Below are 57,671 nucleotides of genomic sequence, written 5' to 3'. Positions count from 1 at the left end.
TGATGAGCGTATTCCGGTAAGCCGTCGTTACTTGAAACCGCTTAAAGAAGCATTGGGGTTAAATTAATCGTCAATTAGGGCATAATTTCCTCACCCTACAGGAAAAATAAACAAAGGAAATGACCTTGGCGGATTTTTATCTCAAAATTAATACCAACCGAATGATACTGAAAAACCTCAAAAATCAGCAACAGCTAGAGATTAAAGGGAATTTCAGTACCTCACGTTTACTGATCGGTGATTTTTATAACGCAGAATTTCAGTTACATGCTCTGCTCAATCAGCATGGCTTCCTGAAAGGGATTAAGTGGCTTTTTGAGGGAAAACACCGTGTGCTGATTCATCCATTGGATCAAAGCGAAGGAGGACTGTGCCCTGTGGAAGAGCGGATTTTGCAGGAAGTGGCACATGCTGGTTTCAGAGGCAGGTTAAGAAAGACGGTTATTCATCAAGGTGAGTGCTTACTTTCAGATATTGAGGCCAAGGCCGAATTGAATAAACGTATCACTAAGAAAACAGCCTGAATTTAATTCAACGTTTATATAACTCATGTCGTGTGACATGCTTTTTAACAGAATCAGTAAGATAAATAGCAAAAGCCCTTTCTCCATGACAGAGAAAGGGCTTTTTTAATTCATCGTTGCGATATGTTCAATACAACGATGAATCAAGCAAGTCTCAATGAGCGCTTATACGTTGCCATTGCTTTGACGACGACGTGGTGCACCACCATTGAAATCATCGTTGCTGCGACCGCGGAAACCACCACGCTCACCGCCGCCACGACGTTCGTTGTTAAAACGACGACCACCGTTATTGCTGAAACCGTCACGGTCACGACGTGGGCCATTGCCACCATTACCGCCGTTACCATTACCAGTGCGGCCACCACGACGCTCACGGCGTTCAAAAGGTTGCGCCTCACCCATCAACTGCATATTCATAGGCTTGTTCAGAATACGGGTACGGGTGAAGTGAGACAGTAATTCTCCCGGCATGCCTTTTGGCAGTTCAATTGTAGAGTGGGTCGCAAACAGTTTGATGTTACCGATATAACGGCTGCTGATATCACCTTCGTTTGCAATTGCACCCACAATGTGACGAACTTCAACGCCATCATCACGGCCAACTTCAATGCGATACAGTTCCATATCACCCACGTCACGACGTTCGCGACGAGGGCGATCACCGCGCTCACTTCGCTCACCTCTGTCGCGCTCACCAAAGCCGTTGCTATTGTTATTGCGACGACGGTCATCACGATCACGATCGTTGAACTCACGACGTGGACGACGTACTGGATCAGGTGGCAGGATCAGTGGGCGCTCACCCTGTGCCATTTTCAGCAGGGCGGCTGCCAGTGTATCCATATCCAGTTCATCGCTGGTACCCAACTTGGACAGCAATGCACGATATTGATCCAGATCGCTGCTTTCCAGTTGTTGCTGAACATTGGCCGCGAACTTCTCCAGACGACGCTGGCCCAGAAGCTCTGCATTTGGCAGTTCAACTTCTGGAATGGTCAGTTTCATGGTGCGTTCAACGTTACGCAGCAAACGACGCTCACGGTTTTCAACAAACAGCAGGGCACGACCCGCACGGCCTGCACGACCGGTACGACCAATGCGGTGTACATAAGATTCTGCATCCATTGGGATGTCGTAGTTAACGACCAAGCTGATGCGATCAACATCCAGGCCACGCGCGGCAACATCAGTCGCAATCAGAATGTCCAAACGGCCATCTTTCAGGCGCTCAAGTGTCTGCTCACGCAGCGCCTGATTCATGTCACCATTCAGGGCCGCAGAGTTGTAGCCGTTACGTTCCAGTGTTTCTGCAACTTCCAGCGTGGCATTCTTGGTGCGCACGAAAATAATCGCCGCATCGAAATCTTCTGCTTCGAGGAAACGCACCAGCGCTTCATTTTTGCGCATACCGTAGACAGACCAGTAGCTTTGGCTGATGTCAGGACGGTTAGTCACACTGCTCTGAATACGCACTTCCTGCGGATCATTCATGAAACGACGGGTAATGCGGCGAATCGCTTCTGGCATTGTCGCTGAGAACAGCGCAGTTTGGTGTTCAGCCGGGATCTGGCTCATGATGTTTTCAACATCTTCGATAAAGCCCATACGCAACATTTCGTCGGCTTCATCCAGTACCAAACCTTTCAGGTTAGACAGATCCAAGGTTCCACGTTTCAGGTGGTCGAGCAAACGTCCCGGCGTTCCCACCACAACTTGTGGCCCCTGACGCAAGGCACGTAATTGAACGTCATAACGTTGTCCGCCGTACAGCGCAACAACATTCACATTGCGCATATGCTTGGAAAAGTCTGAACACGCTTCAGCCACCTGCACCGCCAGTTCACGGGTTGGCGCTAACACAAGGATCTGTGGCGCTTTAAGTTCAGCATCAATGTTATGCAATAACGGCAAGCTGAAAGCAGCGGTTTTACCACTACCCGTCTGTGCCATACCCAGCACATCACGGCCGTTCAGCAGGTGGGGAATACATTGTTGTTGAATAGGAGAAGGCTTTTCATAGCCCATGTCTTCCAGTGCAGAAAGAATAGGTGCCGATAAACCTAAATCAGCAAAAGAGATTTCAGTCTCAGTGGTCATGTAATGGTGCCTCATTGATCGTGGCGGCCAGTCTACATAACACAGTGAAAAGAATTTCTGTCATTTTCATTTAAAATGTGAACTGGCTCAAATTATGTTATTAAACGAACAAACAAGCCCCCACCTCTAAAGATGTGGACTTTAAAATCTGTCGTGAAAATGTTCGTCAGCTATTGTTGGTTCGATTCCGATAAATCATCTTGTTTTTGGCCTAATAGCGCCAATTCCAACAATGCGTAGCGGTGCTCAACAAAGTTATGCACATTGTTAGCGACCGTCAGCTTGAATAACGCAACTGCGTTATCCTCATCCCCCAGACTTAGGTAATGTTTACCTAAATAGAAGTCAGTTTCACTGAGATGCTCAGCGAGCGAAGTGTTATCTGCTGAACCCTGTTTCAGGCGCTCCATCAGTGTGTTTTCACTGATTTTACCCAAATAGAATTCAACGATATTCCAGCCCCATCGCCCCCGGTTCGCTTTGTCAAAATGGTGTGACAAATGCGTCATTGCAACCTTAGGATCAATTTTTTCTTCCACAAGGTACAACCACAACGAACGGAAGGGATCATTTGGATCGTCTTGATAAAACGCCTGCAGATCATCCTGCGCTAATTGATAGCGGCCACCGTAGTACAGTGAAATGCCACGATTCATTCGCGCGTAATTGTAAGTTGGATCAAGTTCTAAAACAGAATCAAACGCTTCATAGGCAGAATCAAAATTGCCTGCCTGCGTAAAATAAATTCCCAGATAATTAAAAATTTCAGGAATATCAGGACGGATAGACAAAGCCACTGAAAAATCATTCTGCGCCAGTGCCCTCAGCCCGAGGCTATCATACAGTACACCGCGCTCATATAAAAGCTGTGCATACTCATCTTCCGTAAGTGACCGACTCGCAAGTATTTGTTCCATGCGGGCCAGGATAACCTCTTGTTGCAATGTCGGTTGTAATGGAATAGCAATAACTTCGTTTTTACGCCACCCCGTGCTGCTACATCCCACAAGGAAAAAAATAGCCGCAACATAACACCAGCGCAGAAAAGAATTCATTTCCCACTCCCGAAGTCAGACATCAATCAGAATGCCCTGTTACTCCACCCACATTGTATAATTTCAGGCTTCCTGCCCAAAATTGACTTTCTCTCTCATCTTCCAAGCTATTGCCAAGCGATAACAAACGCGACGACAAACACAACAACTCAAAATCTATTGAGATAAACGGCGCCCTTTTTACAGGACGCCGCGCTTTACGTCAAATTTATTCTACTGATGATTCTGGTAACTGTTGTGTTTCAGCCGTCGCAATCACCGCTTCTTTCATGCTCAGGCGGATACGACCCTGACGGTCAATTTCCAGCACTTTTACCGGCACTTCTTGGCCAAGTTGCAGATAATCAGTGACTTTCTCCACCCGTTTTTCCGCGATCTGAGAAATGTGTACCAGCCCTTCTTTACCGCCGCCGATAGCAACAAATGCGCCAAAATCAACGATACGGGTCACTTTGCCGGCATAAATACGGCCTACTTCAACTTCTGCCGTGATTTCTTCGATACGGCGGATAGCATGACGCGCTTTATCACCGTCCGTCGCTGCAATCTTCACGGTACCATCGTCTTCAATTTCAATGGTTGTACCGGTTTCTTCCGTCAATGCACGGATCACGGAACCCCCTTTACCGATCACATCTTTGATCTTGTCTGGATTGATCTTGATAGTGTGGATACGTGGGGCAAATTGAGAAATATCGTTGCGTGGGCTATGAATGGCTTGCTCCATCACATTCAGGATGTGCAGACGGGCACCTTTGGCCTGATTCAGGGCAACCTGCATGATTTCACGGGTAATACCTTCAATTTTGATGTCCATTTGCAATGCGCTGACACCATCACGGCTACCCGCAACTTTAAAGTCCATGTCGCCCAGATGATCTTCATCACCCAGAATGTCAGACAGAACCACAAAGTTATCCCCTTCTTTCACCAGCCCCATCGCAATACCGGCAACAGCAGCCTTAATGGGCACACCGGCATCCATCAGTGCCAGTGACGCACCACAGACAGAAGCCATTGAGGAAGAGCCGTTGGATTCCGTGATTTCAGACACGACGCGAACGGTATACGGGAATTCATTGGCACTTGGCATTACCGCCAATACACCTCGTTTCGCCAGACGACCATGACCAATTTCACGACGTTTTGGTGAACCGACCATGCCTGTTTCACCGACAGAGTATGGAGGGAAGTTATAGTGGAACAGGAAGCGATCAGTACGCTCACCCATCAGTTCATCGATAACCTGAGCATCGCGCTCGGTGCCCAGTGTTGCAGACACCAGTGCCTGAGTTTCACCACGGGTAAACAGGGAGGAACCATGAGTACGTGGCAGTACGCCAGTGCGAACATCCAAAGCACGCACCATGTCTTTTTCACGGCCATCAATACGCGGTTCACCACGCAGGACACGGCTACGAACCACGTCTTTTTCCAGACCGGAGAGAACATCAAGAATGTCTGATTCTGCCAGTTCAACGCCTTTTTCCGCAGATTCTGCCAGAATAGCCGCAGTCACTTCTTCTTTGATGATATCAACCTGAGCGTAACGTTCCTGCTTCTCAGTAATGCGATAAGCATCACCCAGACGGCTTTCCGCCAGTTCTGCAACACGGGCGTGCAGAGGCTGGTTAACCGGCTCTGGTGACCAATCCCATTTTTCTTTACCGGCTTCAGCCGCCAGTGCATTGATGTTATCAATCACAATCTGTTGTTGCTCGTGACCAAACACAACCGCACCCAACATTTGCTCTTCAGTCAGCAAATCGGCTTCGGATTCGACCATCAGTACCGCACCTTCTGTACCTGCAACCACCAGATCCAGACGGCTGTGTTTCAGCTCATCACTGGTTGGGTTCAGTACGTACTGGTCGTTGATGTAGCCAACACGTGCAGCACCAATTGGGCCATTGAATGGAATACCAGACAGTGCCAAGGCAGCAGAGGAGCCAATCATCGCAACGACATCAGGGTTGACCTGTGGGTTAACAGAAACGACTGTCGCAATGATTTGAACTTCGTTCAAGAAACCTTCTGGGAACAGAGGGCGCAGAGGGCGGTCGATAAGACGGGCAACTAAGGTTTCGCCTTCGCCCGGACGGCCTTCGCGGCGAAAGAAACTTCCCGGAATACGGCCAGCAGCGTAAGTACGCTCCTGATAGTTAACGGTCAGAGGGAAGAAATCCTGACCTGCTTTGACTTTCTTTTGACCGACAACGGTGACAAATACCGCTGTGTCATCCATATTTACCATAACGGCTGCTGTCGCCTGACGAGCCATCATGCCAGTTTCGATGGTCACCGTGTGTTGACCATACTGAAATTTACGAACAATCGGATTCAGCAAAATAATTTTCCTTTGTTGGTGTTGCCGCTTTAAGAAAGAGACAACAATAGCGTTTCTCTTCTTGCTACACCCTCACGACTAATGACAGTGCTTACTCCTTTAAGGACTCTCATTAGCCGCGCGAGTCACTGTAGCGGAAGAGGTTCAAATTTTAGAAACGGTAAAAACAGTGGTTAAATTTCTCAATACTGTTTGTATCAATTCCGTTTCTTAGAAGAAAAGGGGCCGATTAGGCCCCTTTCCACTGAAACTCATCAATTAGCGACGCAGTCCCAGACGCTCAATCAGAGCAGTATAGCGTGCTAAATCTTTACGCTTCAGGTAGTTCAGCAGCTTACGACGCTGTGCAACCTTTCTCAGCAGACCACGACGGCTGTGGTGATCTTTTTTGTGCTCTGCAAAGTGGCCTTGCAGCTGGTTGATGTCAGTAGTCAGCAGTGCGATCTGAACTTCGCTGGAACCACTGTCGTTAGTGCCGCGACCAAATTCAGCAATAATCTGCGCCTTTGCAGCAGTACTTAGAGACATAGTATAACTCCAATTATGTAATTTAAAATGACAAGTGCCGATCTCTAATTCAGCAACTCGTGTAGACGCGGTATTCTACGCTGCAAATAAGTGAAGCGCAAGACAGCACAATCGCCGCCATTTTGTGCCCCAACTCAAATTACCTGCTCCAAATTCCTTGTCTGTTGCTATCATTATCGATTTCAACAACTGTTTGTTTTTAACAGCCATTTGTTTTTTACAGCTATTTATTTCAACCGCTATTCAGTTTCAACAACAGTTTCAACAACCAGCCGGCGTGGTGCCACTAATCCATCTTCATCAATCACGGCAATGCCGATGAATTTATTTTCCTCTCCTGCGGTAACCCTCACCCATTCATTCGAAGCCAAATTATGGTTACTTCGAACAGGTTGGCCTTGTTTGAAGTACGAGGCGACCACAGAAGTTAAGTGGATAACAGGAAAATGGGTAACGGCGGTATCCATGGGCAGCAACAAGGGATCAAGCAATTCCCACGCCTCAATTTCCTGATCTTCAGCCTGTTGTTTTAATTCCTGCAACTGCTCCAATGTGACCATTCTTTGGTGAGGATAATTGGCAACCTGTAAACGACGCAGATAAATGACATGCGCGCCGCAGCCCAATAATTCCCCTAAATCATCAATGATGGTACGAATGTAAGTGCCCTTGGAGCAGTGTATTTCCAATTCCAGCTCATTCCCTTCCCAGCGAATGAATTGTAATTCATAAACCGTGATCGGACGCGCTTCCCGCTCAACGTTAACCCCCTGACGGGCATATTCGTATAGCGGTTTCCCCTGATGTTTCAATGCAGAATACATGGAAGGAACCTGCATAGTGTCACCACGGAATGTATCCAATGCCGCATGAAGCTGAGGTTCAGTGATGTTGACTTCACGTTCACTGATGAGGGTTCCATGTGAATCCGACGTATCCGTGCGCTGCCCCAAACGGGCAATCACACGATAGCGTTTGTCAGAATCCAGCAAAAATTGGGAAAATTTGGTCGCTTCACCAAGGCAAATCGGCAACATGCCGGTTGCTAATGGGTCCAGCGCACCCGTATGACCCGCCTTGCTGGCATTGAAAATCCGCCTGACTTTCTGTAACGCATCATTGGAGGAAATTTCCTGCGGCTTATCCAGCAACAGCACACCGTGTATCGCACGGCCTTTACGACGGCGCCCCATCACTTTTCCTCATCATGATCCGCGTGATCCGCAGATGCGCGACGCCTCTCATCGTTTTTAACCACATTACTGACTAAATTCGACATCCGCATCCCTTCCACCAACGAACTGTCATAAGAGAATGTCAGCTCAGGAATGACACGCAAGCGCATCGCTTTACCTAGCAGGGAACGAATAAAACCAGAGGCTTCGTTCAATGCCTTAATACCCACTTCAACTCTATCTGAATCATGCCCTTCAACCAGCACATTCAGAAAGGTAACAAATACTTTGGCATAAGCCAGATCGCGGGAAACTTCAACACCAGAGACTGTCGCCATGCCGATACGGGGATCTTTGACTTCACGCTGTAAGATGATGGCAATTTCTTTTTGCATTTCCTGTGCAACGCGCTGAGTACGACTAAATTCTCTTGCCATTGTTTTCTCTCCTGACATTTTGGGGGGCATAAGCCCCCCAAGAATGGAATGAATCTATTGGGTATCAATAAGGGTATTAATCGATGGAGCGTTTGATTTCAATCACTTCAAAGACTTCAATCATGTCGCCAACGCGAACATCATTGTAGTTCTTCACACCGATACCACATTCCATACCATTACGGACTTCGTTAACGTCATCTTTAAAGCGACGCAGGGATTCCAGTTCACCTTCGTAAATAACAACGTTATCACGCAGTACGCGGATCGGGTTATTACGCTTGATAGAACCTTCTGTCACCATACAACCCGCCACGGCACCAAACTTCGGTGACTTGAAGACGTCACGAACTTCGGCAAGACCCATGATCTGCTGTTTGTATTCTGGTGCCAGCATTCCGCTCATCGCCTGTTTGATCTCATCAATCAGGTTATAGATAACCGAGTAGTAACGCAGATCCAGACTTTCGTTTTCGATGATACGACGGGCAGATGCATCAGCACGAACGTTGAAGCCCAGAATAATGGCGTTAGATGCCGCTGCCAATGTTGCATCAGTTTCGGTGATACCACCGACACCAGAACCGATGATTTTCACTTTCACTTCATCAGTTGACAGTTTCAGCAACGCGTCACAAATAGCTTCACAGGTACCCTGAACATCGGTTTTCAGAACGATGTTCAGCTCAGAGACCTTACCTTCTTCCATGCTGGCGAAGATATTTTCCAGTTTAGCCTTATGCTGACGAGCTAATTTCACTTCACGGAATTTACCCTGACGATACAAGGCCACTTCACGCGCTTTTTTCTCGTCACGCACTACTGTCGCTTCATCACCCGCAGAAGGAACATTGGACAGACCCAAAATTTCCACTGGGATAGATGGGCCAGCGGAGGTCACTTCACGGCCAAGTTCGTTACGCATCGCACGGATACGGCCATATTCGAAGCCACACAGAACGATATCGCCTTTGTTCAGAGTACCGGATTGAACCAGAATGGTTGCCACTGGGCCACGGCCTTTATCCAAGAAGGATTCAATGACCACACCATTTGCCATGCCGGTACGTACCGCGTTCAGTTCAAGGACTTCAGCCTGAAGCAAGATAGCTTCCAGCAATTCATCAATCCCCGTACCTGCTTTGGCAGACACATTGATGAACTGGTTTTCACCGCCCCAATCCTCTGGCATGATGCCGTATTGCGACAATTCAGTCTTCACGCGATCCGGATCAGCTTCTGGCTTATCGATCTTGTTCACCGCAACAACAACCGGTACGTTGGCCGCTTTAGCATGCTGGATAGCTTCTATGGTCTGAGGCATCACGCCATCATCTGCCGCTACAACCAGAACAACGATATCTGTTGCTTTCGCACCACGGGCACGCATGGAGGTAAACGCAGCATGGCCTGGGGTATCCAGGAAGGTGATCATGCCTTTTTCAGTTTTCACATGGTATGCACCAATGTGCTGGGTAATGCCACCCGCCTCTCCAGAAGCCACTTTCGTGGAACGGATATAATCCAACAGGGAAGTTTTACCGTGGTCAACGTGACCCATGATGGTAACAACTGGCGCACGAGATTCTGCCAGTGTTTCACCGGTATCACGATCGCTCATCAGCGCTTCTTCCAGCTCGTTTTCACGACGCAGGATAACTTTGTGCCCCATTTCTTCAGCAACCATCTGTGCTGTTTCTTGGTCGATCACTTGGTTGATGGTGACCATGGCGCCCATGTTCATCATCGTCTTAATGACCTGGGCACCTTTGACGGCCATTTTGTTAGCCAATTCAGCAACCGTAATTGTCTCACCAATCACAACGTCACGGTTAACGGCAACAACCGGTTTCGTGAAGCTCTGCTGTAAGGTGCTAGGTTTACGTTGTTTACCTTTGGTACGACCCACTGCACGCGCTTCTTCGCGATCAGCTTTCGATTCAGAATGTTTGTTATTCTTCTTCTGGCGGGATTTGCCACCACGGGAGCGGGAACGACGATCGCCTTCTACTTTGGCGTCATTTTCATCTTCCGCATCACGAGCATAGCGGGAAGTGGTTATGTGGTAGTCACTATTGTCATTAGTATCAGAATTTTCAGACCATTTGTCTTTATTCTCTTCTGCCATTCGACGTGCTTCTTCTGCAACACGCTTTGCTTCCTCTTCCACCTTACGGCGAACTTCTTCTTCAGCTTTGCGTTTTAAATTTGCAGCTTCAGCTTCACGACGCGCTTTTTCGTTTTGCGCAGCAGGATGAGTCTGAACTGATTTTGGTTTGTTTTCGGTATGTTGCTTAGTCACTTTTTCTTTTTCCGCCGCCTCACGCTGAGGCAGTTTAGCCTCTTCACGCTTGGCTTTTTCTTCTGCTACACGTCGAGCGCTCTCTTCTGCTTCACGTTTTGCCTTTTCTTCGGCTTCACGTTTAGCTTGCTCTTCCGCGAGTTTTTTCGCTTCAGCTTCAAGCCGCGCCTTCTCTTCTGCCTCGCGCCGAGCTTGCTCTTCCGCTTCACGCCTCGCCTGCTCTTCCGCGTTAACCTGTTCGGCATCGCGGTTTACATATGTGCGTTTTTTGCGGACTTCAATCGCTACCGATTTACTTTTGCCACCGGTGCCAGGAACGTTCAGTGTACTGCGTGTTTTACGCTGTAGTGTTAATTTACCCGGCTGACCGCCAGAACCGCCTTGTTCGCGGTTCAGGTAGGCCAGCAAAGCTTCTTTTTCTTTCTGGGAAACAGAGTCAGTTGCGGTTTTCTGAATGCCAGCATCAGCAAATTGCTGGATTAGACGTTCTACCGATGTCTGGATCTCTTCTGCCAGTAATTTTACGGTTACCTCTGTCATTCTGTTCCTTCCTGCTACAGTTTATTTATGCATCATCGCCAAACCAACAGATATTACGGGCTGCCATAATGAGTTCTCCTGCTTGCTCATCATTCAGTCCTTCGATATCAGATAAGTCGTCGATACCCTGTTCTGCAAGATCTTCCAGAGTACAGATGCCACGGACAGCCAGGTCAAACGCCAAAGTACGCTCCATGCCAGGCAGATTCAATAAATCTTCGGCAGGTTGCTGATCACCAAGGCTCTCTTTCTGAGCCAGTTCCAGCGTCGTTAAGGCCGCTTTAGCGCGTTCACGAAGAACTTCAACAGTTTCTTCATCAAGGCCTTCTACTGCCAGAAGTTCATTGATTGGCACGTAAGCCAGCTCTTCCAGTGTAGAGAAACCTTCCTCAACTAATACAGTGGCGAAATCTTCATCAATGTCGAGATGCTTAGTAAATGTATCAATAGAAGCATGAGCTTCTGCCTGATGTTTTGCTTGTAGCTCCTCCGCAGTCATGACATTCAGTTCCCACGTGTCATCACCACGATGCTTTTTCAACAGTTGCGCCGCCAAACGAACGTTTTGGCCATTACGCCCAATCGCCTGAGCAAGATTACTGTTTTCTACGGCAACATCCATTGTGCAGTTGTCTTCGTCCACCACAATCGATGCAACATCCGCCGGAGCCATAGCATTAATGACAAACTGCGCAGGGTTATCGTCCCACAGCACGATGTCAATTCTTTCACCGCCCAACTCACTGGAAACGGCCTGAACCCTTGCACCACGCATACCGACACAAGCACCAACAGGATCAATACGCTTGTCGTTGGTTTTCACTGCGATCTTGGCACGGGAACCCGGATCACGGGCAGCCGCTTTGATCTCAATGATCTCTTCACCAATCTCAGGCACCTCAATACGGAACAGTTCAACCAGCATCTCTGGGCGAGAGCGAGTGATAAAAAGCTGTGCACCACGTGCTTCTGGGCGAACATCATACAGAACACCGCGCACGCGGTCACCTGGACGGAAGTTTTCCCGTGGCAACATGTCTTCACGTAAAATAACCGCTTCGGCATTATTACCTAAATCCAAGGTAATATTTTCACGGTTCACTTTTTTGACCTGACCGGTCACAATTTCGCCCTGTTGTTCACGGAATTGATCAACAACCATCGCACGTTCAGCTTCACGGACTTTTTGTACGATAACCTGTTTTGCCGTCTGGGTCGTAATACGGTCAAAAGTGACTGATTCAATTTGATCTTCGATATAACCACCCAGTTCAATTTCTGGGTCTTCAAATTTTGCAGCTTCCAGTGTGATTTCGCGCGTTGGTTGAGTCACTTCGTCTACCGCTATCCAGCGACGGAAGGTATCAAAATCACCTGATTTACGATCGATGCAGACGCGAACGTCGATCTCCTGCTCATACTTTTTCTTGGTGGCTGTCGCCAGCGCAATCTCTAATGCTTCGAAGATTTTTTCGCGAGGGAGTGATTTTTCATTAGAAACCGCTTCCACAACAGCCAGAATTTCTTTATTCATCCTAGTTGCCTCATCCGAACTTTAAAAGTGGGGTACCAGGTTCGCTTTCTGGATGTTGCTCAGTGCGAACACTTCGTCTTTGCCATCCACCGCAACCGTAATCATTTCACCATCAACAGCCTTGATGATACCTTTCCATTTGCGACGGTTCTGCATTGCCATGCGTAACATCAAATTGACTTCTTCACCGATAAAACGCTGGTAATGTTCAGCCTTAAACAGTGGACGCTCAAGCCCTGGTGAAGATATTTCCAGGTTATAAAGCCCTGGAACCGGATCTTCAACATCAAGCACTGCACTGACCTGGTGGCTAACATCAGCACAATTATCAACAGTGATACCCTCCTCACTATCGATATAGACCCGCAGCGTTGATACACGAGCGCGAATAAACTCCAGGCCAACTAATTCAAAACCCAAAGCTTCAACTGGTGCTGAAATTATCTCTGTTAATTTTTGCTCTAATGTGGACAAGCCCACCCCCAAGACATAAAAAAAGGGCTATATTAGCCCAGTAATTCTGCTGTCAAATAACAAAAAACCCCGATACTCGGGGCTTTATGCAACTGGACCCTGTTTACTGCCAGCGGTCTCAACCAGCTTCTTTGTATACCTTTCAAAGCAACCTGTCAAATCAGGATAGATATTTCAATGGCTGCTGAAGATGACTGCTGAAAAGGTACATGTTATTAAGAAGTGGTTGCGGGAGCCGGATTTGAACCGACGACCTTCGGGTTATGAGCCCGACGAGCTACCATGCTGCTCCATCCCGCGTTCGAAAACGTGGCAAATCTTACGCTGATAATCCTAAAAACGCAAGTTTCTAGATTAATGGTGCCGAGGACGGGACTTGAACCCGTACGCCCGTTGTTTAGGCACTACCACCTCAAGGTAGCGTGTATACCAATTTCACCACCTCGGCACTGATTTTATAGGACTGTTATTCTGTTAAAATCAACAACCCTATTTCAATTCTGTTACTGAATGTTACTGCGGGATATCGCTATTGGGTTTTGCTGGCGTTGCCGGAACTTCTGTCTGTTTTTCAACTTTTACCGGTTCGACAAGGCTATCCCATTTGCTGCCGGAACCCGTTTTATTGCTAGTCATGTTACCTAGAATCAGACTGATAACAATAAACAGCGTGGCAAAAACAGCCGTCATGCGGGTCATGAAGTTACCGGAACCTGATGAACCGAACAGCGTGTTAGATGCACCCGCACCGAAAGAAGCACCCATATCAGCACCTTTACCCTGCTGTAGCAGAACCAGAGCGATTAGCCCGATACCAACCAGCAAGAATATACCTAAAAGAGCTTCATACATATGTTGTACCCGTTTCCTCGTGGGGTTTACCACAATTTCGTAGCGACGTTATATTGCATCACCCGCTCACAAAATTAGAAAAATTAACTTATTGAGCGGGTGTGAATACTAACCAAAGCGTATCAGACACGCAAGATTAATTTTAAATACTGGCGCTGTTCGGGCAAAAAATCAACAAATCAACCTGCTTTTTTCACCGCATCAGCAATACGATGCGCCAATGCGGTGACTTGCTCTTCATCTTCGCCTTCCACCATGACGCGAATCAATGGTTCTGTCCCTGATTTACGCAGCAGAACACGACCACGGCCATTTAATTCCGCCTCAACGGAATTTACGGCTTCAAGCACTGATTCTGATTGCAGGGGATCGATATTCCCCGTAAAGCGAACGTTAACCAAAATTTGCGGCAAAAGTTTCATGCCGCTGCACAGGTCATGCAGGCTCATATTATTGCGCACCATGGCACTCAAGACTTGTAATCCGGCAACAATTCCGTCCCCGGTGGTGGTTTTGTCCAGCAAAATCACATGACCTGAGTTTTCGGCACCCAAACGCCAGCCTTTTTCTTGCAATTTCTCCAGCACATAGCGATCACCGACTTTCGCGCGTTCAAATGGGATGCCAAGCTGTTTCAGGGCCAACTCCAGCCCCATATTGCTCATCAGCGTCCCTACGGCGCCACCTCGTAGCTGGCCTTGCCTTAACGCTTCACGCGCAATGATATACAGGATCTGATCGCCATCAACTTTTTCGCCCAGGTGATCAACCATGATGATACGGTCACCGTCACCATCAAATGCCAGACCAACGTGTGCCTGTTCTTCCAGTACCCGTTTTTGCAACAGCCGCACATCGGTTGCACCACATTCTTCATTGATATTGATACCATTCGGTTCACAACCGATGGTGATCACCTCCGCGCCCAGTTCTCTGAGAACATTCGGGGCGATATGGTAGGTCGCACCATTGGCGCAATCCAACACCACTTTCAGTCCATTTAAACTTTGCTCACTGGGGAATGTCCCTTTGCAAAATTCAATATAACGACCCGCTGCATCAACTATTCGGTTTGCCCGCCCCAATTCAGCCGATTCCACACAGGTCAGGGATTTTTCCATTTCTGCTTCAATCGCTTCTTCGACATCATCAGGTAATTTAGTACCATCAATGGAGAAGAATTTAATGCCGTTATCGTAGTAAGGGTTGTGGGAAGCGGAAATAACAATGCCCGCTTCTGCACGGAAAGTACGTGTCAGATAGGCCACGGCAGGTGTTGGCATCGGGCCGGTAAAAGATGCCGATAATCCTGCTGCGGCTAATCCTGCTTCCAGCGCAGATTCCAGCATATAACCTGAGATTCGAGTATCTTTACCAATAATGATTTTGCGAGAACCATGACGTGCCAGCACTTTGCCCGCAGCCCAACCCAGTTTCAATACAAAGTCAGGGGTAATTGGGCTATTACCTACTCGGCCACGGATACCGTCAGTACCAAAATATTTACGGTTACTCATAAATTTCTTTTTCCTTTGCTGAACGTATTCTCTGCTCACAGCGTGTTTTTTGCTGACATCATGTTTTTTATCAACATAAATTCTTTTCAGATACCTTATTCGGTACAGGTCATGTTGGCAGACTGTGTTGCATAAACGATTTTCATTGCCTGAACGGTTTCTTTGACATCATGCACACGGATAATCTGGGCACCTTTCATGGCTGCAATCACGGCACAAGCAACACTTCCTGTCACCCGCTCCTGCGGTGGTACATCAAGTAATTGACCAATCATGGATTTGCGTGACATTCCCACCAGAATAGGCAATCCCAAATAGTGGAATTCTTGCAAGTGAGCTAGTAACTGATAATTATGCGATAGGTTCTTACCAAAACCGAAGCCAAGATCAAGGATCAGGCTGTTTTTTGCGATACCCGCCGCAACACAGCGCTCAATTCGCTGCATCAGAAATGTTTTGACTTCCGATACAACATCTTCATAGTGGGGTTCTGCCTGCATGGTGCGAGGTTGCCCCTGCATATGCATCAAACAGACCGGTAAACCACTTTGTGCTGCCGCATCAAGTGCTCCGGGTTCCTGCAACGCGCGAATGTCATTAATAATGTGTGCCCCAGCCTTGGCAGATTCCCGCATAACAGCCGCTTTTGAGGTATCCACAGAGATCCAAGCATCGAAACGCTGTGCCAGAGCCTCAATCACCGGAACGACACGATCCAGTTCTTCCTGTTCACTGACCTCATTGGCTCCGGGGCGAGTCGATTCTCCTCCTACATCAATAATGGTTGCCCCCTCTTTGATCATCCTAGCGGCATGTTCCAGTGCAGTATCAAAGGTATTATGGATACCACCATCAGAGAAAGAATCGGGAGTCACGTTCAAAATACCCATGACTTGTGGGCGGGAAAGATCGAGGATACTGCCTCTGGCAGTCAATTTCATCGCGAGGTGCCTTAATGTCAAAACCCCAGGGCAAGCCTGGGGTTTAATTTAAGAAATAAATACGTTACGTGGTTGGATTTCCATCCGCAGGCTTCGACGTTTGCTGCGGAGATGATGTGTTATGACGGTTATTGTTATTGCCGCCATTATTATCACCGTCCCAACCTGCGGGTGGACGTACTGTTGTACGATTCATCAGATCATCAATCTGAGGAGCATCAATCGTTTCATACTTCATCAACGCATCTTTCATTGAATGAAGAATATCAAGATTATCCATCAGAATCTGACGAGCACGTAAATAGTTACGATCGATGATAGCTTTCACTTCCTGATCGATTAAACGCGCAGTGTCTTCAGACATATGTTTTGCCTTAGCAACTGAACGGCCGAGGAAAACTTCGCCTTCTTCTTCCGCATACAGCAATGGCCCCAGTTTTTCTGAGAAGCCCCACTGGGTCACCATGTTGCGCGCAATGGATGTCGCCACTTTAATATCATTGGATGCACCAGTAGAAACATTATCTACACCATAGATAATTTCTTCTGCTAACCGCCCACCGTATAAGGTTGAAACTTGGCTTTCCAATTTCTGGCGGCTTGCACTGATCTGATCGCCCTCTGGCAAGAAGAACGTCACACCCAATGCACGGCCGCGCGGAATAATCGTCACCTTATGAACCGGATCGTGTTCCGGCACCAAACGACCAATAATGGCATGCCCTGCTTCATGGTATGCCGTGGCTTCTTTCTGTTCCTCCGTCATCACCATTGAACGACGCTCTGCGCCCATCATGATCTTATCTTTGGCTTTTTCGAACTCAACCATAGAAACAACGCGCTTGCTACCGCGAGCAGCAAACAAAGCGGCTTCGTTCACAAGGTTAGCCAAATCTGCGCCGGAGAAACCGGGTGTACCACGCGCAATGATTGATGCGTCAATATCCGTATCCAGCGGAATGCGGCGCATATGCACTTTCAGAATTTGCTCACGGCCACGAACATCCGGCAGGCCAACCACGACCTGACGGTCAAAACGGCCGGGGCGTAACAAGGCTGGGTCCAGAACATCAGGACGGTTAGTCGCTGCGATAACAATAATACCTTCGTTACCTTCAAAGCCATCCATTTCAACCAGCATCTGGTTCAGTGTCTGTTCACGTTCATCGTGTCCACCACCCAGACCTGCGCCACGCTGACGACCGACTGCATCAATTTCGTCAATAAAGATGATGCACGGTGCCGCTTTTTTCGCCTGTTCAAACATATCACGAACACGGGAAGCACCGACACCCACAAACATTTCAACGAAATCAGAACCCGAAATGGTAAAGAAAGGGACTTTCGCTTCACCCGCAATCGCTTTCGCCAGCAATGTCTTACCCGTACCTGGCGGCCCCACCATCAGGATGCCTTTCGGGATCTTGCCACCCAATTTTTGGAAACGGCCAGGTTCACGCAGATACTCCACCAATTCGCCCACTTCTTCTTTTGCTTCGTCACAACCAGCAACATCGGCAAACGTGGTTTTGATCTGATCTTCCGTCAACATCCGGGCTTTGCTTTTACCAAAAGACATCGCCCCTTTACCGCCACCACCTTGCATTTGGCGCATAAAGAAAATCCAGACGCCAATGAGCAGTAGCATTGGGAACCATGAAATAAAGAGGGTTGCCAACAGACCTTGTTGTTCTGGCGGTTCACCAACGACTTTTATCTGCTTATTGAGTAGGGTATCCAGCAGCTTTTCATCCTGAACCGGCATATAAGTGCTGTATTTTCCACCGTTGTCTTTCTTAGTGAAATCAATGTCACGACCCGAAATACGTACTTCGCTTATTTGATTCTGCGATATCTCAGTGATGAAACTAGAGTAATCTACCCGACGACCGCTAGAGTCGCTGGGACCAAAACTCTGGAACAATAACATCAAGACAACTGCGATGACTAACCAGAGAATCAGGTTTTTCGCCATGTCACTCAAGGGATTAACCTCATATTACAACTGTGTTAACAAATAGTAGTCAGGGTACTACACTTTCCGCCCTGTCGCTACAATGTATACTTCACGTGATCGTGCCCGCGAAGCTTCTGGTTTACGAATTTTTACCTTCGCAAAAAGGGAGCGTATTTCCCTCAGGTATTCATCAAAGCCCTCTCCCTGAAACACTTTGACAATAAAACTGCCCCCAGGGGCCAGCACATCACGACACATATCCAACGCTAACTCAACCAGATACATGGATCGGGGAATATCGACCGCGGGGGTTCCACTCATATTAGGAGCCATATCCGACATGACGACCTGGACTTTATTATCACCAACTCTCTCAAGTAATGTTTTCAATACAAGTTCATCGCGAAAGTCGCCTTGCAGGAAATCGACGCCAACTATCGGGTCCATTGGCAAAAGATCACAAGCGATAACTCGCCCATTATTGCCAATCTGACTCACTACGTATTGAGACCACCCACCCGGAGCAGCGCCTAAATCAACAACGGTCATGCCCGGTTTAAAGATTTTGTCGCTTTGCTGTATCTCATCAAGTTTAAACCAAGCGCGAGAGCGAAGCCCTTTTTTCTGCGCCTGAAGAACATATTTATCACTAAAATGTTCCTGTAACCAGCGACTTGAGCTTGCTGAACGTTTTTTATTGGCCATTGTTCTTTCCAACTCTACTAATAGAACGCCTTATTTTTTGCGCTCTCTTATCAAACCACACCACACTTTTATGGTGATAGATATGAGATGGCGGTAGAATATATCGTTTTCAATCCCAACTAAGCAAAAAAACGATGACTCTTAACAAGAAACAAGTCCAATACCTGAAAAGCCTCGCTCATTCATTAAAGCCTGTCGTGATGATCGGCAACAATGGGCTGACCGAAGGCGTATTGGCTGAAATCGAACAGACTCTTTCACATCACGAGCTTATCAAAGTCAAAGTTGCGGGCGAAGACCGCGAAATAAAAACTTTGATCGCTGAAGCGATTGTTCGTGAAACAGGTGCACATAATGTGCAAATCATTGGAAAAATGTTAGTTCTCTACCGTCCATCAGCAGAACGCAAAATTAGTCTACCTAAATAATCACGGCATATTTATACAAAAGTGCCATATTGATGTATTTGTTATGATAAAAAAGGCCAACAACTGGCCTTTTTCTTTTGATCATGGTGTTTTAGAGATAATCCACGTTCAAAACTTCGTATTCCACTTGACCGCCAGGCGTCGTAATCACAACCACATCATCCACTTCTTTGCCAATCAGGCCACGGGCAATCGGTGAATTCACTGAAAGAAGATTTTCTTTAATATTGGCTTCATCATCACCGACGATACGGTAGGTCTGCTCTTCGTCAGAATCCACGTTCAGTACTGTTACCGTTGCCCCAAAAATCACCCGGCCATTGTTGGTCACTTTCGTAACATCAATCACCTGTGCATTGGAAAGTTTAGCCTCAATTTCCTGAATACGGCCTTCACAGAAGCCCTGCTGCTCACGGGCGGCATGATATTCCGCGTTTTCTTTCAAATCACCGTGCTCACGCGCCTCAGCGATTGAAGCAATAATTTGCGGGCGACGTACATTTTTCAAATATTCTAATTCTTCGCGCAATTTATCCGCGCCACGTACCGTCATCGGAATTTGTTTCATTTATTAAACCTCTAAATCAATCCTAAGCCCAAACAACATCATTCCTGATTTTTGTAATAACAGCACAATGAGCACACCCTATCAGGCGGGCTTACAGATAATTAATAAAAGAAGTGTCACTCAGCACAATCTGAAGTCCACATGCCTATTTACCTGCCAATCTATCATTCTAACGTAGAGTTGCTGATGGATCATCGTTTACTTTGCCTTTCAATGACACCTTAGTATGATTAATACAAATATTCTTGGGATATACCCACTTTCATATGCGAGATCTATGGCTCTTTTAAAAATTACCAGCAGAATAGCTTGTATGCTCAGTTTGATTCTGAGTATTTTCAGTGCGAATGCCTCTTCCAATGTCTCTTCGATTGAGAAAAGTGCCCAATATTTGCCTGCGGGAACTGATTTTTCGTTTATTGCCCAAGTTGTTGGCTCAAAAAATCCCTTAGTTGATTATCACGGGCAACAAATGGCGTTACCGGCAAGTACGCAGAAAATCGTGGCAGCATTGGCAGCGCTATTGCAGCTTGGTAAGGATTACCGTTTTATAACAACCTTGGAAAGTGATGCCAATATTGTAGATGGCGTATTAGAAGGTAATCTAACGGCTCGCTTTGTCGGCGATCCCATGCTGACACGTTCACAACTGCGCAATATGGTCGAGACCTTAAAACAATCGGGTATCAAACAGATTGCCGGCGACCTTGTGATCGATGTTTCGATTTTCGCCAGCCATGATAAAGCCCCTGGCTGGGTATGGAACGATATGACCCAGTGTTTCAGTGCCCCTCCATCAGCCGCCATCGTGGATAAGAACTGCTTTTCTGTGTCACTTTACAGCTCAGAACAACCTGGAGAACTGGCTGTTGTTCGTGTGCCCTCTTTTTATCCTGTCGACGTATTGAGTGAAGTCAAAACATTGGCGAAGGGATCGCCCGAAGCGAAGTATTGTGAACTTGATGTGACATCGGCTGACCTGAATCGATATACCCTGACAGGTTGCCTGACACAACGCAATGAACCACTCCCCTTGGCGTTTGCCATCCAAAATGGGGCGAGTTATGTTGGCAAGATCCTAAAAAATGAACTGAATACTGCGGGCATCGAGCTAAAAGGCCATATACGGCGCCAATCTATTCCCCAACCACCAGAAAAGATCCGCGCCGTCAATCAATCTGTACCATTAATGAATATGCTCACAATCATGTTGAAAAAATCAGATAACATGATTGCCGATACTCTCTTTCGTACCCTCGGCCATCGTTATTTCAACGTTCCGGGTACATGGCGGGCAGGTTCCGATGCCGTTCGCCAGATTCTGAAACAGAAAGCCGGTATTGACTTAGGTAATACCGTCATGGTGGATGGTTCTGGCCTTTCACGCCACAATTTGATCGCCCCCGCAACCATGATGGAGATATTGCAATTTATCGCCCAGCATAATGATGAACTGGACTTCATCTCGATGTTACCCAAAGCGGGATATGATGGCACGTTGGCTTATCGTCCCGGTCTGCATGAAGCGGGGCTTGATGGTAAAGTTTTTGCCAAAACAGGATCATTACAAGGCGTTTATAACCTGGCAGGATTTATGACTGCCGCCAGTGGGCAACAAATTGCTTTTGTCCAGTTTGTCTCTGCCTACTCTGTTCCGCCGCAAGATCAGCGTAGCCGCCGGGTTCCGTTATCGCGTTTTGAACACGATTTGTATAAGTCGTTATATCAAAACCACTAACGGGTTCGGTTTTGTCTCGACAATAGCTATCGTCAATGATGATGTGACCTGATCTGCCTGGTTGTGATATGCTTATTGTATTAACTATTAATACAGGTATGCGATATGAGAAAAATTACTTCTGTCAGTATGAGCGAACAGCTTGACGGTTTTGTACAGCGCATGGTTGAGAGTGGCCGTTACGGTTCGATCAGTGAAGTTATGCGCTCTGCACTACGTCTGTTGGAGCAGCAGGAGAATCAAAACGATGCTATTCGCAAGGCAGTGATAGATGGCCTTGAAAGTGGGGAAAGTTCGTTAACCCTACGGGATATTGCTGAACAACGGAAGCGTAAGCACAATGTATAAGCTCACTGAAAGGGCGGCAGAAGATTTTGCCGGAATTTATGATTATACCCTTTTACAGCTTGGTACGGCTCAGGCCGACCACTACACGGGGATGCTGGAAGCGTTTCTGGAAACATTGGCCGGAATGCCTTATATCGGTCGGGAATATCCCGTTATCCCCGGAGTGATGCGAATTGAGTTCCAGCGCCACACCATTTTCTATACTATCCGTGATACCGATATTCTAATTGCTCGTATTCTTCACCAGCAAATGAATCACCCCCAGCATCTCCTTTAAACAGGCATCCAGACGCTGCATGTTCTTAAGAAGAACTTGGTCGAAAAGGAAAAGGGGCGCTGTACTTAGCGCCCTTTTGTGATATTCGAATGTCTATTGAAGATTAGTGCTTATAGATAAACTCTACGCCTTCGTCATCTTCTTCGTCCCAGTCATCATCCCAATCGTCATCAGATGCTTGCTGCAACTGTTCCTTATGGTAGTCATCCCACATGAATTCAACTTTTTCAGGTTGAGATTCTTCTGACGTTTCCATACTACGAGGCTGGGTCTTCATGAATTCCATAATGTCCCAGCACAGCTCTTTCACACCCTGACGGTTCACGGCTGAGATCATGTAATAATCGCCTTCCCAACCCAGCTCATCAGCAATGGCTTTTGCCCGCTGTTTCGCTTCTTCCGGATCCGTAAGATCGACTTTATTAAATACCAACCAGCGCGGTTTTTCTGCCAGTTTTTCACTGTATTTGTGTAGCTCTTTGATGATGATACGAGCGTTTTCAACCGGATCGGATTCATCAATTGGGCAGAGATCAATCAAATGCAGCAATACGCGGCAACGTTCCAAATGCTTCAAGAAACGAATACCCAATCCCGCACCTTCTGATGCACCTTCAATCAAACCTGGGATATCTGCAACGACAAAACTTTGCTCGTTATCCATGCGCACAACACCAAGGCTTGGCACCAGCGTTGTAAAAGGATAATCAGCCACTTTGGGTTTTGCTGCCGATACCGCGCGAATAAAGGTGGATTTGCCTGCATTTGGCATACCCAACATTCCCACATCAGCCAGTAGCATCAGTTCCAACATCAGCTCACGGCTTTCTCCAGGCGTTCCCATCGTCCTTTGACGAGGGGCGCGGTTCACCGAAGATTTAAAGCGGGTATTGCCAAGGCCGTGGAAACCGCCTTTAGCCACCATAAAACGTTGTTCATGGCGCAGCATGTCCCCAAGCACTTCTCCCGTGGCAACATCACGCACACGAGTTCCGACCGGAACCTTGATGGTAATGTCCTGACCACGTTTACCGGTACAATCGCGGCTTTGTCCATTTTGACCACGTTCAGCGCGGAAGGATTTTTCAAAACGGTAATCAATCAGCGTATTGAGGTTTTCATCTGCCAGCAGGTAGACATCACCACCATCACCACCATCGCCGCCGTCCGGCCCACCTTTGGGAATATATTTCTCACGGCGGAAGCTGACGCAACCATTGCCACCATCTCCCGCGACAACCAGAATCCTGGCTTCATCTACAAATTTCATCACTTTTCTCCGTAGGATAGCCACTGTAAAACTGGATGGCAGCTAGTACCCAGAGATGGCGTAATCCAGAATATAAAAAGCCCCGCAACACACATTGCAGGGCTTCTATTCGATTAAGAGTCAAAAAACTTATTCAGCTTCGATGCTGATAAATTTACGGTTTTTTGGACCTTTAACTTCGAACTTAACTTTCCCGTCAGCTAATGCGAACAGGGTGTGGTCACGGCCACAACCTACGTTGCTGCCTGCGTGGAACTTAGTACCACGTTGACGAACGATGATGCTGCCTGCCAAAACAGACTCACCACCAAAACGTTTTACACCCAGACGTTTGCTTTCAGAATCGCGACCGTTACGAGTCGAGCCGCCAGCCTTTTTGTGTGCCATTAATCTGCTCTCCTAAAATCTTAAGCGATGCCAGTGATTTTAACATCAGTGAACCACTGACGGTGGCCCTGCTGCTTACGGCTGTGTTTACGACGACGAAACTTAACGATTTTAACTTTCTCGCCACGACCGTGCGCAACAACTTCAGCTTTAACTTTAACGCCTTCAACTACTGGAGCGCCGATTTTGATGTCTTCGCCATTAGCGACCATCAGTACCTGGTCAAACTCAACAGTTTCACCTGTTGCGATGTCCAGCTTTTCCAAGCGAATTGTTTGGCCTTCGCTTACTCGGTGTTGTTTACCACCACTTTGGAAAACTGCGTACATATAAACTCCGCTTTCCGCGCACCCCCTAAAAATGCTTTCCAGAGCGCGCTATAAAATATTCACAATAGGGCGCGAATTCTACGCAAAAACCGCCTAGAAGACAAGTGCAGAATTAGAACAGATGAGAAAAAAACAGAGTTTTTCAATTGTCATTTATTTGAACGGTTTTTCAAGTACAATCGATATATCTTGATATCTATTGATATGCTAATTAATGAGCACAGCTCTGAATCAGAGTCCAAAGCCAAAACATGAATTTAGAATCGATAATTAAACTTACCGCTGATGATATGGCAGCGGTTAATGAAACCATTCTTAACCAATTAAATTCTGACGTTGCGCTGATCAACCAACTTGGTTACTACATTATCAGCGGTGGTGGCAAGCGCATTCGCCCAATGATTGCCGTACTGGCAGGTAAAGCCCTTCATTGTGCAAGCGAAAAACACATCAAAGTTGCTGCTTTGATTGAATTTATCCATACGGCAACCTTGCTGCATGATGATGTCGTTGATGAATCTGATATGCGCCGGGGAAAAGAGACAGCCAACGCCATTTATGGCAACGCTGCCAGTGTCCTTGTCGGCGATTTTATCTATACGCGTTCATTTCAAATGATGACCGATCTTGATTCCATGCGCGTATTAAAATTGATGTCTGACGCTACCAATGTCATTGCTGAAGGCGAAGTCATGCAGTTGATGAACTGTAATGATCCGGATATTTCAGAAGATGACTATATGCAGGTCATTTACAGCAAAACCGCCCGCCTGTTTGAAGTCGCTGCCCACTCAGCCGCCATTCTCGCCAACGCCACGCCTGAGCAAGAAGCCGCACTGCGTGATTATGGCCGTTATCTGGGGACCGCATTTCAATTAATTGACGATCTGTTGGATTATGACTCAGATAACAGCACACTCGGCAAGAATACGGGGGATGACCTGAATGAAGGCAAACCCACATTACCCCTTTTGCACGCCATGACCCGCGGAACGCCGGAACAATCCGCTCTGATCCGCAGTGCCATTGAGCAAGGTAATGGCCGCCATTTGCTGGATACTGTACTGGCAACAATGAAACAGTGTGGTTCACTTAACTACACCCGCCAACGGGCAGAAGAAGAAGCTGATAAGGCCATTTCAGCATTGCAAATACTGGAAGATTCTCCATACAAGGCGGCCCTTGAGGGATTGGCTCATGTCGCCGTACAGCGACTTTCCTGAACTGAATCAATCAGTGTCCCAGATCACTCAATCTGGGGCACTCTCTTTATTATCAATATCTTGAATACCGACATATTGAACAAGGCTGGCCAGCCCTTTTCTCAAAATGAACTTAACCATGCGCTCTCTTTCGGATTTGCTCAACTGGTAATAAGCCTCCACCCAGATCATAAAGGGGTCCTGCCGCTTATTCCGGTAGTACTCGACTGAACTTTCACTCACAGTCAGTAGATTCAGAACTTCTTCGGGTAAACTGTTGACATTATATTCGAGCGCTTTTCCTTGTACTCCACGCTTACGGCGTTGTTCCCAGCCCTCGCGTCTTGCCATCAGATTGACCCCTTGGGGAGACGATGGCAGCCCTGCGAGGCCGATGAGCTCCTTTGCAGAATACCAATCTTTTTTCATCTCTTTCTCCTCGCTTGATACTGGAGCAGTGAAGAGAAAGCCAAATTTTAAGCATTTGGCTTTTCAAAAGCTGTCTCAAGTAGCTGTGATTTTTTCCAAAAAACTTCTTATGCCATCACGTAATATCACTTCGGTAATTACCTCCTTTTCTTCCTCGGTGAGTAAATTAAATGCACTTACCCAAATAGAGAGAGGATCTTGTTTCTGAACCTGATATTCCGCTGATGTTTCATGTAGTTCCAAAGCCGTTAAAGTTGATTTAGGCAAACAAGAGTAATGGTATTCAATGGCCCTTCCTTGAACACCCGCCCGTTTTTGCCTCAACCACTCTTCACGTTTTGCCCTGGCATTAACTCCTTGTGGTGATCTAGGTAACTCACCTACACCGGTCAACTCCATTGCCGTATACCACTCTTTTTTCATAATGTTTCTCTATTTTTGTAACCAAGTTCAAAAAAGACGTTATTAAGAAAAAATTAGAAATATTTTTAGAAAAAATAATGTTATTTTATTTTCTTAATAACAGGTTCGTGTTCGTTATTAATTTCACATTAACGCTTTAGTTATACCACTAATGTGGCTTCAAATTTAATAGAAAAGGATTAAAAAAATGATTTCTATGAAATCGGATTGGCATCCTGCTGATATTATTGCTGCTTTACGTAAACGAGGAACGACGTTAGCCGCCGTTTCCCGTGAGGCGGGGCTCAGCTCATCAACTTTGGCGAATACACTTTCTCGCCCGTGGCCCAAGGGAGAATGGATAATAGCGAATTACTTAGAACTGCATCCGTCTGAAATATGGCCAAGTCGTTATTTCGATCCCCGTACAGGAGAACTATTAGAAAGGAAAGTTAGAGAGAAAAAGAATAATTAGCTATCAATATTATTATTGAAAGAAAAACCGCTAGTTATTTCTAACTAGCGGTTTTAGTTATCTAATATATTTAGCTTAATTCGTATATTAATAAATCATTAATAAATGAATTATCCGTTAATAAAATTTTCACCCAATTCAATATCGTTTTTCAAAACATCCAGCATGTTATCGAGTGCCTTTTGTTCGAAGTCACTCAATTTGCCAATATCTAAACGTTCTTCGATACCGTTTTTACCTAAACGAACAGGCTGCGCAAAGAAACGAGCGTATTTGCCATCACCTTCAATATAGCTGCACTCAACAATATTGCTTTCACCTTGCAAGCCACGGATCAGAGACAAGCCCAAACGTGCCGCTGCCTGCCCCATAGACAGGGTTGCAGAGCCGCCACCCGCTTTTGCTTCAACAACTTCAGTACCTGCATTCTGGATACGCTTGGTCAATGCTTCAATTTCTTCATCAGTGAAGCTAACACCGGGGATTTGAGACAACAGAGGCAGAATGGTCACACCGGAATGCCCGCCAATAACAGGAACTTCTATTTCTTCTGCTTTCTTGCCTTTCAATTCAGCCACAAAGGTGTTGGAACGAATGACATCCAAGGTAGTTACACCAAACAGGCGGTTTTTATCGTACACCCCTTCTTTTTTCAGGACTTCAGCAGCAATGGCTACCGTGGTATTGACTGGGTTAGTAATAATGCCAATTAATGCTTTTGGACAAGTTTTAGCAACCTGCTGAACCAGATTACGCACGATACCGGCATTAATGTTGAACAAATCGGAACGATCCATACCAGGTTTACGCGCCACACCCGCAGAAATCAATACGACATCTGCACCGACCAGTGCAGGGGTTGCATCTTCACCAGCAAAACCAGTGACCTTGACTTCCGTTGGGATATGGCTCAGATCGGCTGCCACGCCTGGGGTCACCGGAGCAATGTCATACAAGGAAAGTTCTGAACCTGAAGGAAGCTGGGTCTTAAGTAGAAGGGCAAGTGCCTGACCAATACCACCGGCTGCACCGAGAACTGCAACTTTCATCCTGATACTCCTTAAATTAAGTACTGTAATCACTACGTATTAAAAACAATCTGTTAACAGCCAGATTATCCACCTAATGACCTGATGATGGAACACCAAAGTTACTTTATTTTAGACAAAATGCTTATCTGTTAATGAGATAATGGGCACTTTTCTGAGAATTATTTCAGTTGTCTTCCTCATCAATTGGCTGATTACCTTACTCTTCCCCTTCACACTAAACAACACCATTTAATTAACAACACATTTACCCTGCTTAAATAGCGTTTCAAAATGACAGGAGTCAATCTTGACCCGCACGGCGCGCAGGACAAGATTGCAAACACTCACTATTATGAAAATCTATTTAAGTTGGCAAAAAGAAAAGCGGGTAAAAAAGCGGGTAAAAAGAAAATAAGCAGAAATAAAATGATATTCAGCGCCAGACTATATTCGTCTCTTTCTTGAATAAAAATTCACTCTTTCGCATAATGTCAACCTGATAACGGATTCAACGATGGTGAAATATGCGTGTTCCTTCGAAACAGGAAGATTTGGTAAAAACTTTCAAGGCATTATTGAAAGAAGAAAAATTCAGCTCTCAAGGTGAAATTGTTTCAGCGCTTCAGGACGAGGGGTTTGAAAATATCAACCAATCTAAAGTTTCCAGAATGCTGACGAAATTTGGTGCAGTCCGAACCCGTAATGCAAAGATGGAAATGGTCTACTGCTTACCCGCAGAATTGGGCGTTCCCACTGCCACCAGCCCATTAAAAAATCTGGTATTAGATGTCGATTATAATCATTGTGTTGTCGTCATACGAACCAGCCCTGGTGCAGCACAATTAATTGCACGCTTATTAGATTCATTGGGGAAAGCAGAAGGCATTCTTGGCAGCATTGCAGGCGATGACACCATTTTTTCTACCCCAGCCCAAAACTTTTCGACAAAACAACTCTACGAAGCCATTCTCAACCTGTTTGAACAAGAGCTTTAATTTTGCAGGTCTGCCGTATGTCAATCCAATCAAGCTATGTGCACAGCACATGATAACAGGAAATAAAAAGAGGATCGTCCAATGGGCGCGATCCCCTTATTATTGAGCATATTATAATGAATTAAGCCGCGGTTGCTTTTTTCGTCAATGCTGCCAGTAGCTTCTCGTGAATGCCACCAAATCCCCCGTTGCTCATAATCAGAATATGGTCACCCGGCTGTGCTGTTTCGACAATCATCTTAACCAAAGTATCCATATCTGCACTCCAACGAGCAGGTTGAACACACTGTTCAGCAATTTCAACCACTTGCCACGGAATATTAGTTGGCTGATAGAGAAAAACTTCATCAGCACGTCCCAGAGAAGGGGCAATCTCATTTTTGCCCATCCCCATTTTCATGGTATTCGAACGAGGTTCCAGCACGGCAAGAATGCGAGCCATGCCACCCACTTTGCTTCTCAGCGCTTCCATTGTGGCTAAGATGGCTGTTGGATGATGGGCAAAATCATCATACACCGAGATACCATTGACTTCGCCACGCAATTCAAGGCGGCGACGGGCATTAATAAATTTGCCCAGTGCCTGACAAGCCTCCGCAGGTTGAACACCAATATGCTGGGCTGCCGCAATCGCCATCAAACCATTATGCATATTGTGTTCACCGACTAATGACCACTGCACTTCCCCAACCTGTTCCCCCTGATGGAATACGTGATAGTGACTGCTGTCCTGACTGGTTTTCTTCGCCTGCCACTGACCGCTTTCTCCGATCGGTTCCAACTCACTCCAGCACCCCATCGAGAGCACTTGTTTCAAGTTAATATCATTATCAGGAACGATGATCTTACCTGTACTCGGCACAACCCTGACGAGATGGTGGAACTGTTTTTGAATAGCGCCCAAATTTTCGAAAATATCAGCATGATCAAATTCAAGGTTGTTCATGATCAGTGTGCGAGGGCTGTAGTGGACAAATTTCGAACGCTTATCAAAAAAGGCACAGTCGTATTCATCCGCTTCAATCACAAAAAACGGGCTTTCACCCATTTGCGCTGAAACTTCAAAATTCCCCGGTACACCACCGATCAGGAATCCGGGTTTATAGCCACAGTCTTCCAAAATCCAGGCCAACATTCCCGCCGTAGTTGTTTTGCCGTGGGTGCCCGCGACAGCCAATACCCAACGTTCCGGCAAGACATGATCATGCAGCCATTGCGGACCGGAGGTATAAGGGATGCCACGATCCAGCACAGCTTCCACACAAGGATTGCCGCGTGTCATGGCATTACCAATGATCACCATATCTGGGGCAGGATCGAGCTGTGCCGGATCGTATCCTTGGATCAGCTCAATGCCCTGTTGCTCCAGCAAAGTGCTCATGGGTGGATAGACATTGGCATCAGAGCCAGTGACTTCATGCCCCTGTGTGCGAGCGAGGATCGCCAGCCCACCCATGAAAGTACCGCAAATGCCAAGAATATGAATACGCATTATTTCTACCTGATATCATGAACTGTATCACTATTTTAACCATCAAATCAGAGATTAGAAGTGCAATAGCCTATGAATCATTGGATTCTTTGGCTAAACTGCCTGCGCATAAGTGCAGCACATGCAAAACAAAAGTAAAGCACTCTCCCTAAACCACAATCAAATTCAAGGCCCTCATCATGAAAACATTAGGCGAATTTATCGTCGAAAAGCAGCAAGATTTTCCCCATGCAACAGGTGAACTGACTGCACTGCTGTCTGCCATCAAGTTAGGTGCCAAAATTATCCATAGGGATATCAATAAAGCTGGTCTGGTGGATATTTTAGGCACAAGTGGCGCCTCTAATGTTCAGGGTGAAGTTCAGATGAAACTGGACTTATATGCCAATGAAAAACTCAAGGCAGCACTGAAAGCCCGCGGCGAAGTGGCAGGTATTGCTTCCGAAGAGGAAGACGAGATCGTGATTTTTGATGGCGACCGAGCAGAAAATGCGAAGTATGTTGTTTTGATGGACCCACTGGATGGTTCTTCGAATATTGATGTAAACGTTTCCGTCGGGACTATTTTCTCGATTTACCATCGAATTACCCCGATGGGTCAACCTGTCACCGAAGAGGATTTCCTGCAACCGGGTCATCGTCAGGTGGCAGCAGGTTATGTGGTTTATGGTTCATCCACCATGCTGGTTTACACGACAGGCTGTGGTGTCCATACGTTTACTTATGATCCTTCCCTTGGTGTATTCTGTCTGACCCACGAGAAAGTCCAATTCCCAGCAAAGGGCAATATGTACTCTATCAACGAAGGGAACTACATCAAGTTCCCACTGGGTGTGAAAAAATACATCAAATATTGCCAGGAGCAAGACGAAGCCACCCAGCGCCCTTATACGACCCGTTATATTGGTTCTCTGGTGGCTGATTTTCACCGCAATCTGTTAAAAGGTGGCATCTATATCTACCCAAGTACGGCAAATCATCCAACCGGAAAACTTCGCTTGCTTTATGAATGCAATCCCATCGCATTCCTGGCGGAACAAGCCGGTGGTAAAGCCAGCGATGGCGCAAACCGGATTCTGGATATCGTGCCAAATAAACTGCACCAACGCGTCCCTTTCTTTGTCGGCACAAAATCTATGGTAGAAAAAGCAGAAAGTTTTATGGCGGAATATCCTGATGAATAAGCGGCTTGATTAAACCATAAATTAGAATTAGGTCATCAGTGGATCTGCGCTTTTTTATTATGCTCCTAAGCCTGCGCCACCACCGAAAAATCCGAGGAATTTCGGCCTGTTTTGGCTATAATACCCGGCACTCCATTTTGGTTTGAAATTGAAGGAAACCGTTTTATGAGCTTAAATAATGTACCGGCTGGCAAAGAGCTGCCTGAAGATATTTATGTCATCATTGAGATCCCAGCGAACGCAGATCCTATTAAATATGAAGTAGACAAAGAGTCGGGTGCCCTGTTTGTAGACCGTTTCATGTCAACGGCGATGTTCTACCCATGTAACTACGGCTACATCAACAATACCCTGTCTCTCGACGGTGACCCGGTTGACGTATTAGTGCCTACGCCCTACCCATTACAACCGGGTTCTGTCATTCGCTGCCGCCCGGTGGGTGTCCTGAAAATGACCGACGAATCCGGCGAAGATGCAAAATTGGTCGCTGTGCCTCATACCAAACTGAGCAAGGAATACGATCACATCAAAGATGTGAACGATCTGCCAGAACTGCTGCGTGCCCAAATCACCCACTTCTTCGAGCACTATAAAGATCTGGAAAAAGGCAAGTGGGTTAAAGTTGATGGCTGGGACAATGTTGAAGCCGCTAAAGCTGAGATCCTGTCTTCTTTCGAACGCGCTGCCAAAAAATAATTCTGGTCAGTAATTGCGGATCTTAATTCCCAAAACCTCTGCCCATAACTGGGACAGAGGTTTTTGTTAATCGTCTAATACTTACTCTTTTTCGTGGCGTTTCAGCCAGTCACCACTGGTTATCCTCTGTAACCCCTCAACAGATAATTGATACAAGTAGATCCACGCCTTACCATAAGGTGTCTCAATCAGTTCCCTTTCGTACTCCTGAGAGTTTTTTTTCAACTCATCCAATTCTGTCAGGATGGATGGCGTAATACGATAAACTTCACATTCGATTGTTCCTTCGCCACGGATAACCGCCGGATAGTGCCCCAGATCATAAATTTCATAACCTTCTAAGCTGTGTTCTCCCAACAATTGGGCATCCGTCATCCAGTGGTGATTGCCTTGTTTTCGCCTCAGGCTACCATAAACAATAACTCGCATCTTTAAAACTCAAACTCATAGAGCAGATCTAAAGCCTGATCAATACCAGATACCGCTTCCAGATACAATCTTGGCATAACACGATAGCGTAACGTCAGGGTTGCCAAAGAATCAAAAATACCCACCCCATATTTCACCTGCAAGTCGTTGGTAATTCTGCCACTGACGACAACCTGAGATTTATCCCCCACCCCTTGGGTATCCAAGGCCAAATCAGAAACGCCAAAAGTTTCCCCAATCTTACCGACTAATTGACTACTCTGGGCAATGCCCAACCCAATCAGCATAGCGGCCATTTGTGAGTTGTCATAATCCCCTTTTTCCAATCCTTCACCTCGTAACAAGTAAGACAAGGCTTCCTGTTGTGACTTGACGGGATCAGAGAAAACTTCCACTTTCGGTTTATCGGCCAATCCCGTTACCCGCACACCTGCGATGACCTTGTTCGCCGTCGATTCTGGATTACGGATCGCTTCAATATTTAACAAGGGCTGATCCGGCGGACCAGAGAACATAATGGTTCCCTTACGCACTTGCAAATCTTGCCCATAAGCATAGAAATTCCCTTCCGGGATATCAATCTGGCCATTTAATCCCAACCCCTGTTTATCCTGAAGGACTTTCAAAGCGCCTTTGAGCCGTGCTTTCAAACCAAAGGCACTCAAGTGCACATCATTGCCAATATGCACATTTAAATTACTTTGAATCAAAATAGATGATTTTTTCTTCTCAATGGGCTGGAGGTGCTTATCCAACATCACTTCATCCGCGGAAACCCCTACCGCGGATTCCGGTAACTCCTGAACCGTAATTCTGGCCCACGGGATATCCACATTACCATCGAGTTTCAGTAGGTTTGGTTTCGCTTCCAGCACCAAATTGGGACTGACATCCACCTTCACCATCGGAGGAAGGGTGACACGCAATTTGTCACCATTGGCAGCCAATCTGGCATACCACTGATCCAAACTGCGCCAATCAGCATAACCATTCAGGTTTAATTGCCCCTTGGGCGTTCTGATCATGCCATGCAGATCAGAACTGGCACCGGCAAAATGAACCGCCAACTGACCTTGGGTAATATCGAATGGCAGCCAATGATTGCTCATTTTCACGATATCAGCATTCAGTTGACCAAAGAGCAGCGGCTTCTTCGCATTGCCACCAAGACGTAACTTGGCATTTAACCCGCCTTCCGCTTTTTCGTCTTTATCTAAAAGCGGTTTAATCAGCTTTAAGGAAAGTGCCTGAATATCGACATTCCCCGATAATTTCCGGCTGCCTTCTACATCAGCGACCTGCACGTCACCTTTCAATTGCCCATTGTCAGCCAGTTTGAATAACCATGCCAAATTCGCCTTGCCATTTGCCAGCCCTGCATTCAAAGTAACGGCTGCAAAATTAATCGGTAAGGTATTCCCTTCGACAACCTGCCGAACTTGTACACCGTTCCCTTGCAGTGCCACTTTTGCTTGTGGCAATCCCTGATCGGCTGTCCATCGGATATCAGCATGCCCACTGAATATCCCCTTAAGTTGGGTCGTTCTGTCAAGGAATGGCTGGATCATCGCCAAATCAAAGCGCTCAAGCGCCACTTGGGCATGACCGCTGGCTCCCGCCTCAAGCGGTTTTGAGATACACAGGCGCGCATTGGGATTAAGCCAGCAATGCGTTCCAACGATAGCTTTTTGTTGCAAGTTGAAGTAATCAACGGATATTGCCTGACTTAAACGCCACTCACCTACAGGGGTCACAAAGTCAGTATGGTTGATATTGCCTTTCCAGTGCTCCTTTTGACGATCAAAACTGCCATTGAGCGCCAGTTGGCCTGATACCGGAGTGCCTTCAATCTTCAGTTGTAAATCATGTTGCTTTTCTGTGCCCTTCGCGTTGAGCGTCAAGTCCCTGATCGTGAGATCCGCCTGTTTCAATTGACGCACCACAACCGATAGCTGGCCTTGGATCTGGTCAGCCGAGCGGATGTCACCTTTAATCGTGGCGCTATCTACCCTTAGCGCATCCTGCCAGCGCAACCCACGGGCCTTCAAATCCGCCATGATTTGCGGTGCCTTGAGATTGCCGCGCAGTTTGACTTCACCGCTCACAAAGCCAGCCAAACCCGGCAGTAAGCCGTTTAATTGCGGTGCATGAATTTCACCGTCGAGTTTCCACGCCTCATCCGTCAACCGCCCTTGGATATTTAATGTATTATGCCCAATGGCAACATCGAGTTGAGGAATATCCCATTGCCCTGCGGCATTACCCGACGCTTTACCCTGCGCTTTGATCACATTCTGCTTCACATGACCATCAAGGACAATTTCAGGGATCTGAAGCTGCCAGCTTCCCCCATACAGGCTGCCACGCACGGCTATTTTACCGCCTATTTTGGCCGGCCATTCCGGCCACTGTTTAGCCGTATTGATGCCATCCAACATGAGTTTGGCATTCCAACTCACGGCCTTACTCCAATCAACCACACCGATAATATCGGCTTTACCCTGCAAGGCCGCCAAACGCAAACGTGTTAACCGAAGCGATTCCTCATTGCCCTTGGCGTCCAACGTCAACAAGGCCGGAGGCAGATCATTGCCCTTAATCTCCGAGCGGAGGGAAAGATCGTAACCACTGGCATGTCCATTTAAACGTAACTTGACACCATCAAGCTGATATTCGGGCTTACCCTGCAATGGCCATTGCAGTTGCTGGCTTTTCAATGCCAGACGTACCGGCAAATCTGCTGTTGCCAATTCAGTCTGAGCATCCAAACTGGCGGTTATAGGACCGGAAAGATTCAAGGCGAGATTAAGTTGCTGCAATAGCGCACCTTTTAACGTTAAATCAACTTGTTGCCCTTTTAAGCCGTCCAGATTGACACTATTTAAATTATCAACTTTGCCTTTAATTGCCACATTGATCGGCCATTGCTCAGAAAGTTTTGCCGTTCCCTGTATCGCCAGTGAGCCTTCTGCGGCCTGTAAGCCCAACATTTTTATCTCGACTGCCTGCCCATGATTACTGGCCTGTAGCCGCAAGTCATTAATCTTGATGTCAGTATCCCCCGTTAAACGAAGCTGACGGCCGTGGATACCTTCCAGCGTGATATCAAGAGGAATGGGAATATCGGGTAATTCCGCCAGCAGCGGCTTGGCGAACAACGCCTTCAAGGTTTCACCCAATGATTTTTGCGGTTCAACCTGCGGCTTGGTTGTTTGCGCGACCCTAACTTTTTCAGGTGCACTTTTTGGCAAAGCTACCAGCAGATGATTAATTTCCGTCGGCTTTAATATCAGTTGCTTTTCCTGCCACTGAGCCGCCGTTTTAAACTCATCCAATGCAATGGCGATACCATCGACCTGCACATGCGTATTTTTAAAAGACAGCAAGTCGAGTGAGATAGGATACGGTGTTTGTAATTCAGTCAAGGGTGCCGATTCAGTCTCAGGTGCCGATGGCGGAAGTTCAGCAGTATTCACCGAAACCGTGACTCCTTCCGTTGTCAGCGCGTTGACACACACTTGGCTGTGTTTCAGGCAGGAAAGCCGTAGAGCGAGGTGTACATTATCAGCCTTAACGTTAACGCCCGGCATCTGATATTTCACGCCTTGTAGGGTTAAATCGCGCCAACCGCCACTGACACTCGCAATATCCAATCCGGGAACCCAACGTGCCGCACTGTTAATCATAAAATGCAAACCCGTTTGGCTGCCAATCAGCCCGACAACGGCCATCAATAACAGGCCAACCATCAGCAGGAAAACAATACTGACCCTTTTTGCCCACTTCATAGTTCAGCCCCTAGCCCGATATAAAATTCAACATTATGGCTATCTGGATCTCCGATTGGCGTTGCCAAATCAAATTTTATCGGCCCTACCGGTGAAGCCCAACGCACCCCCATGCCTGCGCCGGTTTTAAAATTACTCCTTCTAATATCATTCACCGCTTCACCCGAATCAACGAACAACGCACTCCACCAATTGCCATAAATATTGTATTGATACTCCAACGAGCCAACGGCCAACTTAGATGCCCCGGTGAGTTTACCCTGACTGTCTGTCGGTGAGATTTTCTGGTACTTATAGCCACGAATACTGCGATCCCCGCCGGCAAAGAAGCGGAGATCCGGTGGCACTTGGTCGAATTCATTGGTCTCTATCCAGCCCAAATCCGCCCGCACCACAAAGCGGTGATTCTCGCGATACGTTCTTATCCAGACATGATGTGCCTGTAACACGAAAAAATCGACATTGGATCGCCAAGTGGTATCAGAAATATCAAACGAGTAACGCTGGCTATCTCCCCAATAAGGCATTGTGCCGCCACGCTGGCGAATACGGCTGAGGCTGACGCCCGGATACAGCAGCACAGTGGTATTGGTGACATTGGCTTGGGTAAAGTGGCTAAGACTCCAGCGCAGGTTAACGCCGTACTGCCAACCGGTGAAACGATCCCAGTTACGGGAAAGGTTTAGGGTCGCAGTATCCGCAATCGTATCGTTAATATCTTTACGTTTATAACCTGTCTGTAACTGATAATATTCTTCAAGGGGATTGACCTTAAGCGGCATTTTGTAGGATGCGTCGATGATTTGTTCTCGTGCCGAAAGGTTAAGGCTGGTACTCAAGCTGTGCCCGCGGGAATTGAGCCACGGTTTTTTCCATTTTGCCTGAACACGCGGCCCGACATCCGTTGCATAGCCACCGCCCAATTCAACATAGTTGGCCGAACGGGGAACCAAGGAAGCATTTAACGGTAATACCTTATCCTGACTGTTACGCCCTAAGTTAAAATCCGGCACCACTACCGCAGAGTTGAACCATCCGGTGTCAACCAAACGGCGGTTAAACTCGGCTAATTGTTCTGAGGTATAGTATTCACCTTGTTTGAAAGGGATCAGGTTATGCAGGTAAGTTTCACGAATTTGCGATCCGTGGAATGTCACTGGGCCAAAACGGTAACGTTGCCCGCTATCGAAATCAAAATCCCAAATCGATTCGTGCAGGGCTTCGGCTACCCCCAACTCACTCTTTTTCATTACGGCATCAAAATAACCTTTCTTAACGGCCAAATTCGTCAATGCACTTTTAAAATCTTCATATTCACCGTGGTTGAGTATCGTCCCCTCTTTTGGCCTATTTTTTCTGATCAGGGCGGCATAATCTTTATCGGTTTTAGCGCCTCCGGCCAAATCAATATTCACTTTAGCGATTCGCACGGGTTCGCCAAGTGTGACCTTTGCCGTTAAAACGGGACGGGCAGGCGGGGTATTTTCTTGATAGGTAAATACAACGGTAGGCTCATAATATCCCAATGGACGCAGCCCTTGTCGTATCGCTTTCTCCACACGCGCCCGAAAACGGCCATCAGGAGCAACTTCATCGGTACTGATATTGGAAAGCTGGACTCTGGTATTTTTTTCTAATTCGCCAGAAAGCCCTTCTACTTTCAATCGTAAATTTGCACTATAAGCCGATGGAGTGACGATAGAGACAAAAAGCGCACATATGAGGGGATATCGTGACACTCGAACTCCTAATATTTATCCTACCTGTAGGGTATTAAAAAAATGCCGTAATAAATTAATTCTGGTAAAGTTTTAAAGATATACAAGCCACATATAATGATAAAACTTGTGCATATACAGGAGATAATCTTGCCAAATTTAACCAATGAAAGACAACATGTTTCTTCACCCGATACCCTGCCCGGCAGGAGCACACCATTAACGGTATCACCCTACCATGACATCACACAGCATGCGATCGATAACATTCCTGAAAATATGGAAATTGCCTATATCGGCATGGGGTGTTTCTGGGGCGTGGAGCGCCTTTTCTGGCAACAGGAAGGCATTTATACCACCTCTGCGGGTTACAGTGGCGGCACGACACCCAATCCGACTTATGAAGAAGTGTGCACTGGCTTAACGGGTCATGCCGAAGTCGTCAGGATCGTCTTTGATCCCAGTAAAATCACTTATTCACAATTACTCACGCTGTTCTGGGAAAATCACGATCCTGCCCAAGGTATGCGTCAACATGGTGATATTGGTACTCAATACCGTTCCGTCCTTTACACGGTTTCACCACAACAGTATGAGCAGGCCATTGCCAGCCGAGACCAATACCAGCAGGCGATGGCGCAAAATGATGACCAACGCACCATCACTACGGAAATTCGCGAAGCCGGGCCGTTCTATTTTGCAGAGGATTATCATCAGCAATACCTGCACAAAAACCCTGAAGGCTATTGCGGATTAGGCGGGACTGGGATCTGCTTCCCGCCATCGCTTAGTAACTAGCTGATTTATTAGCCCAATGTTGTCATCATTGGGCTAACTACCTGAAACACGCCCAACCTGAAACCCAGTCAAAGTGGATATGGCAGGATCACCTCAGCCTCTCCTGTTGTAACCAGTATTCCATCACATTTCCTCGTGTTATCCGCTTCAGTGACACTTGCTGTCACTCTGGAAAAAGCATTAACACAACCCTATAATAAACATTAATGTTGTTATTTTTACTTTATTTGTTAATTTATTAAACTTATATGTTATCATTATAGCATTAGCTCAGGGGAGCAAATGAAGTACAGTGAGTTCAAGCGATGGCTGTTACAACAGGGAGCCGAGTTCAAAAAAGCGCCTGGTGGTGGCAGTCATCAAAAAGTTAATTTGAATGGTCGGCGTTCGGTTTTCCCCGATCATGGTTCCAAAGAGATGCCAGAACCGCTTCGCAAGAAGATATTGAAAGACCTAGGGCTATAAGCCTCAAAATAAAAAAATTAATACAAATATATTTTGATGATTTTAGTCGAAAAACCAAACAGAGGTAGTCAAATGTCCATATTCCATTACCCCGTTAAATTAGAGCATGATGAATCGACAGGTGCCTACATCGTATCATGCCGTGATCTGCCCTTGATGAACTCAGTGGGTGGGTCTATTGATGAGGCCCTTTTGGAGGCCGTTGAAGGTGTGGTAACCGCTATAGCAATAGAAATTGAAGAGCGCCGCCCTATTCCTCTAGGTAGTACACCACTCAATGGTGAATGCGTTATTAGTGTACCTGTACTGGTAGCGATGAAAGCCGCTTTGCATAATGCCATGATAGAAACAGGTACTCGCAAAGCTGAACTGGCTCGCAAAATGGGTCAGAAACCCACACAAATCGACCGCTTGCTTGATGTTGAGCATTCATCAAAAATTGAAACCGTCGAATTGGCATTACACCAACTAAACCGCAATGTGGGCATTTCTGTAATGACCACAACAACCCTATAATAACCCGCGATCAAAAAACGGCCGTAAGGCCGTTTATTATACTAATGTTATGTATCATATTAACTTTATTACATTACCCATTAGTCGATGAGCGGTTACAAAGAATCATCCCATTTCGGTTTGTAAACGCAATACTTGCTGATTAACTTCACTCATTACATGGAAATGTCGTTTATCTTTTATTTTCGGGGGTAGAATTTTTCCATAATTGAATTCAAAAGCGCCCATATCCTGAATATATAATCGCCCACGAAATAGGGTTTTTACGTAGAGAGCAATTTTCATTGGGTTATAATGGCGAAAGATTTTCATCTCTGTTTTTCCTCCCATGCTTCTTACGATACATGCTATTGCATAACATCTATTACATAACATATTCAGTGAATCAAGAAAGCACATCACTATTATGCCAACTGTATAGACTACGTATATGGAAAATTGTTCCCCTGAATATCAAGAACCAATCACTGTTTTAATGTAACGTCATGATATTAACGAGCATTATATTACATTTTTCTTCTTGCTTACTGATCCCTTATTCTGAATGTTATCAAATTGTTTATTTTTTTGAGGACAGACCAGTTAACAAACGCTATGCTGAATATGACATTCCCTGATAACATGCCGCACCATGATAAATAAGGAATAAATATGTTAAAAAACATTGTGTTATCTGCAATATTGAGTGTAACGCCAATATTCGCATTCGCCCATAACATCACGTTAGAACACCCCGTTCCCGCGGTCAGTGTGACCGATAAAGGTGAACTGTTGCTAAACAATGACAAGTTCAGCTACCAAAATTGGAGCAGTACTGAGCTGGCGGGAAAAGTCAGGACGATCCAGCATATTGCCGGTCGTAGTTCCGCAAAAGAGATGAATGATCCTTTGATTCAAGCCTTGAAAAAAGCTAATTTACCCAAGGATAAATATCAAACGACCAGTATCGTGAATACCGACGAAGCCATTTTTGGTACGGGCGTTTTTGTGCGCAATAGCCTTGAAGACAGCAAAAAACAGTTTCCGTGGTCACAATTTATTGTCGACAGTAACGGGCTGGCTAAGAAAACTTGGGGGCTGGAACCGAAAAGTTCGGCCATCATTGTGCTGGATAAACAGGGTAACGTGAAATTTGTCAAAGATGGCAAGTTAAATAACGAGGAAATTACGCACGTTATCAGCCTCATCAAAGATGAATTGCAAAAATAGTCTGGATTTTCAATTATATTCATTTTGATGTCGTACAGTGATAATGGTTCTGCCTGCTGTGAGCCATTATCACCTTAATCTTTATCGCCTTGGCATCAAAAAATACTGACCCTGAATCCTGGATTGAGAAAAGATTCGCGCGGCGTGTAATTCAGTGTTTTCCCCGCCCAATCCGTGACATGCGCTCCCGCCGCAATAGCAATGGCATGACCGGCAGCGGTATCCCAAATATTGGTTGGCCCAAAGCGTGGGTAAAGTTGGGCTTTTCCCTCTGCAACCATGCAGAACTTAAGTGAAGATCCGACGGAAAGGGTATCGTGCACGCCGAGCTGGGAAAGATAATCTTGCAACTCCTCATCATCCCTGTGAGAACGGCTGACCACCACGATTGGCGGCTTCGCTGACATCACTTTAATGGGAAGCCTCTGGCCATTAGTTTCTTTCCACGCCTGACGCCCTTGTGCTGAATATAAGACATTCTGTACAGGGACATAGATAACGCCCATCACAGGTGCGCCATTTTCTATCAATGCGATATTGACGGTAAACTCGCCATTGCGACGGATAAACTCTTTCGTACCATCTAATGGATCAACCAACCAATAACGCTGCCAATTTTTCCGCTCTTCCCATGCAGGTGGTTCTTCTTCCGATAACAACGGAATATCAGGCGCAATGCGCAACAATCCCGCTTTAATGATCTTATGAGCGGCAATATCTGCGGCAGTCACCGGTGAATCATCCATTTTACGTTCTACTTGCAACGGCTGTTCAGCCTGATAGATCGCCATGATCGCCGCGCCTGCTTCCCGTGCCAATTGGCAGATTTGTTGTAGCATCATTCACCTCTGCATTTATTGTTCAGCTATCCGCTTATGCGTTCAAATTGCAACTTTTTTGGCAGTACTGCAAATTAAATATGCTTAAAAAAATAGCCGGCTAACCGACTATTTTATTCGTTATCAATAGCATTGCAGAATCAATGAATTACAGAATTTCCAATAATTCCACTTCGAAGATCAGTGTACTATAAGGAGGAATGGATGCCCCTGCGCCACGCTCACCATAAGCCAGATTGTGTGGAATATAGAGTTCCCACTTAGAGCCGACCGGCATCAGAGTCAAGGCTTCAATCCAACCTGGGATCACACCGCTGACAGGAAATTCGGCTGGCGTACCGCGCTGTACTGAACTGTCAAATACCGTGCCATCAATCAAACGACCTGTATAGTGAACACGAACGCGGTCAGTACGGGCAGGGATAGTGCCATCACCTTGGGTCAGGACAGAAAATTGCAAACCCGATTCAGTGCTGCTGACGCCTTCACGCTGAATATTTTCTGCCAGGAATTTCTTGCCTTCTTCTGCCATCGACTGCTGACGTTCACGTCGAACGCTGTCAGCGCGTTCATGTATTTCACGTAATGCACGATGCAGTTCTTCTACAGGAATAGCAGGAGAACGCCCTTCCAGCGCATCACACAACCCTGCCAACAGTGCTTCTGGTTCTAATCCTTGTAAACCTGATTCCTGTAATTGTTGCCCAACCTGCAAACCAATACCGTAACTTGCCCGCGCTTCAATAGATTCAAAAGAAGGTGTTGTCATGAAAATACCTGTGATTAAATGAGTGAAGGTTCAAGCATAACAGCACTGTCTGGGCGGGTAAACGCGTGAAGGGGTTTTATTGAACTATCATCATGACTGTCACCATGTTTGATAATGGAATAAAGATAATCTTGCAAAATCAATGATAGATTTTTCATCATCATGTTGAACATGGTAAATATTGCGCCCAGTTAACGTCCTTTGTATCTCATCAAAAGCCTTAGACTCTGATTGGGTAAGATTCTCTTTTACATAAACCGTGAATAAGACCTTTCTGATACTCAAGATATTTTCACTTGCAGCCCTAGTGATTCTGGCTACCCAAGAATCACAATGCTCAATCATTCCACTTGCCTCCTGCTGAGCAAACGCAAGTGGTTTTATCACACAAACAATTTTTTCTTTCTGTTTAGCGACAAATGGCAAAGTAAATTTAGATAACTCACCATCAACCTTTTCTTTTTTAAATAAATTTTTTAAATCATCATAACGATTTAATCTGTCTTTCAGCTCTCTGGTAAGAATGTTTTCCTTACGTTCTTTGCTATATTCTGAATGATTGATAAATCTATTATAAATATCAGTGAGTTCTTGATCCGGGTTCTCAGACAAAATCACTCTTGGCGGGCTGAAAAAGAAAATAGATTCTCTGGGAACAATGAAGGTATTAAAAAAATCTGCAATTTTGTAAGGGTCATGGATATCGCGAACCATCTCCTGTGCAAACATTAATTCCTTATGTACAGCATCTCTGGCATAAGGAAAAATTGAATCATCCCGAAAGAAATGACGAACTCTTTTATCATTACTTTTTGTTAGCCTAAAATGAAATTTTCGTAGTTTAGGCATACACATAACCACGCCAATATTAACAAACTCTTCAGTCTCGGCAAAAGGGGCATACCTCACGATACTGTATAAGCATGGGTTAGTCATATAATGCTGCTCCTAAACTCTTCTGAGTACCCTCTGTTTAATATCTTATTTATATTATTAATAATGAATTGATAATCAAGATCTTCGTACCACTCACTTGGAATTTTAACAATAGAATTATTAAAACCATACAGAATATTTTCTACAACATTATCTAATTCGCATTTATCCACCCTATCAAAATACCAACTTCTGTTGATTGGAGAAAAAATATGGTAATCAAATTCATTCAACTCACAAGATGACATAAATGCCAAGTTATGATCGATGAGATAGTATCCATTTGTTTTATAATTATAAATTATATTTACATTGCCACCTTTTTCAGTCAGATTTCTATCTGAATTATTGATTAAGCGATCAAAAAAGTATATTAACTTTTGATAACTTTTTTCTATCTTTGTATGTGCCTGATGATAGGTGATACCGGCTGAATCAGGAATATATTTTGTAGCAAACGCATGTCCTTCTGAAAGTTCTCCGATTAAACAAGGCATAAATGCCAGCAATTCCCTCGATATGTAGACAACTTTAATCTCTGGCATAGGAAGATTGATACTTTTAGCAAGATAAGAAGCCATCAATTCATGGATAAGTTGAAGTTTCGGCATCTTGGGTTGTGACTTCACCACATATAAATATCCATCATCACATTTACACAAATATGGTTCCGTCGAGCCATCTGACATTTTTCTAATGATTTCAACTACATTAATTACATCTGAGATCATGGCCGCTCTATAACCTCATTACTGATATTAATTGTACACGTACTCACTCTATACCAAGTAGGTTGGAATGAACTACCTTACATTAATCTGATTAAGGTTTCGTAAGTTATTGGCGAAAATGCGGAGGGTATTCAGGTTTTAGGGAAACAACAAGTATGGAGGGGAAATGATTTTGCGATACAAAACAAAAAAACGCTGGCATTGCCAGCGTTTTTTTGTCACATGTTCGTCAGCCTAATCAGCGATTAAGCTTCTGGAACGATGTTAACGTTCAACTGTGCGAATACATCGCTGTGTACCTGGAAGTGAACTTCGTGCTCACCAACAGTACGCAGAACGCCGTTGGACAGACGAACTTCGCTCTTAGATACTTCAACGCCAGCCGCAGTTACTGCATCAGCGATGTCACGAGTACCGATAGAACCGAACAGTTTACCTTCGTCACCCGCTTTAGAAGCGATGGTAACAGAGCCCAGTGCATTGATTTTCTCTGCACGAGCTTCTGCCGCTGCCAGAACGTCAGCCAGTTTAGCTTCCAGTTCAGCACGACGAGCTTCGAAAAATTCGATGTTTTTCTTAGTCGCAGGAACAGCTTTGCCCTGTGGTACTAAGAAGTTACGGGCATAACCCGCTTTAACGTTAACTTGGTCACCCAGGCTACCCAGGTTCGCTACTTTATCAAGCAGAATAATTTGCATTACCTTATCCTCTCAAAGTCGTTAATGGACTGAACCTATTACTGATGACGATCAGTGTAAGGCAACAGAGACAGGTAGCGTGCACGCTTGATAGCACGAGCGAGCTGACGCTGGTATTTTGCACGAGTGCCGGTAATACGGCTTGGTACAATTTTACCACTTTCGGTAATGTAGTTTTTCAGCGTAGCAATGTCTTTATAATCGATCTCTTGTACGCCTTCCGCGGTGAAGCGGCAGAACTTGCGACGACGGAAATAACGTGCCATTTGGCTAGTCTCCAGAATCTATCAATTCAATCTGCTCGGCATGAAGAACCAGTTTACTCAGACCATTGCGCCCATAATGGGAATTAATGAATCCTGAAACAGTGATTCGACTGCCGACCGTTATACTGTGAGTATATTCCTGTAACAACTGTCCGCTGGCAATGACGGGCATTCTGCACCATGACTGCCTGCTAAATCCGGCTTCCTGTTGCTGTGAACGATGTTCAAGCACAAACTGACAATGTGGAATACCGGATGGACTGACTCTTCGTATCGGTGTCTTGCACACTGTGCCAGAAAGCACCAAACGATTGGTTGTCACAATAATTACTCTTCAGAATCCCCAGCTTCATCAACATCATCAACCAGGTCTTCTTCCAAGACCAGATCACGGCTGCGACGTTCGTCTTTAGCCTTAACCATTGGTGATGCTTCAGTTACTGCGTGCTTAACGCGCATAACCATGCTGCGGATAACGGCATCGTTGAAGCGGAAGTTAGTTTCCAGCTCATCAATCGCTTCTTGTGGCGCTTCAACGTTCAGCAGAACGTAGTGAGCCTTGTGCAGTTTGTTGATTGGGTAAGCCAGTTGACGACGACCCCAGTCTTCCAGACGGTGAATCTGACCTTGCGCGTTAGTGATAGTCGCACTGTAACGCTCGATCATGCCCGGAACCTGTTCGCTTTGGTCAGGATGGACCATAAAAACGATTTCGTAATGACGCATTAGATTGCTCCTTACGGATTATTCAGCCTCCTGTCAGGGTCAGCCGTGGCCCATGGAGGCAAGGAACGTGTTTAGTACGGCTGAAAAATTGACGCGTCACTATACCCGTACAATATAAAAAACTCAAGGTACGGGCAGAGAAAAACGTTTATTCTGATTTCAAATCACTTCTCTGACGCACGATTTCAAACAAGCACACGCCTGTGGCAACCGATACGTTCAGGGAAGAGACGGAACCTGCCATTGGAATACTGATCAATTCATCACAATGATCACGTGTCAGACGACGCATCCCTTCACCTTCCGCCCCCATCACTAGCGCCATCGGGCCAGTCAGCTTGCTCTCGTATAAAGCGTGCGTGGCTTCTCCCGCCGTTCCGACAATCCAAATATTGTGTTCTTGCAGTACACGTAGTGTCCGCGCAAGGTTAGTCACCCGGATCAACGGTACACTTTCTGCCGCGCCACAAGCCACTTTTTTCGCCGTTGCATTCAATTGTGCAGAGCGATCACGCGGAACGATAACCGCATCAACCCCTGCCGCATCTGCCGTGCGCAAGCACGCGCCCAGATTATGTGGATCGGTGACACCATCCAGTACCAGCAGGAATGGGCAATCCAGACGAGATAACAAATCCGGCAAATCATTTTCTTGATACTGACGCCCCGGCTTGATTCGGGCAATGATCCCCTGATGTACAGCGCCTTCTGTTTGGGCATCCAACCATTGGCGATTGGCAATTTGTACCGCAATGCCGAGACCTTCCAATTCCTGCAATAATGGCGTTAAACGGCGATCTTCACGCCCTTTCAACACATAAACTTCCATGAAACGTTGTGGATCGCGCTCCAGCAAGGCTTTAACGGCATGGATACCGTAAATAATTTCACTCATGACTGACTGATACCTAACTCACTGATATTTTTAAGATACCGAAAAATAGCGGGCGGCTGCATTCGCCCCACCCTGATTAACGATGGTATGGATTCACTTTTTAACTTGCGCTTTTTTTCGCCCGCTTCGCTTTCAGTTTTGCCGTAATTTTTTTCGTCTTGCTTGATGGTTTTTTTCTTTTTTGCCTGACTTATCACTTGGCTTGGACGCTTCAGGCTTCTCCGCACGTTTCTTTTTACGGAAAGGGCTGTCTGGCTCAAAATTGGCTGATTTTTTATGATCAAACCCTTTTTTACCATTTTTACGCTCTGACGCACCTTTTTTCGCCTTATTGCGTGCCGTTTTCCCCTGATTACGGGCTTTGCGCGTCGTTGAAAGCAAGGTGAAATCAATCTTACGCTCATCCATGTGAACGGCTTCCACCCGGATCTCGACTTCATCGCCGAGGCGATAAGTTTGCCCGGAAGACTCACCAATTAAACGCTGGCCGACATTGTCATATCGATAATAATCGTTATCCAACGTCGAAACATGCACCAAGCCGTCAATAAACAGATCATGCAAGCGGACGAAGAAACCGAAGCCTGTCACGCTGGTAATCAATCCGGTGAAAATATTACCCACCTGATCTTGCATGAAGTCACATTTTAGCCAGTCTGCCACATCTCTTGTCGCTTCATCAGCACGGCGCTCAGTCATGGAACAATGGTTACCCAATTGCAGCATCTGTTCCAGATCGTTGTGCCAGCCACCGGTTGACGTCGAGCGAGGCTCAGCAGCACCGTTTTCTGGTGCGCCATTTTCTTCCTGTGCCAATAAGTACTTGATCGCCCGGTGCAGCGCCAAATCGGGATAGCGACGGATTGGCGAAGTGAAGTGAGAATAAGAGCGCAGTGCCAAACCAAAGTGCCCCCGATTCTCCGGCTCATAAATCGCCTGTTTCATGGAACGCAACAGCATCGTTTGCAGCAATTCACGATCTGGCCGATCAGCGACGGCTTTCATCAATTGCGCATAATCTTTCGGTTCTGGCTTTAAGCCCCCCAACAAGCTCAATCCCAGCTCATTGAAGACCGAACGCAAATTCAGGATACTCTCTTCTTTTGGCCGATCATGGATGCGATATAACGCGGGTTCATGGTGTTTTTCAACAAAGCGAGCGGCAGCAATGTTCGCCAGGAGCATACACTCTTCAATAAGTTTATGCGCATCGTTGCGTACAACGGGTTCAATGCGCTCAATGCGATGCTCTGCATTAAAGATAAACTTGGCTTCTTCCGATTCAAATGAAATCGCGCCGCGCTCTTCACGCGCCTGTTCCAGTGCCTGATACAACTCATGCAGGTGCTCAATATGTTTGACCAGCGGTTTGTAATGCTCACGCAGCTCTTGATCGCCCTGCAACATCTTCCACACTTTTGTATAGGTCAAACGGGCATGTGAATTCATCACCGCTTCATAAAACTTATAGGAAGAGAGTTTGCCTTGGGCGGAAACGGTCATTTCACACACCATACACAGGCGGTCAACTTCTGGATTGAGGGAGCACAATCCATTGGACAGCACTTCCGGCAGCATCGGTACGACTTGGGATGGGAAATAAACTGAGTTACCACGGCTGCATGCTTCACTATCCAACGCCGTTTGCGGACGCACATAGTAGCTGACATCGGCAATGGCTACCCACAACCGCCAACCACCACCGCGTTTTCTTTCGCAATATACCGCATCGTCAAAGTCCCGTGCATCTTCGCCGTCAATGGTCACCAGCGGCAACTCACGTAAGTCTACCCGGCCTTGTTTGGCCGATTCCGGTACATTTTCATCCAAGCCAGCGACCTGTTTTTCTACCATTGGTGGCCAGCTATGGGGAATTTCATGGGTACGCAGCGCAATTTCAACCGCCATGTTCGTTCCCATAGTTTCGCCCAATACTTCAACAACTTTGCCGATGGCTTTAGTCCGGCGAGTTGAGCGATCGGTCAATTCAACCACCACGACATTGCCCATTCTCGCCCCGCAGGTTGCTTCTTTCGGGATCAAGATATCGAAACACAGGCGGCTGTCATCAGGGACGACAAATCCCATGCCCGCATCCATAAAATAGCGGCCAACAATTTGGCTATTCTTTGGCTCCAAAATCCGCACGATGCGTACTTCAATGCGGCCTTTTCTGTCCGGACGCAGAGGTTGTGCCAGTACGACATCACCGTGGATCGCCATTTTCATCTGTTCGGCTGACAGAAAATAGTCTTCTTTGTGGCCTTCCACACGCAGAAAACCATAGCCATCACGGTGGCCAATTACCGTGCCTTTCAATAAATCCAGCCGCTCTGGCAACGCATAACATTGACGACGGGTAAAAACCAATTGCCCGTCACGTTCCATTGCCCGCAAACGCCGGCGCAATGCTTCCAGTGCATCTGGCGTGGTTAACTGAAGTTCTTGTGCTAATTCCTGACGGCTTACCGGAGTGGTGTGTTTAGAAATGATATCCAAGATATATTCACGGCTTGGGATAGGAGATTCGTATTTTTCAGCCTCTCGTTCCCGAAAAGGATCTTTTGACATCGTCATTCCTCTATTGTCATCAGCAAGCTGTTTATCCCCTTGCTTCACTTAACCAAAAGCAATTGATAAAGGGGACGATTGTCTTTGACCATATCGGCCACAGTATATTTATCCAACTCTTCCAAAAAATTTTCTACCGCTTGATTCAAGACTGACTTTAAGCGACATGCAGGCGTGATTTGACAGGCACTACAGTTAACCAATGACAATGGCTCCAAGAAACGAACCACATCACCAATTTTGATCTCGTTGGCAGGTTTGCCCAAACTGATGCCGCCATTTTTTCCTCTGACAGCATTCACCAATCCCAAGTGACTCAGTTGATTGATGATCTTTACCATATGGTTACGCGAAACACCGTAAACTTCAGTGACTTCTGTAATGCTTGTCATTTGGCCTTCTGGTAAAGACGCCATATAAATCAAGGCACGTAATCCATAATCGGTAAAACTGGTTAACTGCACACTCACCTCTGGGAGACTGAATACCACGGCGTTTATTTGGAACCAAAAAATGTAGGTTTATTGGTTTTCGTTAGTTGATCATCATTATGTGGGTATTTTAAAAATTAAGCAAAACAGGGAAAAACAAAAACCGGGCAATAAGCCCGGTTATATACGCCTAAAAGATTAAGCTATCGATTAAGCATCAAAGGGATCACGCAGGATCATCGTTTCTGCACGATCTGGGCCTGTAGAAATAATATCAACAGGAACGCCAGTCAGATCTTCTACACGTTTGATGTAGTTCAATGCAGCTTGTGGCAATTGGCTGTGATCTTTCACGCCAAAAGTGCTTTCATCCCAGCCAGGCAGGGTTTCATAGACGGCTTCAAGACCTTCCCAGTTCTCTGCTGCCAGTGGCGTCGTATCAATGACAGTGCCATCAGCTTGACGATAACCCACGCAGATTTTCACTTCTTTCAGACCATCCAGCACATCCAGTTTAGTCATGCAGAAGCCAGACAGAGAGTTGATTTGGATCGCGCGACGAATAGCAACGATATCCAACCAGCCAGTACGACGGCTACGACCTGTTGTCGCACCAAATTCCTGACCTTTCTGACGCAGGTATTCACCTGTCTCATCAAACAGCTCAGTTGGGAATGGGCCTGCGCCAACGCGGGTGGAGTAAGCCTTGATAATACCCAGTACATAATCAACGTAACGTGGACCCAGACCGGAACCCGTCGCAACGCCACCCGCAGTGGTGTTGGAAGAAGTCACATAAGGATAAGTACCGTGGTCAATATCCAGCAGTGTACCTTGCGCACCTTCGAACATCACCAGCTCACCTTTCTGAGTTGCTTTGTAGAGCAGGTCAGAAACGTCAACTACCATGCCTGTCAGGATATCGGCAACAGCCAGAATGTCATCTAATGTTTTCTGGTAATCAACAGCAGGTTCGTTGTAGTAGTTAACCAACTGGAAGTTGTGGTACTCGATGATCTCTTTCAGTTTGGCGGCGAAAGTTTCTTTATCAAACAGATCACCCACACGCAAACCACGACGTGCGACTTTGTCTTCATATGCAGGACCGATACCACGGCCAGTTGTACCAATCGCTTTGGCACCACGCGCTTTTTCGCGGGCATTATCCAATGCAACATGGTAAGGCAGGATCAGCGGACAGGCTTCAGAAATAAGCAGGCGCTCACGTACAGGAACCCCACGTGATTCAAGCTCTTTCATCTCTTTCATCAAAGCATCTGGTGCTAAAACGACCCCATTTGCGATAATGCTAATGACATTTTCACGTAAGATCCCGGATGGGATTAAGTGGAGAACGGTTTTTTCACCGTTGATGACTAGTGTATGGCCCGCGTTGTGGCCCCCTTGATAACGAACTACGTACTTAGCTCGTTCAGTCAGCAAGTCGACGATTTTACCCTTGCCCTCGTCACCCCATTGGGTGCCCAATACGACAACGTTCTTACCCATTTCAAAAGTTCACTCGGTTGCTTAAAAATGGATTCTACCATCTCATTTAGCACCTTTCAGTATTTTTTGTTACTTCTGTTATTTCGTTTCGTCATATAAATGGGCTGCTAAGTAAACATTGGTAATGACAGACGTACAAAAATAAGCCACTGCCGTTTTTTACAGTGGCTTATCGTGGGCTAGAATGCGGCTAAGTATATTAACCGCATTCCGCCAGTTTGATGATGCTAAACTTTAGGTAATTTACCTAGCGAAATCACTTAATCCGCAGTACGAGGACGTAGATCCTCAGGGGCTTTCATATAACGGAAAAAGTCAGTGTCTGGGCTGAGTACCATCACATCATTCCCCTTACTCTGGAAGCTCTTCTCGTAAGCACGCAAGCTACGGATAAATACATAGAATTCAGGATCTTGGTTGAACGCATCAGCAAATAGTTTGGTTGCTTCCGCATCACCTTCACCACGTAAAACCAATGCCTGACTCTGTGCTTTTGCCTTAATTTCAGTCGCTGTTTTATCAGCAACGGCGCGGATCTTCTCTGCTTCTTCCAAACCTTGTGAACGCAGGAGACGTGCTTCTGCCTCACGGTCAGCACGCATACGCTGGTAAATGGCTTCTGAAATTTCCTGTGGCAAGTTGATCTGTTTAATACGAACGTCAACAACCTCAATACCTAATGCAGCCATGCTGCTTGGGTTAATGGCTGGTTGCTTGCCTTTTGTCTCTTTTGCTACCAAGGCCGCCGCAGAGGCGATTGCACTATCGGCATCCGTTGCCCCACCCTCTTCATGGGTTCCCTGATTCAGGGCATCACGCACATCGCTCGTTAAACGGCCACGGGAGTCAGTCACAATGCCACGGACATCAAGACGACCAATTTCAGAACGCAAACGGTCACTGAATTTACGTCTCAGCATCATTTCAGCACGGGAGATATCACCGTTCCCCGTTGCCAGATAGTAACGACTAAAATCGTTAATGCGCCACTTCAAGTAAGAATCAACGATCAAGTCTTTATTTTCACGCGTCAAGAAACGGTCGGCCGTGATATCCATAGTTTGAATACGGGCATCAAGGGTTTTGACTGTTTCCACAAACGGAATTTTGAAATGCAGACCAGGCTCATAAATGGCCGGCTTATTTTCTGCATCACGTACAACCTTACTAAAACGCAGCACAATACCACGTTCGCCTTCTTTCACAGTAAAGATTGATGCATAGAGAACAACCAATACCGCGATAATCGCAACAATGAATGAATTACGCATGATTATGGTCTCCCTACTCTGACCGTATCACCGCGCAGGTTATCGCTACCGTTATAAGTGCTGGATTCCCGTCGTGGCGTTGATTGATTCTGACGAATCATCTTCTGTACCGCTGTGTCACTGGATACATTTTGCTGAACTTTCGCCGGATCATTCACCGCTTGATCTAATGGCAATAGCAGCATGTTGTTACTCTTTTCGGTTGCAATGACTTTACGTGTATTACTTAACACACGCTCCATTGTCTCGATATACAGACGTTCACGAGTAATTTGTGGTGCTGCTTTATATTCAGGCAAAATTTTGGCAAAACTCGCCACTTCACCCTTAGCATTCAATACGGAGCTAACTTTATAAGCTTTGGCATCTTCAATAATACGCTGCGCTTCACCTTCCGCTTTAGGTAATACTTCGTTTTCATAAGCCTTGGCTTCACGAATGGTTTGCTGCTTCTGTTCACGCGCTGCGATGACATCATCGAATGCGGCCTTAACTTCTTCTGGCGGACGAGCAGCCTGGAAGTTGACATCAACTACTGTAATACCCATATGGTATGGACGGATAGTCTCTTCCAGTACCTTCTGAGTATCGTTACGGACAACAGTACGCCCTTCCGTCAGATTGGTTTCCATTGAATATTTGCCAACAACACCGCGCACGGCACTGTCGGTAGCTTGACGCAGGCTATCATCAGGATTGGTGACACTAAAGAGATAAGCTGCCGGATCAGTGACACGGAATTGAACGTTCATTTCAGCCAAAACCACGTTTTCATCCGAAGTCAGCATGGCACCCTTTGTTGCCAAATCGCGAACAGCTTCAACGTTGACAGCTCTGACCTGATCGATGAACGTCATTTTCCAGTTCAAGCCAGGCTGTACAACATGACTAAACTTACCAAATCGAGTGACTACACCACGTTCTGCTTCTTTAATCGTATAGAAACCACTTACAACCCAAACAGCAACTGCAGCAGCAACGGCAAGGCCAATAAGACGCCCGCCAAATTTAGCGTTCTGCTCAGAACCATTTCCACCTTTGTTTCCACCGAGACCACCGAGTTTTTCACTCAGTTTACGGAACAGATCGTCGAGATCAGTTGCCCCACGGTTACGACCACCTTTATTGTTGCCGCCGGAGTTGCCGCCATTATTATTGCTGCTTCCCCACGGGTCGCGGTCCTGTCCGTTATTACCGGGCTGATTCCACGCCATGTTTTAGCTCCACTTTCTAGTTTTTACTGGTTTTTCAGAGGTGACTGCTCTCCACCCAGATGGGTGAGGCTTCCCACTTCACAGACCGTTGCCTGTCCCTGACAGGTCTAGCAGCGGCCTCCGTGGGCAGAAACGACGGACTTCATCGTTTTTGTAAGCAACCAATATTATTGGGTGATACTTTTGACAGTGCTGATTCTGTCACTGCAATTCTGGCACAGTCATTTCATCACCGCCATTTCATCTCTGCTACTCCATGACTATAAGCACCTTGAAATGGCAGATAAAATGATACCTTGTTTGTTGTCTTGCGCCAATCAATCAGACAACATTCAGACAACATAGTCTGGTAAATTGGGTTCTTGTTTGCACAGACGACGCCAATCAACGATAGGCATCCTGACTTCAACACCCACCTCACCATTTTCTTCCATCCATTCACGTTCAATGGCCTGAAGCTGATAAAAACGACTGCGCAGACGCCCCGCCTCAGGTGGAAGATGCAATTTATAGTGTGCGATTTCACCTGAGAGGCGCTCAGTCAACGCTTGCAATAACAGAGGTATACCTTCGCCAGTTTGTGCTGACAACCAAACTCTGACCGGACGATTTTCTTCATCACGATCAATACGGGGAATAAAATCTTCCAGCATATCGATTTTATTCATTACCATCAGCGAAGGGATTTCATGGGATTCAATCTCTTCAAGCACACTGTCAACAGCGGTAATATTTTCATCGACGCGAGTATCAGCCGCATCAACAACATGCAGCAATAATCTCGCCTGCCGAGTTTCCTGCAACGTCGCCTTGAACGCGGCCACCAAATCATGAGGCAAATGGCGGATAAAACCGACGGTATCCGCCAAAACAACCGTGCCAACGTCATCCACCTCTATACGGCGCAATGTCGGGTCCAGGGTGGCAAAAAGCTGATCAGCCGCATAAACTTCGGATGAAGTTATTGTATTAAATAGACTGGATTTCCCCGCATTGGTGTAACCGACAAGAGAGACGGTTGGGATATCGGCTTTATTACGTGCCTGACGCCCTTGTTCACGCTGTTTTTCAACTTTGCCAAGGCGTCCCAAAATCTGTTTGATTTTGTCACGCAACATACGACGGTCACTTTCCAACTGGGTTTCTCCAGGCCCACGCAGCCCGATCCCCCCTTTTTGGCGTTCAAGGTGAGTCCAGCCCCGCACCAGACGGGTGGATAGATGACGCAATTGCGCTAATTCGACTTGTAACTTGCCTTCGTGCGTTCTTGCCCGCTGGGCAAAAATATCCAGAATCACGCCCGTGCGATCAACCACACGACACTGGCACAAGCGTTCAAGATTACGTTCCTGTGCTGGGCTGAGGGCATGGTCAAATAACACCACATCTGCACCACTGTTTTTGACAGCTTCAGCAATCTCCTCTGCCTTGCCCTCTCCGACAAAATATTTCGGATGAGGTGCTTTCCGGCTTCCCGTTACAATCTGCACAGGAGAAACACCTGCGGAAGTCACCAATGACTCGAACTCACTGAGATTTTCCGTATCTTTTTCCTGTGAGAAGAAAACATGCACCAGAACGGCTAACTCTCCGCCTTCATAACGATCAAACAACGGTGCAACCCCTCAGGCTGAGTAAAAATCCAATAAGAAAAAACATAGGTAAAGTCTCCCTACCTATGTTTTTATTTTCAGGCACGGCTGCTGATTTATTCAGCGCCATCGCTTTCCTGTTGTGCTGCTGGGTTAGTGCCAGCGTGATAATTTCCAACGCCAGTCGGCACACCCTGGTTGTTACCATGGTGGGACACTGGGCGGGAAGGCACAACAGTAGAGATGGCATGTTTATAGACCATCTGGCTAACCGTGTTTTTCAGTAAAATGACAAATTGGTCAAAAGATTCAATCTGCCCCTGTAATTTGATGCCGTTGACCAAATAAATAGAAACCGGGACCCTTTCACGTCGTAAAGCGTTCAGGAATGGATCTTGCAGAGATTGCCCCTTAGCCATTCTATATTTTCCTTATTTTGTTGTTTTTCACTAAGAACCTATAGGTTCGAAAAAAGTAACTACTCAAAAATGACACTTTCGTACTGATCAATTGTACACAATCAATGAATTTATGTACTAATAACCTGCATGACTGTGTTTAGGTTTTGTTTAGGTTGATCGCTATCCAACCAAGCCACATTGTCCCAACTCCTGAGCCACGTGATCTGACGCTTTGCCAATTGGCGTGTCGCACAGATACCGCGATAAACCATCTCATCATGAGATATTTCGCCCGCGAGGTAAGACCACATCTGACGATAACCAACACAACGAATGGAGGGTAAATCTGTATGCAAATCACCACGAGCATAAAGCGCTTTCACTTCATCTTCAAACCCTGATTTGATCATTTGTTCAAAACGGGCTGCGATGCGTTGATGCAAAATTTCACGACTTGCTGGCGCGATCGCAAATTGATGAACTCGATAAGGCAATATTTCTCCAGACGTTTCAGTCAATTCAGTTAGAGTTTTACCCGAAATCCGAAAAACTTCCAGTGCACGAGTAAGACGTTGTGGATCATTCGGATGAATCCTTGCCGCAGAAACGGGATCAATATCCTGTAATTGTTGATGTAAAACGTCCCATCCCAGCTCCGCTGCCTGTTGTTCAATTTGCGCCCTAATTTCAGGGTCCGCTGAAGGCAAAGGCGATAATCCTTCCAACAATGCTTTGAAATATAGCATGGTTCCACCAACCAGGAGTGGAATTCTCCCGGACGCCGTGATCTCGGCCATTTCTTTTAGGGCATCACGGCGAAAATCAGCAGCAGAATAGACTGCCGCAGGGTCAAGAATATCGATCAAACGATGCGGTGCCAATGTTTGCTCTTCTGCGGAAGGTTTTGCTGTCCCAATATCCATTCCACGATAAATCAACGCAGAATCGACGCTGATTAATTCAACCGGAAGACGCTGACGTAAAGCGATCGATAACGCCGTTTTTCCTGAAGCCGTTGGCCCCATGATAAAAATGGCTGTCGGCAGATGTTGAGTTTTTAAATCACTCATGATTAAAAAGTGCCACCACTGCTTGTAAATCAATTAATTGTAATAACCCATCCGGCGGCGATCCCACCAGTTGCGGGCAAAGGCGCTCGACCTCAGCCAAAAGCTGGACGGCTTGCGCGATGTTCCACGTTTCATGCTCACTACCCACATGACGGGAAAGCCAAATGGCCACCTGTTCCACAGAAGCCGTTGACTGTTCCCCTAGATAGCCCAACAGTTCCGGCAAGAGTTTAGGCAGGTTCTGTTGGCGCAGAGGCAACGATACCGCATGAATGGTCACTTTTCCATGCGCGACTGTCGATTCAATCCCAAAAGTCTTTAATAAGTCACTATTCTGCTTCAGTACCTGCATTTCTGACTGATCGAGAGCCAGTTTCAGCGGGATTAATAAGGGCTGGGATTTTAATCCCTGCTCCCCTGGGGTCAGTTGCGCCTGTTTTAGCCAGCGTTCAGCCACTGGCAGGGAAAGTAGACCGATTCCCAAGGGGGATTCGATCAAGGCATAGCTTGCGGCATAAATGCACAATACTTTGCCAAAGCTATATCTTCCAAGACCTGATTTTCCAAGATCTGATTTTCCAAGCTCAGAT

At 46.3% G+C, this 57,671-nt stretch carries 60 protein-coding genes, 2 tRNA genes and 1 pseudogene (2 of these 63 cut by a window edge); 17 read left to right on the top strand and 46 right to left on the bottom strand.

The annotated features are described in order from the left end of the window. Positions 1-67, top strand: partial view of a two-component system response regulator BtsR gene (gene btsR, locus XDD1_RS02310; protein WP_045968335.1) — the 3' end only. The gene continues 653 nt to the left of window position 1, outside the view; 67 of the gene's 720 nt are visible here — the last part of the coding sequence; the start codon falls outside the window, past its left edge; the stop codon is at positions 65-67. 94 nt (positions 68-161) lie between these two features. Beyond that, positions 162-524 (top strand): hypothetical protein, encoded by a 363-nt coding sequence (locus XDD1_RS02305; RefSeq protein WP_167541618.1) that lies wholly within the window; start codon positions 162-164, stop codon positions 522-524. Between the two features lie 165 nt (positions 525-689). Here XDD1_RS02305 and XDD1_RS02300 read toward each other — a convergent pair whose 3' ends face one another. The 16 genes from XDD1_RS02300 to rlmE form a co-directional block, all read right to left on the bottom strand. Continuing rightward, complete coding sequence (locus XDD1_RS02300; RefSeq protein WP_045968334.1) at positions 690-2,624, bottom strand: DEAD/DEAH family ATP-dependent RNA helicase; 1,935 nt, start codon at positions 2,622-2,624, stop codon at positions 690-692. 170 nt (positions 2,625-2,794) lie between these two features. Further along, positions 2,795-3,679 carry a lipoprotein NlpI gene (gene nlpI, locus XDD1_RS02295; protein WP_045968333.1) on the bottom strand — a complete coding sequence of 295 codons (885 nt, stop codon included), beginning with the start codon at positions 3,677-3,679 and terminating at the stop codon, positions 2,795-2,797. Positions 3,680-3,887: 208 nt separating this feature from the next. Continuing rightward, the gene (gene pnp, locus XDD1_RS02290; protein ID WP_045968332.1) at positions 3,888-6,026 is read right to left on the bottom strand and encodes a polyribonucleotide nucleotidyltransferase; all 2,139 of its coding nucleotides are present in this window, start codon (positions 6,024-6,026) and stop codon (positions 3,888-3,890) included. A 258-nt stretch (positions 6,027-6,284) separates the two neighbouring features. After that, positions 6,285-6,554, bottom strand: coding sequence for a 30S ribosomal protein S15 (gene rpsO, locus XDD1_RS02285; protein WP_045968331.1), 270 nt, complete (start codon positions 6,552-6,554; stop codon positions 6,285-6,287). Positions 6,555-6,793: 239 nt separating this feature from the next. Then, complete coding sequence (truB, locus tag XDD1_RS02280) at positions 6,794-7,747, bottom strand: tRNA pseudouridine(55) synthase TruB (protein ID WP_045968330.1); 954 nt, start codon at positions 7,745-7,747, stop codon at positions 6,794-6,796. Beyond that, complete coding sequence (rbfA, locus tag XDD1_RS02275; RefSeq protein ID WP_045968328.1) at positions 7,747-8,166, bottom strand: 30S ribosome-binding factor RbfA; 420 nt, start codon at positions 8,164-8,166, stop codon at positions 7,747-7,749. The genes truB and rbfA overlap by 1 nt, the downstream gene beginning before the upstream one ends. 76 nt (positions 8,167-8,242) lie before the next feature. Continuing rightward, on the bottom strand, positions 8,243-11,008 hold the full coding sequence (infB, locus tag XDD1_RS02270) for a translation initiation factor IF-2 (RefSeq protein ID WP_045968326.1): 2,766 nt from the start codon (positions 11,006-11,008) through the stop codon (positions 8,243-8,245). A 25-nt stretch (positions 11,009-11,033) separates the two neighbouring features. Beyond that, positions 11,034-12,542: a transcription termination factor NusA gene (gene nusA / locus XDD1_RS02265; protein ID WP_045968325.1), complete on the bottom strand. Its 1,509-nt coding sequence runs from the start codon at positions 12,540-12,542 to the stop codon at positions 11,034-11,036. Between the two features lie 21 nt (positions 12,543-12,563). Further along, a complete protein-coding gene (gene rimP, locus XDD1_RS02260) occupies positions 12,564-13,016 on the bottom strand; it encodes a ribosome maturation factor RimP (protein WP_045968323.1) in 453 nt (150 codons plus the stop codon). Between the two features lie 223 nt (positions 13,017-13,239). Then, positions 13,240-13,316, bottom strand: a tRNA-Met gene (locus XDD1_RS02255). 58 nt (positions 13,317-13,374) lie between these two features. Continuing rightward, a tRNA-Leu gene (locus XDD1_RS02250) sits at positions 13,375-13,464 on the bottom strand. 65 nt (positions 13,465-13,529) lie between these two features. Continuing rightward, positions 13,530-13,868: a preprotein translocase subunit SecG gene (secG, locus tag XDD1_RS02245; protein WP_045968322.1), complete on the bottom strand. Its 339-nt coding sequence runs from the start codon at positions 13,866-13,868 to the stop codon at positions 13,530-13,532. 179 nt (positions 13,869-14,047) lie between these two features. Further along, entirely contained in the window at positions 14,048-15,385 is a 1,338-nt protein-coding gene (glmM, locus tag XDD1_RS02240) for a phosphoglucosamine mutase (RefSeq protein WP_045968319.1), read from the bottom strand. Between the two features lie 95 nt (positions 15,386-15,480). Continuing rightward, the gene (gene folP / locus XDD1_RS02235) at positions 15,481-16,326 is read right to left on the bottom strand and encodes a dihydropteroate synthase (RefSeq protein ID WP_045968317.1); all 846 of its coding nucleotides are present in this window, start codon (positions 16,324-16,326) and stop codon (positions 15,481-15,483) included. A gap of 64 nt (positions 16,327-16,390) precedes the next feature. Beyond that, entirely contained in the window at positions 16,391-18,310 is a 1,920-nt protein-coding gene (gene ftsH / locus XDD1_RS02230; RefSeq protein WP_045968315.1) for an ATP-dependent zinc metalloprotease FtsH, read from the bottom strand. A 48-nt stretch (positions 18,311-18,358) separates the two neighbouring features. Further along, positions 18,359-18,988 carry a 23S rRNA (uridine(2552)-2'-O)-methyltransferase RlmE gene (gene rlmE / locus XDD1_RS02225; RefSeq protein ID WP_045968313.1) on the bottom strand — a complete coding sequence of 210 codons (630 nt, stop codon included), beginning with the start codon at positions 18,986-18,988 and terminating at the stop codon, positions 18,359-18,361. 134 nt (positions 18,989-19,122) lie between these two features. Here rlmE and yhbY point away from each other — a divergent pair, with 134 nt between their 5' ends. Beyond that, positions 19,123-19,416 carry a ribosome assembly RNA-binding protein YhbY gene (gene yhbY / locus XDD1_RS02220; RefSeq protein WP_045968311.1) on the top strand — a complete coding sequence of 98 codons (294 nt, stop codon included), beginning with the start codon at positions 19,123-19,125 and terminating at the stop codon, positions 19,414-19,416. Between the two features lie 91 nt (positions 19,417-19,507). On the opposite strand, the gene greA is transcribed toward yhbY, so the two are convergent. Beyond that, positions 19,508-19,984 carry a transcription elongation factor GreA gene (gene greA, locus XDD1_RS02215; RefSeq protein ID WP_045968309.1) on the bottom strand — a complete coding sequence of 159 codons (477 nt, stop codon included), beginning with the start codon at positions 19,982-19,984 and terminating at the stop codon, positions 19,508-19,510. 277 nt (positions 19,985-20,261) lie between these two features. Here greA and dacB point away from each other — a divergent pair, with 277 nt between their 5' ends. The 3 genes from dacB (at position 20,262) to XDD1_RS02200 (ending at position 22,347) form a co-directional block, all read left to right on the top strand. Next, positions 20,262-21,722, top strand: coding sequence for a serine-type D-Ala-D-Ala carboxypeptidase (gene dacB / locus XDD1_RS02210; RefSeq protein WP_045968307.1), 1,461 nt, complete (start codon positions 20,262-20,264; stop codon positions 21,720-21,722). Positions 21,723-21,827: 105 nt separating this feature from the next. Continuing rightward, on the top strand, positions 21,828-22,070 hold the full coding sequence (locus XDD1_RS02205) for a type II toxin-antitoxin system ParD family antitoxin (protein ID WP_045968305.1): 243 nt from the start codon (positions 21,828-21,830) through the stop codon (positions 22,068-22,070). Further along, complete coding sequence (locus XDD1_RS02200) at positions 22,063-22,347, top strand: type II toxin-antitoxin system RelE/ParE family toxin (RefSeq protein WP_045968303.1); 285 nt, start codon at positions 22,063-22,065, stop codon at positions 22,345-22,347. The genes XDD1_RS02205 and XDD1_RS02200 overlap by 8 nt, the downstream gene beginning before the upstream one ends. 103 nt (positions 22,348-22,450) lie before the next feature. Here XDD1_RS02200 and cgtA read toward each other — a convergent pair whose 3' ends face one another. The 3 genes from cgtA to rplU all read right to left on the bottom strand — a co-directional run bounded on the left by cgtA (position 22,451) and on the right by rplU (position 24,333). After that, positions 22,451-23,617 (bottom strand): Obg family GTPase CgtA, encoded by a 1,167-nt coding sequence (gene cgtA, locus XDD1_RS02195; protein WP_045968301.1) that lies wholly within the window; start codon positions 23,615-23,617, stop codon positions 22,451-22,453. Positions 23,618-23,746: 129 nt separating this feature from the next. Beyond that, on the bottom strand, positions 23,747-24,004 hold the full coding sequence (gene rpmA, locus XDD1_RS02190) for a 50S ribosomal protein L27 (protein ID WP_015836118.1): 258 nt from the start codon (positions 24,002-24,004) through the stop codon (positions 23,747-23,749). A 20-nt stretch (positions 24,005-24,024) separates the two neighbouring features. Further along, on the bottom strand, positions 24,025-24,333 hold the full coding sequence (rplU, locus tag XDD1_RS02185) for a 50S ribosomal protein L21 (protein ID WP_045968299.1): 309 nt from the start codon (positions 24,331-24,333) through the stop codon (positions 24,025-24,027). Positions 24,334-24,584: 251 nt separating this feature from the next. Between rplU and ispB the strand changes: the two genes are divergently transcribed. Then, positions 24,585-25,556, top strand: a complete 972-nt coding sequence (gene ispB / locus XDD1_RS02180; RefSeq protein WP_045968297.1) for an octaprenyl diphosphate synthase — start codon at positions 24,585-24,587, stop codon at positions 25,554-25,556. A 27-nt stretch (positions 25,557-25,583) separates the two neighbouring features. On the opposite strand, the gene XDD1_RS02175 is transcribed toward ispB, so the two are convergent. Continuing rightward, on the bottom strand, positions 25,584-25,964 hold the full coding sequence (locus tag XDD1_RS02175; protein ID WP_045968295.1) for a DNA-binding protein: 381 nt from the start codon (positions 25,962-25,964) through the stop codon (positions 25,584-25,586). Positions 25,965-26,039: 75 nt separating this feature from the next. Continuing rightward, positions 26,040-26,387, bottom strand: a complete 348-nt coding sequence (locus XDD1_RS02170) for a DNA-binding protein (RefSeq protein WP_045968293.1) — start codon at positions 26,385-26,387, stop codon at positions 26,040-26,042. A 187-nt stretch (positions 26,388-26,574) separates the two neighbouring features. Between XDD1_RS02170 and XDD1_RS02165 the strand changes: the two genes are divergently transcribed. Further along, positions 26,575-26,841 carry a helix-turn-helix domain-containing protein gene (locus tag XDD1_RS02165; RefSeq protein WP_045968291.1) on the top strand — a complete coding sequence of 89 codons (267 nt, stop codon included), beginning with the start codon at positions 26,575-26,577 and terminating at the stop codon, positions 26,839-26,841. A 110-nt stretch (positions 26,842-26,951) separates the two neighbouring features. On the opposite strand, the gene mdh is transcribed toward XDD1_RS02165, so the two are convergent. Further along, positions 26,952-27,890 (bottom strand): malate dehydrogenase, encoded by a 939-nt coding sequence (mdh, locus tag XDD1_RS02160; RefSeq protein ID WP_045968289.1) that lies wholly within the window; start codon positions 27,888-27,890, stop codon positions 26,952-26,954. Between the two features lie 273 nt (positions 27,891-28,163). Here mdh and XDD1_RS19320 point away from each other — a divergent pair, with 273 nt between their 5' ends. After that, positions 28,164-28,337 (top strand): hypothetical protein, encoded by a 174-nt coding sequence (locus tag XDD1_RS19320; protein ID WP_156979638.1) that lies wholly within the window; start codon positions 28,164-28,166, stop codon positions 28,335-28,337. Between the two features lie 59 nt (positions 28,338-28,396). Further along, positions 28,397-28,867, top strand: coding sequence for a transcriptional regulator ArgR (gene argR / locus XDD1_RS02155; protein WP_045968287.1), 471 nt, complete (start codon positions 28,397-28,399; stop codon positions 28,865-28,867). A 121-nt stretch (positions 28,868-28,988) separates the two neighbouring features. Here argR and mpl read toward each other — a convergent pair whose 3' ends face one another. Next, positions 28,989-30,359: a UDP-N-acetylmuramate:L-alanyl-gamma-D-glutamyl-meso-diaminopimelate ligase gene (gene mpl / locus XDD1_RS02150; protein ID WP_045968285.1), complete on the bottom strand. Its 1,371-nt coding sequence runs from the start codon at positions 30,357-30,359 to the stop codon at positions 28,989-28,991. 179 nt (positions 30,360-30,538) lie between these two features. Here mpl and fbp point away from each other — a divergent pair, with 179 nt between their 5' ends. Both fbp and ppa read left to right on the top strand, forming a co-directional pair. Continuing rightward, a complete protein-coding gene (gene fbp, locus XDD1_RS02145) occupies positions 30,539-31,543 on the top strand; it encodes a class 1 fructose-bisphosphatase (RefSeq protein WP_045968283.1) in 1,005 nt (334 codons plus the stop codon). Between the two features lie 165 nt (positions 31,544-31,708). Beyond that, positions 31,709-32,239 (top strand): inorganic diphosphatase, encoded by a 531-nt coding sequence (gene ppa / locus XDD1_RS02140; protein WP_045968281.1) that lies wholly within the window; start codon positions 31,709-31,711, stop codon positions 32,237-32,239. Positions 32,240-32,320: 81 nt separating this feature from the next. On the opposite strand, the gene XDD1_RS02135 is transcribed toward ppa, so the two are convergent. Genes XDD1_RS02135 through tamA form a run of 3 tightly spaced genes read right to left on the bottom strand, consistent with a single transcriptional unit; the run spans position 32,321 to position 38,195 of the window. Next, positions 32,321-32,668, bottom strand: coding sequence for a gamma-glutamylcyclotransferase family protein (locus XDD1_RS02135; RefSeq protein ID WP_045968279.1), 348 nt, complete (start codon positions 32,666-32,668; stop codon positions 32,321-32,323). A gap of 2 nt (positions 32,669-32,670) precedes the next feature. Then, a complete protein-coding gene (gene tamB / locus XDD1_RS02130) occupies positions 32,671-36,456 on the bottom strand; it encodes an autotransporter assembly complex protein TamB (RefSeq protein ID WP_045968277.1) in 3,786 nt (1,261 codons plus the stop codon). After that, the gene (tamA, locus tag XDD1_RS02125) at positions 36,453-38,195 is read right to left on the bottom strand and encodes an autotransporter assembly complex protein TamA (protein ID WP_045968274.1); all 1,743 of its coding nucleotides are present in this window, start codon (positions 38,193-38,195) and stop codon (positions 36,453-36,455) included. Before tamA ends, tamB begins: the two co-directional genes overlap by 4 nt. Positions 38,196-38,324: 129 nt before the next feature. Here tamA and msrA point away from each other — a divergent pair, with 129 nt between their 5' ends. The 3 genes from msrA to XDD1_RS02110 all read left to right on the top strand — a co-directional run bounded on the left by msrA (position 38,325) and on the right by XDD1_RS02110 (position 39,953). Continuing rightward, complete coding sequence (msrA, locus tag XDD1_RS02120; RefSeq protein WP_084720908.1) at positions 38,325-38,972, top strand: peptide-methionine (S)-S-oxide reductase MsrA; 648 nt, start codon at positions 38,325-38,327, stop codon at positions 38,970-38,972. Positions 38,973-39,254: 282 nt separating this feature from the next. Then, complete coding sequence (locus tag XDD1_RS02115) at positions 39,255-39,437, top strand: type II toxin-antitoxin system HicA family toxin (protein ID WP_045968270.1); 183 nt, start codon at positions 39,255-39,257, stop codon at positions 39,435-39,437. A gap of 72 nt (positions 39,438-39,509) precedes the next feature. Continuing rightward, positions 39,510-39,953 (top strand): type II toxin-antitoxin system HicB family antitoxin, encoded by a 444-nt coding sequence (locus tag XDD1_RS02110; RefSeq protein ID WP_231854447.1) that lies wholly within the window; start codon positions 39,510-39,512, stop codon positions 39,951-39,953. A gap of 105 nt (positions 39,954-40,058) precedes the next feature. Here XDD1_RS02110 and XDD1_RS02105 read toward each other — a convergent pair whose 3' ends face one another. Continuing rightward, positions 40,059-40,265 carry a DUF1107 domain-containing protein gene (locus tag XDD1_RS02105; protein WP_045968269.1) on the bottom strand — a complete coding sequence of 69 codons (207 nt, stop codon included), beginning with the start codon at positions 40,263-40,265 and terminating at the stop codon, positions 40,059-40,061. A 339-nt stretch (positions 40,266-40,604) separates the two neighbouring features. On the opposite strand from XDD1_RS02105, the gene XDD1_RS02100 reads away from it, so the two are divergent. Beyond that, a complete protein-coding gene (locus XDD1_RS02100; RefSeq protein ID WP_045968267.1) occupies positions 40,605-41,162 on the top strand; it encodes a YtfJ family protein in 558 nt (185 codons plus the stop codon). Positions 41,163-41,257: 95 nt separating this feature from the next. Here XDD1_RS02100 and cysQ read toward each other — a convergent pair whose 3' ends face one another. From cysQ to hflK, 14 genes and pseudogenes are all read right to left on the bottom strand, one after another. Beyond that, entirely contained in the window at positions 41,258-42,001 is a 744-nt protein-coding gene (cysQ, locus tag XDD1_RS02095) for a 3'(2'),5'-bisphosphate nucleotidase CysQ (protein ID WP_045973289.1), read from the bottom strand. 148 nt (positions 42,002-42,149) lie between these two features. Further along, complete coding sequence (locus XDD1_RS02090) at positions 42,150-42,770, bottom strand: peptidylprolyl isomerase (protein ID WP_045968265.1); 621 nt, start codon at positions 42,768-42,770, stop codon at positions 42,150-42,152. Positions 42,771-42,869: 99 nt separating this feature from the next. Beyond that, positions 42,870-43,706 carry a DUF3037 domain-containing protein gene (locus tag XDD1_RS02085; RefSeq protein ID WP_045968263.1) on the bottom strand — a complete coding sequence of 279 codons (837 nt, stop codon included), beginning with the start codon at positions 43,704-43,706 and terminating at the stop codon, positions 42,870-42,872. Further along, positions 43,703-44,395: a HipA family kinase gene (locus XDD1_RS02080; protein ID WP_167541617.1), complete on the bottom strand. Its 693-nt coding sequence runs from the start codon at positions 44,393-44,395 to the stop codon at positions 43,703-43,705. Before XDD1_RS02080 ends, XDD1_RS02085 begins: the two co-directional genes overlap by 4 nt. Before the next feature lie 287 nt (positions 44,396-44,682). Continuing rightward, complete coding sequence (gene rplI / locus XDD1_RS02075) at positions 44,683-45,135, bottom strand: 50S ribosomal protein L9 (protein WP_045968259.1); 453 nt, start codon at positions 45,133-45,135, stop codon at positions 44,683-44,685. Positions 45,136-45,173: 38 nt separating this feature from the next. Continuing rightward, complete coding sequence (gene rpsR / locus XDD1_RS02070; protein WP_000135199.1) at positions 45,174-45,401, bottom strand: 30S ribosomal protein S18; 228 nt, start codon at positions 45,399-45,401, stop codon at positions 45,174-45,176. Positions 45,402-45,405: 4 nt separating this feature from the next. Then, the gene (gene priB, locus XDD1_RS18580) at positions 45,406-45,723 is read right to left on the bottom strand and encodes a primosomal replication protein N (protein WP_065814087.1); all 318 of its coding nucleotides are present in this window, start codon (positions 45,721-45,723) and stop codon (positions 45,406-45,408) included. 5 nt (positions 45,724-45,728) lie between these two features. Continuing rightward, positions 45,729-46,127, bottom strand: coding sequence for a 30S ribosomal protein S6 (gene rpsF / locus XDD1_RS02060; protein WP_045968255.1), 399 nt, complete (start codon positions 46,125-46,127; stop codon positions 45,729-45,731). 148 nt (positions 46,128-46,275) lie between these two features. Next, positions 46,276-47,022: a 23S rRNA (guanosine(2251)-2'-O)-methyltransferase RlmB gene (gene rlmB / locus XDD1_RS02055; protein WP_045968253.1), complete on the bottom strand. Its 747-nt coding sequence runs from the start codon at positions 47,020-47,022 to the stop codon at positions 46,276-46,278. 100 nt (positions 47,023-47,122) lie between these two features. Then, a pseudogene (rnr, locus tag XDD1_RS02050) lies at positions 47,123-49,593 on the bottom strand (ribonuclease R). A 44-nt stretch (positions 49,594-49,637) separates the two neighbouring features. After that, the gene (gene nsrR / locus XDD1_RS02045; RefSeq protein WP_045968251.1) at positions 49,638-50,057 is read right to left on the bottom strand and encodes a nitric oxide-sensing transcriptional repressor NsrR; all 420 of its coding nucleotides are present in this window, start codon (positions 50,055-50,057) and stop codon (positions 49,638-49,640) included. Between the two features lie 177 nt (positions 50,058-50,234). Then, positions 50,235-51,533, bottom strand: coding sequence for an adenylosuccinate synthase (locus tag XDD1_RS02040; RefSeq protein ID WP_045968249.1), 1,299 nt, complete (start codon positions 51,531-51,533; stop codon positions 50,235-50,237). Between the two features lie 260 nt (positions 51,534-51,793). After that, the gene (gene hflC / locus XDD1_RS02035; protein WP_045968247.1) at positions 51,794-52,804 is read right to left on the bottom strand and encodes a protease modulator HflC; all 1,011 of its coding nucleotides are present in this window, start codon (positions 52,802-52,804) and stop codon (positions 51,794-51,796) included. Positions 52,805-52,806: 2 nt separating this feature from the next. Then, complete coding sequence (gene hflK, locus XDD1_RS02030) at positions 52,807-54,018, bottom strand: FtsH protease activity modulator HflK (RefSeq protein WP_045968245.1); 1,212 nt, start codon at positions 54,016-54,018, stop codon at positions 52,807-52,809. Positions 54,019-54,201: 183 nt separating this feature from the next. Between hflK and XDD1_RS19590 the strand changes: the two genes are divergently transcribed. Next, positions 54,202-54,363: a hypothetical protein gene (locus XDD1_RS19590; protein ID WP_167541610.1), complete on the top strand. Its 162-nt coding sequence runs from the start codon at positions 54,202-54,204 to the stop codon at positions 54,361-54,363. On the opposite strand, the gene hflX is transcribed toward XDD1_RS19590, so the two are convergent. From hflX to mutL, 4 genes are all read right to left on the bottom strand, one after another. After that, a complete protein-coding gene (hflX, locus tag XDD1_RS02025) occupies positions 54,351-55,631 on the bottom strand; it encodes a ribosome rescue GTPase HflX (RefSeq protein ID WP_045968243.1) in 1,281 nt (426 codons plus the stop codon). The genes XDD1_RS19590 and hflX overlap by 13 nt on opposite strands. 95 nt (positions 55,632-55,726) lie before the next feature. Beyond that, the gene (gene hfq / locus XDD1_RS02020) at positions 55,727-56,029 is read right to left on the bottom strand and encodes an RNA chaperone Hfq (protein ID WP_045968241.1); all 303 of its coding nucleotides are present in this window, start codon (positions 56,027-56,029) and stop codon (positions 55,727-55,729) included. 110 nt (positions 56,030-56,139) lie between these two features. Further along, on the bottom strand, positions 56,140-57,081 hold the full coding sequence (gene miaA, locus XDD1_RS02015; RefSeq protein ID WP_045968239.1) for a tRNA (adenosine(37)-N6)-dimethylallyltransferase MiaA: 942 nt from the start codon (positions 57,079-57,081) through the stop codon (positions 56,140-56,142). Continuing rightward, positions 57,074-57,671 carry the 3' end of a DNA mismatch repair endonuclease MutL gene (gene mutL, locus XDD1_RS02010; protein ID WP_045968237.1) on the bottom strand. 1,319 nt of this gene lie beyond the right edge of the window, so only the last 598 of its 1,917 coding nucleotides appear in the window; its start codon lies beyond the right edge, outside the window; it ends in the stop codon at positions 57,074-57,076. Before mutL ends, miaA begins: the two co-directional genes overlap by 8 nt.

Origin of the sequence: Xenorhabdus doucetiae (genome assembly GCF_000968195.1) — a bacterium.
In the GTDB taxonomy this organism is placed as follows: Bacteria; Pseudomonadota; Gammaproteobacteria; order Enterobacterales; family Enterobacteriaceae; genus Xenorhabdus; species Xenorhabdus doucetiae.
This window is presented reverse-complemented; position numbering and strand designations above follow the sequence as displayed.

What these genes read in the sequence shown, in the direction of transcription:
- XDD1_RS02305 (WP_167541618.1), top strand. Translation starts at nt 162, where the DNA reads ATGATACTGAAAAACCTCAAAAATCAGCAACAGCTAGAGATTAAAGGG.
- XDD1_RS02300 (WP_045968334.1), bottom strand. Translation starts at nt 2,624, where the DNA reads ATGACCACTGAGACTGAAATCTCTTTTGCTGATTTAGGTTTATCGGCA.
- nlpI (WP_045968333.1), bottom strand. Translation starts at nt 3,679, where the DNA reads ATGAATTCTTTTCTGCGCTGGTGTTATGTTGCGGCTATTTTTTTCCTT.
- rpsO (WP_045968331.1), bottom strand. Translation starts at nt 6,554, where the DNA reads ATGTCTCTAAGTACTGCTGCAAAGGCGCAGATTATTGCTGAATTTGGT.
- truB (WP_045968330.1), bottom strand. Translation starts at nt 7,747, where the DNA reads ATGGGGCGCCGTCGTAAAGGCCGTGCGATACACGGTGTGCTGTTGCTG.
- rbfA (WP_045968328.1), bottom strand. Translation starts at nt 8,166, where the DNA reads ATGGCAAGAGAATTTAGTCGTACTCAGCGCGTTGCACAGGAAATGCAA.
- infB (WP_045968326.1), bottom strand. Translation starts at nt 11,008, where the DNA reads ATGACAGAGGTAACCGTAAAATTACTGGCAGAAGAGATCCAGACATCG.
- nusA (WP_045968325.1), bottom strand. Translation starts at nt 12,542, where the DNA reads ATGAATAAAGAAATTCTGGCTGTTGTGGAAGCGGTTTCTAATGAAAAA.
- secG (WP_045968322.1), bottom strand. Translation starts at nt 13,868, where the DNA reads ATGTATGAAGCTCTTTTAGGTATATTCTTGCTGGTTGGTATCGGGCTA.
- glmM (WP_045968319.1), bottom strand. Translation starts at nt 15,385, where the DNA reads ATGAGTAACCGTAAATATTTTGGTACTGACGGTATCCGTGGCCGAGTA.
- folP (WP_045968317.1), bottom strand. Translation starts at nt 16,326, where the DNA reads ATGAAATTGACTGCCAGAGGCAGTATCCTCGATCTTTCCCGCCCACAA.
- rlmE (WP_045968313.1), bottom strand. Translation starts at nt 18,988, where the DNA reads ATGGCCAATAAAAAACGTTCAGCAAGCTCAAGTCGCTGGTTACAGGAA.
- yhbY (WP_045968311.1), top strand. Translation starts at nt 19,123, where the DNA reads ATGACTCTTAACAAGAAACAAGTCCAATACCTGAAAAGCCTCGCTCAT.
- greA (WP_045968309.1), bottom strand. Translation starts at nt 19,984, where the DNA reads ATGAAACAAATTCCGATGACGGTACGTGGCGCGGATAAATTGCGCGAA.
- dacB (WP_045968307.1), top strand. Translation starts at nt 20,262, where the DNA reads ATGGCTCTTTTAAAAATTACCAGCAGAATAGCTTGTATGCTCAGTTTG.
- XDD1_RS02205 (WP_045968305.1), top strand. Translation starts at nt 21,828, where the DNA reads ATGAGAAAAATTACTTCTGTCAGTATGAGCGAACAGCTTGACGGTTTT.
- XDD1_RS02200 (WP_045968303.1), top strand. Translation starts at nt 22,063, where the DNA reads ATGTATAAGCTCACTGAAAGGGCGGCAGAAGATTTTGCCGGAATTTAT.
- cgtA (WP_045968301.1), bottom strand. Translation starts at nt 23,617, where the DNA reads ATGAAATTTGTAGATGAAGCCAGGATTCTGGTTGTCGCGGGAGATGGT.
- rpmA (WP_015836118.1), bottom strand. Translation starts at nt 24,004, where the DNA reads ATGGCACACAAAAAGGCTGGCGGCTCGACTCGTAACGGTCGCGATTCT.
- rplU (WP_045968299.1), bottom strand. Translation starts at nt 24,333, where the DNA reads ATGTACGCAGTTTTCCAAAGTGGTGGTAAACAACACCGAGTAAGCGAA.
- ispB (WP_045968297.1), top strand. Translation starts at nt 24,585, where the DNA reads ATGAATTTAGAATCGATAATTAAACTTACCGCTGATGATATGGCAGCG.
- XDD1_RS02175 (WP_045968295.1), bottom strand. Translation starts at nt 25,964, where the DNA reads ATGAAAAAAGATTGGTATTCTGCAAAGGAGCTCATCGGCCTCGCAGGG.
- XDD1_RS02170 (WP_045968293.1), bottom strand. Translation starts at nt 26,387, where the DNA reads ATGAAAAAAGAGTGGTATACGGCAATGGAGTTGACCGGTGTAGGTGAG.
- XDD1_RS02165 (WP_045968291.1), top strand. Translation starts at nt 26,575, where the DNA reads ATGATTTCTATGAAATCGGATTGGCATCCTGCTGATATTATTGCTGCT.
- mdh (WP_045968289.1), bottom strand. Translation starts at nt 27,890, where the DNA reads ATGAAAGTTGCAGTTCTCGGTGCAGCCGGTGGTATTGGTCAGGCACTT.
- XDD1_RS19320 (WP_156979638.1), top strand. Translation starts at nt 28,164, where the DNA reads ATGACAGGAGTCAATCTTGACCCGCACGGCGCGCAGGACAAGATTGCA.
- argR (WP_045968287.1), top strand. Translation starts at nt 28,397, where the DNA reads ATGCGTGTTCCTTCGAAACAGGAAGATTTGGTAAAAACTTTCAAGGCA.
- mpl (WP_045968285.1), bottom strand. Translation starts at nt 30,359, where the DNA reads ATGCGTATTCATATTCTTGGCATTTGCGGTACTTTCATGGGTGGGCTG.
- fbp (WP_045968283.1), top strand. Translation starts at nt 30,539, where the DNA reads ATGAAAACATTAGGCGAATTTATCGTCGAAAAGCAGCAAGATTTTCCC.
- ppa (WP_045968281.1), top strand. Translation starts at nt 31,709, where the DNA reads ATGAGCTTAAATAATGTACCGGCTGGCAAAGAGCTGCCTGAAGATATT.
- XDD1_RS02135 (WP_045968279.1), bottom strand. Translation starts at nt 32,668, where the DNA reads ATGCGAGTTATTGTTTATGGTAGCCTGAGGCGAAAACAAGGCAATCAC.
- tamB (WP_045968277.1), bottom strand. Translation starts at nt 36,456, where the DNA reads ATGAAGTGGGCAAAAAGGGTCAGTATTGTTTTCCTGCTGATGGTTGGC.
- XDD1_RS02115 (WP_045968270.1), top strand. Translation starts at nt 39,255, where the DNA reads ATGAAGTACAGTGAGTTCAAGCGATGGCTGTTACAACAGGGAGCCGAG.
- XDD1_RS02110 (WP_231854447.1), top strand. Translation starts at nt 39,510, where the DNA reads ATGTCCATATTCCATTACCCCGTTAAATTAGAGCATGATGAATCGACA.
- XDD1_RS02105 (WP_045968269.1), bottom strand. Translation starts at nt 40,265, where the DNA reads ATGAAAATCTTTCGCCATTATAACCCAATGAAAATTGCTCTCTACGTA.
- XDD1_RS02100 (WP_045968267.1), top strand. Translation starts at nt 40,605, where the DNA reads ATGTTAAAAAACATTGTGTTATCTGCAATATTGAGTGTAACGCCAATA.
- cysQ (WP_045973289.1), bottom strand. Translation starts at nt 42,001, where the DNA reads ATGCTACAACAAATCTGCCAATTGGCACGGGAAGCAGGCGCGGCGATC.
- XDD1_RS02090 (WP_045968265.1), bottom strand. Translation starts at nt 42,770, where the DNA reads ATGACAACACCTTCTTTTGAATCTATTGAAGCGCGGGCAAGTTACGGT.
- XDD1_RS02085 (WP_045968263.1), bottom strand. Translation starts at nt 43,706, where the DNA reads ATGACTAACCCATGCTTATACAGTATCGTGAGGTATGCCCCTTTTGCC.
- XDD1_RS02080 (WP_167541617.1), bottom strand. Translation starts at nt 44,395, where the DNA reads ATGTCAGATGGCTCGACGGAACCATATTTGTGTAAATGTGATGATGGA.
- rplI (WP_045968259.1), bottom strand. Translation starts at nt 45,135, where the DNA reads ATGCAAATTATTCTGCTTGATAAAGTAGCGAACCTGGGTAGCCTGGGT.
- rpsR (WP_000135199.1), bottom strand. Translation starts at nt 45,401, where the DNA reads ATGGCACGTTATTTCCGTCGTCGCAAGTTCTGCCGCTTCACCGCGGAA.
- rpsF (WP_045968255.1), bottom strand. Translation starts at nt 46,127, where the DNA reads ATGCGTCATTACGAAATCGTTTTTATGGTCCATCCTGACCAAAGCGAA.
- rlmB (WP_045968253.1), bottom strand. Translation starts at nt 47,022, where the DNA reads ATGAGTGAAATTATTTACGGTATCCATGCCGTTAAAGCCTTGCTGGAG.
- XDD1_RS02040 (WP_045968249.1), bottom strand. Translation starts at nt 51,533, where the DNA reads ATGGGTAAGAACGTTGTCGTATTGGGCACCCAATGGGGTGACGAGGGC.
- hflC (WP_045968247.1), bottom strand. Translation starts at nt 52,804, where the DNA reads ATGCGTAATTCATTCATTGTTGCGATTATCGCGGTATTGGTTGTTCTC.
- hflK (WP_045968245.1), bottom strand. Translation starts at nt 54,018, where the DNA reads ATGGCGTGGAATCAGCCCGGTAATAACGGACAGGACCGCGACCCGTGG.
- hfq (WP_045968241.1), bottom strand. Translation starts at nt 56,029, where the DNA reads ATGGCTAAGGGGCAATCTCTGCAAGATCCATTCCTGAACGCTTTACGA.
- miaA (WP_045968239.1), bottom strand. Translation starts at nt 57,081, where the DNA reads ATGAGTGATTTAAAAACTCAACATCTGCCGACAGCCATTTTTATCATG.